Genomic DNA, 57,002 nt, shown 5'->3' with positions numbered 1-57,002 from the left:
CGAGCCAAGACCCGGGTTATCCAGGACTGGAAACGGTTCCGGCTCGTGATCCGAGGAGTGCACCCTGGAGCGCCCCCGGCCCCCCGGGCACACCATCCCCGTGACCGGGTCACCCCATCCCCCTAGGGGCGCGGGGAACTGCGCAAAAGACGGCACCCCGAGCAACGGGACCCCAACAAGGACCGCACACCCCGTGCCCGAGTCGGTGCTGCCGCTGGCGCCCGGGGTGGGCGATCGTGCCGGGCCGGTGGCGGTGCGCCTTCCCCGTAACGGCGCGGGCTCCCCTGCTGAAACGGGAAACCCCGCCGTTCCGGGAGAACGACGGGGTTCCTGTCGGGGGAGGAGGGGGGCGGCCCACTGGGCAGCGGCCCCCCGGACGGCGCGCCCCCCTACCGTCCCCGCTTCGGCAGCAGTACCGCCACCAGGAGCGTGCCGATTCCGAGCACCCCCGCCCCCACCAGGCTCGTGTGCGCCACGGCCTCCGAGAACGCGCCGCCCACCGCATCGGCCATCCGGCGCGCGGACTCCGCGGCCTGGGCCGCGCCCGCGCCGCCGGGCGCCGCGCTCTCCGCGATGCGCTGCGCCACCACGTACCCCGCGCCCACGGAGTCCTGCGCCGCCGCCAGCGCGTCGGCGGGCAGCCCGGTGCCGCGTACCGCCGAGGCCAGTTCGGAGGAGTACGAGTTGGCCAGGACGGACCCGAGGATCGCGATCCCCAGCGAGCCGCCCAGCTCCAGCGACGTGTCGTTGACCGCGCCGCCCACGCCCAGCTCCGACTCCGGGAACGCCCCCATGATCGCGTCGGTGCACGGCGACAGCGCGAGCCCGATCGCGAGGCCGAGGATCGCGAGCGGGGCGACGAGGTCGCCGTACGACGATCCCGCGTCGATCCGCGTCAGCAGGGCGAGCGCGGTGGTGCCGCCGACCATTCCGGCCGTGACGGTGACCTTCATGCCGAGGCGCGGCGTGAGGAAGCCGGTCAGGGCCGAGCCGACGAAGACGGCCCCGGCGAGCGGCAGCATCCGTACGCCCGTCTCCAGGGCGTTGTACCCGAGCACGAACTGGAGGTGCTGGGTGAGGTAGTAGAACGCGCCGAACACCGCGAGGAAGAACAGCGCGACCGCGAGGTTGGCCCCGGCGAAGCCGCGGTCGGTGAAGCGGCGCACGTCCAGCACGGGCCGCGGGTGGCGCAGCTCCCAGACCACGAACGCCAGCAGGGCGAGGCCCGCGACGACCGCGGCCGAGACCGCCTTGACGCCCCAGCCGAAGTGCGGGCCCTCGATGATCATGTAGACGAGCGCGGCGACCCAGACGACGGACAGCAGCCCGCCGACGTAGTCGATCCGGCCGTGGGCGGCGGCCTTCGACGCGGGGACGAGGGTGAAGGTGCCGATCAGCGCGAGGACGGCGACGGGGACGTTGATCAGGAAGGTCGACGACCAGCCGTGGTTCTCCAGCAGCGCGCCCGCCACCAGCGGACCGGCCGCGATGGCGAGGCCCGCCGTGGCGGTCCAGACGACGATGGCCTTGGCGCGCTCGGCGCGCGGGAAGGACGCGGCGAGCAGCGAGAGCGTCGCGGGCATGATCATCGCCGCGCCGACGCCCATCACCGCGCGCGCCGCGATGACGCCGTTCGCGCTGTCGACCAGCGACCCGGCGACCGAGCCCGCCGCGAAGACGACGAGGCCGAGCACGAGGGCGCCCCTGCGGCTGTACTTGTCGCCGATCGCGCCGAACAGCAGCATCAGCGCGGCGTACGGGACGGTGTAGGCGTCGATCACCCACTGGAGGTCGGCGCTGCTGAGGCCGAGGTCGTGGGTCATGTCGGGCGCGGCGACCGTCAGCGCGGTGTTCGCCATCACGATGATCAGCAGGCTGAGGCAGAGCACGCCCAGCGCCCACCAGCGGCGCGCGTACGGCGGTGCCTCGGCGGTGCCTTCACCGTCCCGTACTCCTCGGATCGCCGTCGTCGCCATGGTGCCTCACCCTCCGGACCCGTGGGCCCAGCCCTCGAAAGATCTTGCACACCGATGTGCAATTACACAGTGGTGTGCAATTTAGGGCACTGCACGGCTGTGTGCAAAATGAGGTCATGACCAGAGCCGACGCCAACCGTCGCCGCCTGATGGATCTCGCCCTCGCCGAGCTCCTGCGCGACCCGGACGCCTCCATGGACCAGATCGCGCGCGCCGCGGGCGTCGTCCGGCGCACGGTGTACGGCCACTTCCCCAGCCGCGACGCGCTGATCGCCGCCCTCGTCGACGACGCGGCCGACGCCGTCGCGCAGGCGCACTCCCGGGGGCGCGAGGGCGTCGACGACCCGGCCGAGGCCCTGGCGAAGGCGACGCTCACGGTCTGGGAGATCGCCGACCGCTACCGCCTCCTGGTCTCGCTCGCCCAGCGCAGCATCACCATGGAGGGCATCAAGCAGCGCCTCGCGCCCGTGCGCGAACAGTGCGTGGCGCTGCTGCGGCGCGGCCAGGAGGAGGGCGTCTTCCGCTCGCCGCTGCCGCCCGCCGCCCTCGCCCAGGTCCACGAGCAGACGCTGTTCGCGCTGATGGAAGCGGTCAACGACGGCGTGCTCCACCCCCGCGAGGCCGGCCGCTCGGCCGCGCTGACCGCGCTGCTCTCGGCGGGGTACCCGGTGGAGCGGGGCGCCGCGCTGGTGACGGAACTGGTGGCGGCGCTCGCGGAGGGCTGAGGGGCGCGCTCGGGGGCGCGTCGCTCTGGGGGCGTCGGCCTCTCAAGGGGGGCGCGTCGCTCTGGGGGCGCCGGTCCTTGGGGCGCCGCCTTTTCGCCTGCGGCGGGCGGCACCCCACCCCACCCCTTCCCGAAACCCTCCGGGGGCCCTGCGGGCCGGTGGGTGGCTGGTCGCGCAGTTCCCCGCGCCCCCTGTCGGGGCGCGCCCGTGCTCGCCCCCGCGCCCCGTGCCCGCGCCCCGCGCGGGGGCGCTTGTCAGTGGGCGCCGATAGCCTGCGGGAATGAGCGACACGACATGGGACGCCCTGACCGCCACGCCCCTCCCCGAAGTGCTGCGCCGCGCGGTCGCCGTGGACGGGCTCGTCGGGATCGAGCCGGTGGCCGTGCCCGGTGCGCGCCGTCTCGCCTGGAACGACGGCGGCGGCCAGTCAGCCGTCTGGTACTTCGCGCAGGACGGCCGCGTCCTGCTGCTGACGTTCGACCACGAGTCGTCGCTGAACCTGTACGCGGAGGACGACTACGCCCTCCAGGAGTCCTTCTACAAGGGCGTCCCCGAGCCCCTCGTCGAGCTGGTCCGCGACCGGCCCGAGAACTACGAGTCGCTGAACCTCACGGACCCCGCGACGGGCCGGACCATCCACTACGCGGGCGGGGTCTTCTGGTTCGACGGGGCGGACTGGCACGTGGCCGAGGGCCTGGCCGACCACTGCCGCCGCGAGGACGTGGACCTCTTCAACGAATCCGGCTTCGACTACTGCCTGGGCGTCTACCGCTTCGGCCAGGACTTCACCCCGGAAGCCTAGGGACTGTCCGGCCGCGCGACTGCCGTTGTTCGGGCGGGAGCGGGAGCGGGAGCGGGTTCGGGCGGAGCGGGAGCGGGCGGCGCGGGTCTCAACCTGTCGGTGCCGGCTCCCTCAGCCAAGGGCTGAACTGCTCGGCGACCAGCGACGCCACGGCCGCCGCGTCCCGCGACCCGTCGACCTCGATGACGCGCACGCCCACGTGCCGGGCGCGGCGCACCGCGTCCTTCGCGACCAGGCGGTCGCGGGCGATCCGGTTGGCCTGGGCGCGCGCGGGGTCGCCGACCGGGACGCCCAGGGCGCCCGCGCGCGGGAGGGTGCGGATCTGGTGCTGCCGGAAGTCCTCGGTGGGCACGAGGACGACCATCCGCCGGACCGAGTCGAGCAGCGGGGCGACCAGTTCGGGCCGCAGCCCCCATCCCTCGGCGATCGCCGGACGGCCGGTCGACAGCGCGCGCAGGTCGTCCAGGGCCCACTCGAACCGCAGCGGGAAACCGGCCAGCGTCTCGGCCGCCATCTCCTCCGGGCTCCGCTCCGTCCAGACCCGCTCGGGCCCCGGCTCCGCCACCGGCTCGCCCCGCGCCACCCGCCGCGCGATCCGGCGGTCCTGATGGCCCCGGGCGTCGTGGTAGTCGTAGTGGTACGCCGTCAGGCCGAAGTCCCGTGCGAGGAGTTCGGACACGGTCGTCTTGCCGGCCCACTGCGCGCCGCCGATCCACAGCATCCGGCGCAGGCTGCCGTGCGGATCCCACACTTCTGCCATGAGAGTCCTCCCGTGAGCGGGCGGCGCCCACGGCCGCCCAGCAGTGAGTGTGCGGGTTCGCGGCCGGAAATCGCAGTCTTGAATTCGGGGCCTGCCCGGCAGAGAGTGGAACCAAGGGGGTACGGGGCCGCCCCCTGCGTGGCCCTGCCGCGCGGGCGCGAGCGACCCGCCCCTACTCCAGCGCCGCCACCTCGTCCGCGCTCAGCGCCAAGCGGGCCGCCCCCGCCGAGTCCCTGATCGTCTCCGGCCTCGTCGCCCCCGGGATCGGCACCACCACCGGCGACCGCGCCAACAGCCACGCGAGCGCCACCCGCTGCGCGCTCACCCCCCGCGCCTCACCCACCTCGTGGAACGCCGACCGGGGCACCGCGCCCCCGGCACCCGGGCCCTCCAGCGCGCTGCGCGCCACCCCGCCCAGCGGGCTCCACGGGAGGAACGCGAGCCCCAGCTCCTCGCACAGCCACAGCTCCGCCTCCGCGTCCCGCACCGCGGGCGAGTACCGGTTCTGGACGGACACCAGCCCGTCCCCCAGCACTTCCACCGCCTCCTTGATCTGCGCGCTCGACACGTTCGAGATCCCCGCGTACCGGATCACCCCGCGCTCCCGCAGCTCCGCGAGCGCCCCCAGCGACTCCGCGAACGGCACGTCCGGGTCCGGCTTGTGGAGCTGGTAGAGCCCGATCGCCCCGCCCTCCAGCGCCCCCTCCAGCCGCCGCGCCGACGCCTCCGCCGCCCGTCTCAGGTGCTCCGGACGGCCGTTCACCGTCCAGCCGCCGTCCAGGCTCCGGCCGCGCCCGCCCTTCGTCGCCACGAGCACCGAGGACGCGTCGCCCCCGTACGCCGCCAGCGCACGCGTCACCAACACCTCGTTCGCCCCCGGCTCCCCGCCCGGCACGTGGTACGAGTCCGCCGTGTCGATCAGCGTCACGCCCGCGTCGAGCGCCGCGTGCACCGTGGCGAACGCCCGCGCCCCGTCCGGGTGCCCCTCGATCGACAGGGGCATCGCGCCGAGCCCGACCGCCCCGACCCGGAAGGGGCCGACGTTCCGCAGCGCTGGGGGACCCGCCGTCACTTCTGCCTCCGTCTTCATCGCAGCGTCTCCGCGACGGCCTCGTCCAGCCACTGACCGCTCTTGGAGAAGGAGAAGCCGAGCCCCGCCGCGCGGGAGTTGTCCATGCCGTACGCGCGCCGGAAGGAGAAGGGCGACACCTCGCCCACCTCCACCTCCCGGAACACCGCGCGCCCGCCCCCGCCGGACGCCCGCTCCACCGCGGCGCAGATCTCCGCCGTGCTCAGCACCCCGTGCGCCGCCGCGTTCACCGGCCCCGTGAACGACCCCTCCGCCGCCCACACCAGGAACTCCGCGATCTCCTCCACCCGGATGTACGTCGCGGGGTGGTTGGGCGCCGGGACCGCGATGGGCGCGCCCGCCGCGATCCGCTCCGCGTAGTGGTCGACGCGCCCCGTGAAGTCGTCGGCCCCGCCCAGCACGTGCGCGACGCGCACCGCCACGTACGGGAACGCGGGCTCCCGGGCGAAGACCGCCTCCGCCTGCCGCTTGCCCTCGCCGTAGTGCTCCCCGGCGAACTCCGGGTCGCCCCAGGGCAGGGAGACGTCGACCTCCACCGTGCGCGGGTCGACCGCGTCCTCCCGCACCGGGCGGCCGGGTGAGTCCTCGTACTCGTACACCTCGACCGTCGAGGTCAGCACGTACCGCCGCGTGCGCCCCTCGAAGACGCGCCGCGCGATCTCCGCCTGGCGCGGGGTGTAGCAGACCTGGTCGACGACGACGTCGAACGTACGGGAGCCCAGCGCGGCCCGCAGCGACCGTTCGTCGTCGCGGTCCGCGACGAGGTGCACCGCGCCCTCCGGCGGCGCCGACGACCCGCGGTTGACGACCGTCACCCGCGCCCCGGACTCCAGCAGCAGCGCGACCAGCCGCTTCCCGAAGTAGCGGCTCCCGCCGATGACGCACACGTCCCGCACCACGAACACCGTCCCCCTGAACTCGCCCTCCACCTGCGGCGTTTGCCGCGGTGCCCTCAAGTGTTACGTTGGCGGGCCGCTCGCTGAAGGGGGAACCGTGGGAGATCCGGCCGTCATGCCGAAGGGAACGCGGCACATGAGGTCCGTCGCCGACGAAACGACGGCGGCCTTCGATTCGATCGACCGGCAGCTCCTGGAGCTCCTCCAGACCGAGGGGCGGATCAAGCTGAGCGAGCTGGGCCGCCGGGTCAGGCTCAGCCCCGCCGCCGTCGCCGAGCGCGTCCGCAGGCTGGAGGCGTGCGGGGCGGTCACCGGCTACGGCGCCCGCGTCTCGCCCGCCCGCATCGGCTACGGCATCCAGGCGTTCATCAGGGTCGACCCGCACGGCGGCTACACCCTCAAGCACCCCAGGACCCTGGAGCTGATGGAGCGGTCCGAGGTGACCGAGGTGCACCACGTCGTCGGCGAGGACTGCTGGATCATCAAGGTCGCGGTCACGGACACCGCGCACCTGGAGGACGTGCTGGAGCAGGTCTCCGCGCTGGGCCGCACGACGACCTCGATCGTGCTGTCCTCGCCCGTCACGGGCAAGCCGCTGCTCCCGCCCGCCCGCGCCTGAGGGCGTTGCCTTGACGTCGGCGTGAAGGAATACGGTCCACACCATGCGAATCGGCGAACTGGCGGAGCGGGCCGGGACCACCACCAGGGCCCTGCGCTACTACGAGTCGCGCGGGCTGCTGCCCGCCCGGCGCTCGGTCAACGGCTACCGCACCTACGACGAGAGCGACCTGCGGCTCCTCCAGCAGATCAGGACCCTCCAGGACTTCGGGTTCGACCTGGAGGAGACCAGGCCGTTCGTGGAGTGCCTGCGGGCCGGGCACCCGGCGGGCGACTCGTGTCCCGCCTCGCTCGACGTCTACCGGCGCAAGCTCGGCGAGCTGGACGGGCTGATCGACCAGCTCCAGCGGGTGCGCGCGCAGGTGGGCGAGGAGCTGGCGCGGGCCGAGGAGGCCCGCGCCGCGCTGGAGGCCGACGCGCTGGCTCCGGGAGGTCCGGAGCCGCGGTGCGAACTGGGAGGGAACCACTCATGATCAAGGCAGCGGGCATCGACGAGGTCACCGACGCGACCTTCGCGGCCGAGGTGCTGGCCGAGCGGGACCTGCCGGTCCTGGTGGAGTTCACCGCCGACTGGTGCCCGCCCTGCCGTCAACTCGCGCCCGTGCTCAGTGCGTTGGCGAAGGAGGAGACGGGGCGGCTGAAGGTGGTGCAGATCGACAGCGACAGCAACCCGGCGACGATGGTCGAGTACGGGGTGATGTCGATGCCGACCATGCTGGTCTTCCAGGGCGGGCAGCCGGTGCTCTCGCTCGTCGGCGCCCGCCCCCTGCGCAGGCTGCGCCAGGACCTGGAGGGCGTGCTCCCGGCCTGAGCGCGCGCCGGGCGCCCGCACACCCCGGGCGCCCTCACGCCCCCGGCGCCAGCCACACCGTCGCCAGCGGCGGCAGCGTCAGCTGGACGCTCGCCTCCCGCCCGTGCGACCGCACCGACTCCGGCTTCAGCGGCTCCGGATTGCGCACGTCCCCGCCGCCGTACCGCGCCTCGTCGGTGTTCAGCACCTCGTGCCACGCCGGGACGTCGGACGGCACGCCCAGGCGGTACTCGTGCCGCACCACGGGCGAGAAGTGGGAGACCGCGAGCAGCGGCGCCCCCTGGGCGTCGTACCGCAGGAACGCGAACACGTTGTCCTCGGCGGCGTCGCCCTCGATCCAGGCGAACCCCGAAGGGTCGGTGTCCCGCTGCCACAGCGCGGGCGTCGCCGAGTACACCGCGTTCAGCTCGCGCACCAGGTCCCGCACGCCCCGGTGGTCGGGCTCGGCGGAGTACGAGGGGTCGAGCAGCCACCAGTCGGGGCCGTGGCGCTCCGCCCACTCGGCTCCCTGTGCGAACTCCTGCCCCATGAAGAGGAGTTGCTTGCCCGGGTGGGCCCACATGAAGCCCAGGTAGGCGCGGTGGTTCGCGCGCCGCTGCCACCAGTCGCCGGGCATCTTGTTCACCAGCGAGCCCTTGCCGTGCACCACCTCGTCGTGCGAGATCGGCAGCACGTAGTTCTCGCTGTACGCGTACACCATCGAGAAGGTCATCTCGTGGTGGTGGTACTTGCGGTGCACCGGCTCCTTGGCCGCGTAGCCCAGCGAGTCGTGCATCCAGCCCATGTTCCACTTCAGTCCGAAGCCCAGCCCGCCGAAGCCGCCCGCGCCCGTGTGGTGCGTGGCGCGGGTGACGCCGTCCCAGGCCGTGGACTCCTCGGCGATCGTCACGACGCCCGGGTTGCGGCGGTAGACGGTGGCGTTCATCTCCTGGAGGAAGGCGACCGCGTCCAGGTTCTCCCGCCCGCCGTGCGCGTTGGGCGTCCACTCGCCGTGCTCGCGCGAGTAGTCCAGGTAGAGCATCGAGGCGACGGCGTCCACCCGCAGCCCGTCGATGTGGAACTCCTCGCACCAGTAAGTGGCGTTGGAGACGAGGAAGTTGCGCACCTCGGGGCGCCCGTAGTCGAATTCGAGCGTGCCCCAGTCGGGGTGGGCGGCGCGCGCCGGGTCCTCGTGCTCGTACAGCGGCCGCCCGTCGAACTCCGCGAGCGCCCAGTCGTCGCGCGGGAAGTGCGCGGGCACCCAGTCCATCAGCACCCCGATGCCCGCCCGGTGCAGCGCGTCGACCAGGAACCTGAAGTCGTCGGGCGTGCCCATGCGGGCGGTCGGCGCGTAGAAGCCGGTGACCTGGTAGCCCCAGGAGCCGCCGAAGGGGTGCTCGGCGACCGGCATCAGCTCGACGTGGGTGAACCCGAGGTCGCAGACGTACGCCGGGAGTTGGTCGGCGAGTTGACGGTACGTCAGGCCCGGTCGCCAGGACGGCAGGTGGACCTCGTAGACCGAGAACGGCGCCTCGTGCACGGGGCGCGCCGCCCGGTTCGCCAGCCACTGGGCGTCGCGCCACACGTGGTGGTCGTCCGCGACCACGGACGCGGTGGCGGGCGGGACTTCGGTGCGCCGCGCCATCGGGTCGGCGCGCAGCGTGTGGCTGCCGTCGGGCCGGGTGATGTCGTACTTGTAGCGCGCGCCCTCGCCTACGTCCGGCACGAACAGCTCCCACACCCCCGATGAGCCGAGCGAGCGCAGCGGGTACCCGCTGCCGTCCCAGAGGTTGAAGTCGCCGGCGAGCCGCACGCCGCGCGCGTTCGGCGCCCACACGGCGAACCGGGTGCCGCGCACGCCCTGGTGGGTGAGGGGCCGCGCGCCGAGCGCCCGCCACAGCTCCTCGTGCCGCCCCTCGCCGATCAGGTGCAGGTCGAGGTCGCCGAGCGCGGGCAGGAACCGGTAGGGGTCGTCGACCTCGAACTCCTCGCCGTCGTAGGTGACCAGCAGGTGGTACGCGGCGGGGACGCCGGCCAGCGGGAAGGCGCCGGAGAACAGGCCGTCGCCGTCGTCGCGCAGCGCGGCCCGCAGCCCGTCCGCGACGACCTCGACGCCCTGCGCGTACGGGCGCAGCACCCGGAACGCGACGCCGCCTTCCACCGGGTGCGCGCCCAGCAGCGCGTGCGGGGCGTGGTGCTCGCCCGCGAGCAGCCGGGCCCGGTCGGCGCCGTCCAGCGGGGGCGCGGTGGCGCTGCGGACCGCCGGGGTCCTCCCGCGCGCGGGCGGGGGGACCTTCGCGGTGCGCCGGGGCGCGGGTCCGCCCCCGGGGGCGGCGGCCGTACGGGGCGGCGGCGTACCGGACTTGACCCGGTCGGCCGGCGCCGTCTGGGAGGTGTCGGACGGCGTGCGCTTGCGCGGAGTCACGGGAGGGGTCTCCTCGGGAGTGGGAGGGGGGTGTGGGTCAGTGCCGTGGCGTCGGGGCCCCGTCGGCGGCGCCCGCCAGGCGGCGCACCGCCGCCATCGGGACCGGGAGCCAGTCGGGCCGGTTGCGGGCCTCGTACAGCACCTCGTACACGGCCTTGTCGGTCTCGTACGCGCGCAGCAGTTCCGGTTCGTCGCGCGGATCGGTTCCGGACGCCTCCGCGTACCCCGCGCAGTACGCGGTCCTGCACCGCTCGGACCACTCCTGGTGCCAGGTGTGGTCCCTGCGGGCGGCGTAGTCGAAGGACCGCAGCATTCCGGCGACGTCGCGCGCGGGGGGCTGCGGGCCGCGCCGCTCGGCCAGCGGGCGCGCGGGCTCGCCCTCGAAGTCGATGAGCGCCCAGCCGCCGTCGGGCGTGCGCAGGGTCTGCCCGAGGTGCAGGTCGCCGTGGACGCGCTGGGCCCGCCAGGCGCGGCCCCGTTCGCCGAGCGCTTCGAGCCGGTCGTATCCGGTGCGCAGCGCGGGGGCGTACGGCTGGAGCGCGGGCACCGCCTGCGCGGCGGCGGCCAGCCGCGCGGTCAAGCCGGCCGCCAGCATCCGCACCTGCGCGCGGCCCAGCGTCGTCGTGGGCAGGGCCGCGGCGAGCGCGGTGTGCACGCGCGCGGTGGCCCGGCCGAGCGCGGCGGCCTCCGCGGTGAAGTCGCGGCCCGCGTCGAGCGCCCGCCCGGCGAGCAGCCAGCCGTCCCGCGAGCCGCGCAGGAACGGCTGGAACACGCCCAGGGTGCAGGGTTCGCGCCCGCAGTCCGCCTCGAACCAGGCGACGGGCGCGGGGACCTCGCGGCAGCCCTGGCCGGCGAGCGCGAGCGGCAGCTCCAGGTCGGGGTTGGTGCCCGGCTGCACCCGGCGCAGCACCTTGAGGATGTACGCGTCGCCGTAGACCAGCGAGGTGTTGGACTGCTCGGCGTCCAGGAGGCGGGCCGCGAGCCCGCCGGGGACGGTCGCGCGGTCCGCGAGGGCGAACCGCAGCGGGCCGGTGCGCCCGGGGGTGCGCAGCCGCTCCAGGAGCAGGGCGGCGACCTTCGGGTCGCGCAGGCCCTCGTAGACGGCGCGCCCGGCGAGCGGTCCTTCGGCGGGGTGCCCGATGAGCGCGGGGGCCAGGCGCGGCGGCAGCGGGTCGCGCACGCCGATGAAGAGCTGGTAGCAGTCGGGCGCCGCCGGGGGCCGCACGGGCGGCGCGGGTTGCGCGGCGCGGACGAGGAGGTGCAGCAGGCCCGGGGTCCCGCCCCGGCCGACGGGCAGCAGTTCGGTGGCCGCGACCAGCGTGAATCCGGTGACGGGGCGGCCCTTCCCGGCGAACCAGCGCTGCCGGGGGAGCCATTCGTGGAGCAGTGGCGCGAGGGACGGGAGGAGGGTGGGGGGCAGGGCTACGGGGGGACGGGTGGAGGCGGTCTCCGACATGGCGTCGCGTCCTTTCCCCGGGTACATCTCGAAAGGCGCGGAGTGTCCCGGATTGCGGCGGTCGCTGTCCGGTGGTGCGCGGGAACGGGTGGGGGCGGACATGGGTCCAGAGGGGCCAAGTGCCCCGCGCGGAACGGTGGAAACGGCGGAATCCGAGCGATCGGTGGATCCGTCCGGCGGTGCCCGCTCCGCGCGGTCGCTCCGTCAGCCCGCGGTGCTGTCCTTCCTCAGCCGGAACCAGTAGAAGCCGTGACCCGCGAGGGTCAGCAGGTAGGGCAGTTCTCCGACGGCGGGGAAGCGCACGCCGCCGATGAGCTCGACGGGGTGCCTCCCGTCGAAGGCCCGCAGGTCGAGTTCGGTGGGCTGCGGGAAGCGCGAGAAGTTGTGCACGCACAGCACCAGGTCGTCGCCGTACTCCCGCAGGAAGGCGAGCACGGCCGGGTTCGACGAGGCCAGCTCGGTGTACGAGCCGAGCCCGAAGGCCGGGTTCTGCTTGCGGATCTCGATCATCCGCCGGGTCCAGTGCAGCAGCGAGGAGGGCGACGCCATCGACGCCTCGACGTTGGTGACCTGGTAGCCGTAGACCGGGTCCATGATCGTCGGGAGGTAGAGCCGTCCCGGGTCGCTGGAGGAGAACCCCGCGTTCCGGTCGGGCGTCCACTGCATCGGGGTGCGTACGGCGTCCCGGTCGCCGAGCCAGATGTTGTCGCCCATTCCGATCTCGTCGCCGTAATACAGAATGGGCGATCCGGGCAGGGACAGCAGCAGTGCCGTGAACAGTTCGATCTGATTGCGGTCGTTGTCCAGGAGCGGGGCGAGGCGCCGCCTGATGCCGATGTTCGCGCGCATCCGCGGGTCCTTGGCATATTCCGCGTACATGTAGTCGCGCTCTTCGTCCGTGACCATTTCGAGCGTCAACTCGTCGTGGTTCCGGAGGAAGATGCCCCATTGGCAACTGGAGGGAATGGCCGGGGTCTTGGCGAGGATTTCGGAGACCGGATAGCGGCTCTCCCGGCGCACCGCCATGAAGATCCGCGGCATCACCGGGAAGTGGAACGCCATGTGGCACTCGTCGCCGCCGGCCGCGTAGTCCCCGAAGTAGTCGACGACGTCCTCCGGCCACTGGTTGGCCTCCGCGAGGAGCACCGTGTCCGGGTAGTGCGCGTCGATCTCCTTGCGGACCCGCTTCAGGAAGGAGTGGGTCTCGGGGAGGTTCTCGCAGTTGGTCCGCTCGCGCTGGTAGAGGTACGGCACGGCGTCCAGCCGGAAGCCGTCGATCCCCAGGTCCAGCCAGAACCGCAGCGCCGAGACGATCTCCTCCTGCACCGCCGGGTTCTCGTAGTTGAGGTCCGGCTGGTGCGAGAAGAAGCGGTGCCAGTAGTACTGCTTGCGGACCGGGTCGAAGGTCCAGTTGGAGGTCTCCGTGTCGACGAAGATGATCCGGGCGTCCTGGTACTGCTTGTCGTCGTCCGCCCAGACGTAGTAGTCGCCGTACGGCCCGTCGGGGTCGCTGCGGGACGCCTGGAACCACGGGTGCTGGTCGCTGGTGTGGTTCATGACGAAGTCGATGATCACGCGCATGCCGCGCTGGTGCGCGGCGTCCACGAACTCCACGAAGTCGGCGAGGTCGCCGAACTCGGGGAGCACGGCCGTGTAGTCCGAGACGTCGTAACCGCCGTCCCGAAGCGGTGACTTGAAGAACGGCGGCAGCCACAGGCAGTCGATCCCGAGCCACTGCAGGTAATCCAGCTTGGCGGTGATGCCCTTGAGGTCGCCGATGCCGTCGCCGTTGCTGTCCTGGAAGGAGCGGACCAGTACTTCGTAGAAGACGGCGCGCTTGAACCAGTCGGGGTCCCGGTCCTTGGCCGGGGTGTCCTCGAAGGTGTCCTGGACGGGCTCGTTGACGATCATGGTGTGGGTGACCCTCCGATCGGTGAGGACGGTCGCAGGGCGACGATGTGCGCGGGCGTGACGCCCGGCTCTAGGCGCACATAGAAGGCCCTGCCCCAGTGGTAGGTATCGCCGGTGAGCTCGTCGCGCACCGGCACGGATTCGTGCCACTGGAGGCCGAGTTGCGGCATGTTCAACGAGACCGTCGCCTCCTGGGTGTGGTGGGGGTCGAGGTTGGCGACCACCAGGACGGTGCTCGACCCCACCCGCTTGCTGTAGGCGACGACCGCGTCGTTGTCCGCGTCGTGGAAGTGCAGCGGGCGCAGCCTGCGCAGGGCCGGATGCCTGCGGCGCAGCCGGTTGAGCCTGGTGATCAGGGGTGCGATGGTGCGCCCCGCGCGCTCGGCGCCCGCCCAGTCCCTGACCTTGATCTGGTACTTCTCCGAGTCCAGGTACTCCTCGCCGCCCTCCCTGAGCGGGGTGTTCTCGCACAGCTCGTACCCCGCGTACACCCCCCAGGACGGCGAGAGCGTCGCCGCGAGCACGGCCCTGACCTCGAAGGCCGGGCGCCCGCCGTGCTGGAGGTAGGCGTGCAGGATGTCGGGGGTGTTCACGAAGAAGTTCGGCCGCATGTACGAGGCGCTCTCGCCGGTCAGTTCGGTGAGGTACTCGGTCAGCTCCCGCTTGGTGTTGCGCCAGGTGAAGTACGTGTACGACTGGTGGAAGCCGATCTTCGCCAGCGTGTGCATCATCGCGGGCCTGGTGAACGCCTCGGCCAGGAAGAGCACGTCGGGGTCGGTGCGGCCGACCTCCGCCAGCACCCGCTCCCAGAAGACCACCGGCTTGGTGTGTGGGTTGTCGACGCGGAAGATGCGCACGCCGTGCCCCGCCCAGAAGCGCAGCAACCTGACCGTCTCGGCGATCAGCCCCGGCATGTCCCGGTCGAAGGCGATCGGATGGATGTCCTGGTACTTCTTCGGCGGATTCTCGGCGTACGCGATGGAACCGTCCGGCCGGTGGTGGAACCACTCCGGGTACTTCTCCACCCACGGGTGGTCGGGCGAGCACTGGAGCGCGAAGTCCAGCGCGACCTCCAGGCCGAGACCGGCGGCGCGCGCCACGAATGCGTCGAAGTCCTCGAAGGTGCCGAGGTCCGGGTGGAGCGCGTCGTGCCCGCCGTCGGCCGAGCCGATCGCCCAGGGCACGCCGGGGTCGTCGGGGCCCGCGGAGAGCGAGTTGTTGGGGCCCTTGCGGTGGGAGGTGCCGATGGGGTGGACGGGCGGCAGGTAGACCACGTCGAAGCCCATCGCGGCGACGGCGGGCAGCCGGTCGGCCGCGGTGCGCAGCGTGCCGGGCACGGTCCTGCCGTCCTTGACGCGGGCGCCCTCGGAGCGGGGGAAGAGCTCGTACCACGCGCCGTACAGCGCCCGCTCCCGCTCCACGCGCAGCGGCAACTCCTCCGATGCGGACACCAGTTCGCGCAGGGGGCGGCGCGCGAGCACCGCGTCGACCTCCGGCGTCAGCGCGGCGGCGAGGCGGGCGGGCGCGGGGCGCGCGGGGTCGCGCAGCGCGGCGGCGGCGGCGCGCAGGGGCGCCCGGTCCTCCTCCGGGAGGCCTTCGGCGGCGCGCTCGTGGAGGACGGCGCCCTCCTCCAGGACGAGTGCGGTGTCGATGCCCGCGGGGACCTTGACGCCCGCGGCGCGCCGCCAGGTCGTGACCGGGTCGCTCCACGCCTCGACCGCGTACGTCCACAGGCCCGGGGACGTCGGCGTCACGTCGGCGCCCCAGCGGTCGGTCCCGGGCGCCAGCTCCCGCATGGGCGTCCAGGGCCCGGGGCGCCCGTCGGGGTCGCGCAGCACGACGTTGGCCGCGACGGCGTCGTGCCCTTCGCGGAAGACCGTCGCGGAGACCTGGAACGTCTCGCCCGGCACGGCCTTGGCGGGGTGCCCGGGGAGGGCGGGGCCGGGGCGGACGTCGAGCACGGGAATGCGGCCGAGGGGGCGCGGAGGGGGGCCGGTCCGCGCGCCCGAACTCTCCGAACCGCTCTCCGAACCGCTCTTTTCGTCGGAATCCATGGAATCGATCAAAGGGCTCACGGAATCACCTGAGGGTGGGGTGCGGGATTTGCTGGCGTGTGCGTGTCGGTGGAGCCTTCCCACGGGCTACGGGTGGGCAATCCGGTGGTTTGTTAACTACTCGACCGTAAGCAGACACACAAGAACCGGCCCCGTTAATCGCGGTGCGGAAGGGTGCGGGATGGCCGGTTAATTACCCGTGTGGACCGGGCGGTCGGGGGTACGCCGGTGACGCCCCGCCGACCGCGCGCCCGCACGCCCCGTGTCGCGGACGGGCCGTGCCCACTACCGTCGACGGATGACGAGGGCCCGCCCCGCGCGGCGTGCCCCCGGCGCGTTCGTCCGCCCCCTGCGAAGGTGGAACACGTGAAGGCCATCCGTCGATTCACCGTCCGCCCGGTTCTCCCCGGACCGCTCGCCGACCTCACCGACCTCGCGCGCAACCTGCGCTGGTCCTGGCACCACGACACCAGGGAGCTGTTCCGCTCCGTCGACCCCGACGGCTGGCGGGCCGTCGGGGACGACCCCGTACGCCTCCTGGGCACCGTCCCCGCCGACCGCCTCGCGGCCCTCGCCGAGGACGAGGACTTCCTGCGCCGCCTGGCGGCGGCGGCCGACGACCTGCGCGAGTACCGCACGGGCCCCCGCTGGTACCAGCACCGCAAGGAGGAGGGCGCCGAACTCCCCGACGCGGTCGCCTACTTCTCCCCGGAGTTCGGGATCGCCGCCGCCCTGCCCCAGTACTCGGGCGGCCTCGGCATCCTCGCGGGCGACCACCTCAAGGCCGCCAGCGACCTCGGCGTCCCGCTGATCGGCGTCGGCCTCCTCTACCGGCACGGCTACTTCCGGCAGTCGCTCTCCCGCGACGGCTGGCAGCAGGAGCACTACCCGGTCCTCGACCCCAACGAGCTGCCGCTGACCCTGCTGCGCGAGGCCGACGGGGCGCCCGCCAGGATCGCCCTCGCCCTCCCCGGCGGCCGCGCGCTGGCCGCGCACGTCTGGCAGGCGCAGGTCGGCCGGGTGCCGCTGCTCATGCTCGACTCGGACGTCGAGGAGAACGCGCCGGGCGAGCGCGACGTCACCGACCGGCTCTACGGCGGCGGCAGCGAGCACCGGCTGCTCCAGGAGATGCTGCTGGGCATCGGCGGCGTCCGCGCCGTCCGCGCGTACTGCCGCCTCACCGGCCACCGGGCCCCCGAGGTCTTCCACACCAACGAGGGCCACGCGGGCTTCCTCGGCCTCGAACGCATCCGCGAACTCGTCGAGGCCGGCTCCGCGTCCGGCGCCGGCTGCGGCTTCGACGCGGCCCTGGAGTCCGTACGCGCCGGAACCCTCTTCACCACCCACACCCCCGTCCCCGCCGGGATCGACCGCTTCGACCGCGAACTGGTCGCCCACCACTTCGGCGACGACGGCGAACTGCCGGGCGTGGACGCCGAACGGGTGCTGCGGCTCGGCATGGAGACGTACCCGGGCGGCGAGCCGAACCTCTTCAACATGGCGGTCATGGGCCTGCGCCTGGCCCAGCGCGCCAACGGCGTCTCCACGCTGCACGGCTCGGTCAGCCGCGAGATGTTCGCCGGGCTCTGGCCCGGCTTCGACCCCGACGAGGTGCCGATCACCTCCGTCACCAACGGCGTCCACGCCCCCACCTGGGTCGCCCCCGAGGTCGTCGCGCTCGGCGCCCGCACCATCGGCGCCCGCCGCACCGAGGACGCGCTGAGCGTCGGCTCGTCCCGCCGCTGGGACGCCGTCGCCGACATCCCGGACGCGGACGTGTGGGAACTGCGCACCGCCCTGCGCACCAGGCTGGTCGCCGAGGTGCGCGGGAGGCTGGCCGAATCCTGGCGGCAGCGCGGCGCCGCCGACGCCGAACTCGGCTGGATCGACTCGGTGCTCAGCCCCTCCGTGCTGACCATCGGCTTCGCGCGCCGCGTCCCCTCGTACAAGCGCCTCACCCTCATGCTGCGCGACCGCGACCGGCTGATGGAGCTGCTGCTGCACCCCGAGCGGCCCGTCCAGATCGTCGTCGCGGGCAAGGCCCACCCCGCGGACGACGGCGGGAAGCGGCTGATCCAGGAGCTGGTGCGGTTCGCGGACGACCCGCGCGTGCGCCACCGCATCGTCTTCCTGCCCGACTACGGCATGCGGATGGCGCAGCAGCTCTACCCGGGCTGCGACGTCTGGCTGAACAACCCGCTGCGCCCGTTGGAGGCGTGCGGGACCAGCGGGATGAAGGCCGCGCTCAACGGCTGCCTCAACCTCTCGGTGCGGGACGGCTGGTGGGACGAGTGGTTCGAGCCGGACTTCGGCTGGGCCATCCCCACGGCCGAGGGGCACGCGCTGGACGAGGACCGCAGGGACGAGCTGGAGGCGAACGCGCTCTACGACCTGATCGAGCGGCGGATCGCGCCGCGCTTCTACGACCGGGGCGAGGAGGGGCTGCCCGGCCGGTGGATCGAGATGGTCAGGCGCACCCTGGCCGCGCTCGGTCCGAAGGTCCTCGCGGGGCGCATGGTGCGGGAGTACGTGGAGCGGCTCTACGCGCCCGCCGCGCTCGCCCACCGCGCCCTGGACCCGGCGTCCGCACGGGAGTTGGCGCTCTGGAAGGAGCGGGTGCGCACGGTGTGGCCGTACGTCGCGGTGGACCACGTGGAGGCCGTGGCGGCCGGGGACGGGCGGGGCGCGGCGGAGCTGGGCGCCACGCTCGCCCTGCGGGTGCGCGTCGCGCTCGGCGCGCTGGGGCCCGACGACGTGGAGGTGCAGGCCGTCGCGGGCCGGGTGGACGAGGCCGACGCGATCGCGGAGGGCCGGCCGTTCCCGCTGAAGCCGACCGGCGGGCCCGACCTGGAGGGCCGCTGGCTGTACGAGGGGCCGCTGGCGCTGGACCGTACGGGGCCCTACGGCTACACCGTCCGCGTCCTGCCCGCGCACCGGCTGCTCGCGTCCGGCACCGATCTGGGCCTCGCCGCGCTGCCGACGGAGGCGACGGGGGAGGGGGCGGGCGTGCTGATGCGGTGAAACGGCCCCGGGGGAGCGTGCCGCCCCGGGGCCGTTCGGTCAGTCACTCACGGTCCGTCCCGTTTCCGGGCGGTGGCCCGGTTTACGGGAAGGTGAGCTTCCAGCTGTTGATGTAGCCGACGTCCTGCCGGTAGACGTCCTGGACCTTCAGCTTCCAGGTGCCGTTGGCCACCTCGGAGGAGGCGTTGACGTTGAACGTCTTCTGGATGTTGTCGCCCGAGTCGCTGCTGGAGTTCTGCAGGCGGTAGGCGGTGCCGTCCGGGGCGATCAGGTCGAGGACCAGGTCGCCGCGGTAGGGGTGGACGATGTCCACGGTGACCGGCAGGGAGGCCGGGGCGTTGCCGGTGCGGCCGGTGACGTTGACCGACGAGGTGACCGCGGCGCCGCCGTCCGGGATCTGGACGTCCGTGGTGTTCTCGAAGACCGTGCCGCCGGGGGTGCCGCCGCCGGGACGCGAGCCGACCGCGACCGCGGCCCAGGCGTGCTCGACCGCGGTGGCCTCGGGCGCGGTGGCGCCGTACAGCTCCTTGGCCGCGGCGACCGTGCCGGTGCGCGCCTGCTCGTAGTTGGTCGAGGCGCCGAACTTGGTGGCGAGCGCCTTGAACCAGATCTGCTCGGCCTTGGCGCGGCCGATGCCGGTGACCGGCAGGCCGTCCGAGGTCGGCGAGTCGTAGTTCACGCCGTTGATGGTCTTCTTGCCGCTGCCCTCGGAGAGCAGGTAGAAGAAGTGGTTCGCGATGCCGGACGAGTAGTGCACGTCGACGTTGCCGACGCCCGGGTACCACGAGTCCTTGGACGCGCCGTCCTTGCTCGGCTTGTCCATGTAGCGCAGCGGGGTGCCGTCGCCGTTGATGTCGATTTTCTCGCCGACCAGGTAGTCGCCGACGTCCTGGGCGTTGTTGGCGTTGAACTCGACGGCCGCCGCGAAGATGTCGGAGGTCGCCTCGTTCAGACCGCCGGACTCGCCGCTGTAGATCAGCTTGGCGGTGGCGGCGGTGACGCCGTGCGTCATCTCGTGCGCGGCCACGTCGATCGAGGTGAGCGGCTTGTTGTTGCCCTCGCCGTCGCCGTACGTCATGCAGAAGCAGCTGTCCTGCCAGAACGCGTTGACGTAGGCGTTGCCGTAGTGGACGCGGGAGTACGCGCCGACGCCGTCGCCGCGGATGCCGCTGCGGCCGTGCACGTTCTTGTAGTAGTCCCAGGTGAGGGCCGCGCCGTAGTGCGCGTCCGCGCCCGCGGTCTCGCGGTTCGACGGCTGGCCGTTGCCCCAGACGTCGGTGGTGTTCTGGAACAGCGTGCCGGTGCCGCTGGAGCCGCCCTTGAGGTCGTACGTCTTGTGGCTGCCGCGGTTCGTGTCGGTCAGCGTGTACGAGGGGGCGGTGCCCAGGGTGACCTGGCCGCTGTACTGGGTGTTGCCGGTGCCGGTCTCGACGGCCTGCCACTCGTAGATCTTCTTGCCGGTGGCGGCGTCGGTCACGACGTGCAGCTCGTTGGGCGTGCCGTCGTGCTGGAGGCCGCCGACGACGGTCTCGAAGGCGAGGGTGGGCTTGCCCGAGGCCATCCAGACGACCTTGCGCGGGGCCTTGGTGGCGGCGGTCTTCTTGGAGCCCTCGGCGCGGGCGGCGCCGAGCGCCTGCGTCTCGGCCGCCTTGGGCGCGATGTCCGCGGTGGTGTCGATGCCCTTGAGGACCGACTTGGAGCCCTTGAAGACGCCCTGCGTCTTCCCGGCCTTGCTCTCCTTGACGATCAGGTCGCCGCCGAGGACGGGGAGCCCGGCATACGTCCGCTCGTAGCGGGTGTGCGTGGTGCCGTCGCGGTCCTGGACCACGTCACGGACCACCAGCTGCTCCTGGGCGCCCAGGCCCAGCTCCTTGGCGGTGGCGGCCTTGGTGGCGTTCGCCTCCTGGAGCAGCGCGGCGCGCTGGGAGGGGCTGAGCTTTGCGGGGAGAGCGCCCGGGTTGACCGGCGAACCGGCCTGGATGCCCGGGGCGGCTGCCGACCGCTCGTTGTCGGCGGAGGCGGTGCCCGCCTGTACGCCGACGGTGAGCAGGGCCGCTGCGGCTATGAGCGCGCCGGCGGCGGTGGTGCGGCGGCTTGGCGTGGATCTCACGCGAACTCCTTCTGCTGGGGGGTGGCGGGACACTGGGTGGGCGTCCCGGGCAGTGCTGGCGGAGCAGGCGGATCAGAGGTGGAGCGAGGAACGGGGGAAGATTGCCAGCCGTGAACAGCTCCTGTCAGGAGCGCGTCAAGAAGTTGGCCGGTTTTGGTTCGCTGCACGGAGGACGGTGTTCGTTAACCGGACGTTTCACCGCGCGACGCCAGGAAGCTGCCGAGGGCGCGGGAATTCGGTCGATCGAGAGATTTCCGAGATCCGGACGGAAGTCGTCCGTGTTTCGGGGATGTTGAGCACGTCCCCGGAGCGGGTCCGACCGCCCCGTATGGCCGGTGGCCGATTATCGACTGTCCGACTCCCCGTGAACCGTACCCACTTGGGGGAGTTCGCGCGCCGCGTCCCCGGCGGAGTCCGCGACGAGCACCGCGATCCCGTCCAGCGTCCGGCGCAGCCCGAACTCGAAGAGGGTCGTGAGGTCCAGGTCGAAGTCCTCCGCCCGGAAGACCGAGACGAGCAGCGGGAACGTGCCCGCCGAGATGATCGCGTCGAACCGCGCCCCGCTGTGCGCCAGCCACTCCTCGCCCGACATCCCGGTGTCCTGCCGCGCCCGGCCCTCCGACTCCGCCGCGAGGGCCACCCCCTGCACGAAGGCCAGCACGGACAGGTGCGTGTGCAGCATGTCGTGCGGGCGCAGCCCGCTGTCGCGCAGCGCGCCCAGCACCCACTCCGTGTAGCGCATCGTGTGCGGCGTCGGCTGCGGCCTGCTGAACCCCGCCATCGCCGTCGCCATCCACGGATGGCGCCCGTACATCGCCCACAACTCCCGCGCCGCCAGGTCGAGTCCGCGCCGCCACTGCCGTACCGACGGGCCCAGGTCCAGCTCGGCGAAGGCCGCGTCCGTCATCAGCCGCACCAGCTCGCCCTTGCCCGCCACGTGCCGGTAGAGCGCCATCGACGAGGTGTCGAGTTCGGTCGCCACCCGGCGCATCGACACGCTCTCCAGGCCCTCCGCGTCCGCCAGCGCCAGCGCCGCCCGCACGACGCGCTGCCACGTCAGCGGCGCCTGCCGCGCCCCGCCGGGGCCGCCGGGGCCGCCGTGCTCCCGCTTCCCGGCGACCACCGTGCCGACCCCGGGGACCGGCCGCACCAGCCCCTCCTGGCGCAGCGCGGCGAGCGCCTTGGTGGCCGTCGCCATGGCCACGCCCCACTCCCGGGTGAGGGCCCGGGTCGAGGGCACGGGCGCGCCGGGGGCGAGCCTGCCCGACTCGATGTCGCGGCGGATCGCGGAGGCGATGCGCAGATAGGGCGGTACGGTAGTCACGCACGGCAGTGTACTAGTGCGCGATGACACCGTAAATCCGCGATTCAACGGGTGAATTGGCGCCGCTTCCGAGGTGCACTAGGCAGCTGATTGCACCGTACGCGCCCCGCTGCTTCGCTCCTGCCATGACCTCGCTCAAGCCCACGGAAACCCACCCCGAGCACGGCCCCGGGCACGACCCGGGACCCGGCCCTCGGCTCCCCGCGCCCCCGCGCGCCGGGCGTCGCGAATGGACCGCGCTCGCCGTCCTGATGCTCCCCCTGCTGATCGTCTCCATGGACGTGTCGGTCCTCTACTACGCCGTCCCCGCCATCAGCCGGGACCTCGCCCCCGGCTCCACCCAGCAGCTGTGGATCCTCGACGTGTACGGCTTCGTGCTCGCCGGACTCCTGATCACGATGGGGGCCGTCGGCGACCGCCTGGGCCGCAGGCGCCTGCTGACGGTCGGCGCCGTCCTGTTCGGCGCCGCCTCGCTGGCCGCCGCCTACGCCCAGGGCCCCGGCGGCCTCATCGCGGCCCGCGCGCTCCTCGGCGTCGGCGGCGCCTGTCTGATGCCGTCCACGCTGGCCCTGATCAGGACGCTGTTCGCGGACCCGGGCCAGCGCGCCAAGGCGGTCGGCGTCTGGACCACGGTGATGGCCACCGGCATCTCGCTCGGCCCCGTCGTCAGCGGCGCGCTCCTCGAACACTTCTGGTGGGGCTCGGTCTTCCTGGTCAACCTGCCCGCGATGGCCCTGCTGCTGATCCTCGCGCCGGTCCTGCTCCCCGGCTCCACCCGGGCCGAACGGGCGGCCGCGGGCCGCGTCGACGTGCCCAGCGCGCTCCTCTCGCTGGCCGCGCTGCTCCCGCTGGTCCACGGCGTCAAGGAGCTGGCCAAGGACGGCCCCGAACCGCTGCCGCTGCTGCTCGTCGCCCTCGGCCTGGCCGTCGGCGCGCTGTTCGTCCGCCGCCAGGCCCGCATCGCCGACCCGATGGTCGACCTGACGCTGCTGCGGCAGCGGGCCTACGGCGGCTCGGTCCTGGTGAACCTCTTCGCGATGGCGGCCACCGTCGGCTTCGCGGTCCTGTTCACCCAGTACCTCCAGTCCGTGCTCGGCATGAGCCCCTTCGAGGCCGCGCTCTGGAGCCTGGTTCCGGCGACGGGCCCGATGGCGGCGGCCCCGCTGGGCGCCGTGCTCGTCAAGCGCTTCGAACGCGCGAAGGTGATGGGCGCCGGGTTCCTCGTCGCGGCCGCGGGCTTCTGCGCCCTGACGCGGCTGGGCGCCGAACCGCCGCTGTGGTTCGTGCTGACGGCCGTCACGGTGTACGCGGCGGGCCTGGTCCTCGCCATGATGCTCGCCAACGAACTCGCCCTGGGCGCGGCCCCGCCGGAGCGCGCCGGTTCCGCCGCCGCGGTCCTTGAATCGGGCACGGAACTGGGCGGCGCGCTGGGCATGGCGGTGCTCGGCTCGATCGCCGCGGCGGTCTACTCCCGGGACATGGCGGGCGCGCCGCACGCGGCGAAGGAGACCCTGGGCGGCGCGGTCGCCACCGCGGACGGACTCCCGGCCGCACGGGCCCACGCCCTGCTGGACACGGCCCGCGAGGCGTTCACCCACTCCATGGCGTACGCGGCGGCGGGCGCCGCGCTCCTGATGGCCCTGGCCGCGGCCTTGAGCCTGGCCCTGCTGAAGGGGCTCCGCCCCGCGAACGGACCGCACGTGTGACGGGCGGAGCCGCGAGGACGGCAAGGGTGGCTGACGGGACGTCAAGAATGGCGGTGGTAGGCCTTGTTGGCTATCCGCCAGCGGTCGTCCGCGCCGCGCACCAGCAGGAAGACGTCGGTGAAGACGTCCGCGCCGTGCCGGAGCGTCATGGTCGCGGTCGCGACGGTGCCGTGCACCTCGACGGTGTCGACGCGGCGCGAGCGGGCCGGTTCGTCCGGGGCAGGGTGGCCGGGGAACAGGGCGCAGTACTGGTCCAGGGGCCAGGAGACGAAGGCGCCGTCGCGGACGCCCTCGACGTGCGCGGTGGGCAGGAACGCGTCGCGGAAGTGGGCGGGGTCGCCGGTGGCGTGTCCGCGGGCGTAGGCGCGGAGCGGCCGGAGCACGGCGTCGTCCGGCGCGGGAACCGTGGCGGCGGCCGCGACGTCGGCCTCGGGGCCGCCAGGGGCGTCCGTCGGCAGGGCCGCGCCGCGCAGGGGGACGCCCGACGCGTCCGCGAGGAGCGCCATGTCCTTGGCGAGGGCGCCGACCGTGAAGTCGGCGGGCAGGGCGGCGGCGTCCGCCCCCTCGGCGAGGAAGGGGCGCTTGCGGGCCACGAGCCCGCCGAGCTGGCCGAGTTCGAGGACGTCGAGGACCCGGTCGCGGGGCAGCCCGAGCGCGTCCGCCTGCCGGAGCGTCTCGCGCAGCGCGACGACGGAGCCCGCGAGGCCGCTGTTGGCGACCAGCTTGAACGCGGCGGCGGTGGCCGCGTCGTCGAAGAGCCGTACGGTGCCCAGGGCGTCCAGCACCGGCCGGGCCACGTCCAGGGCGGCTGGATCGGCCGCGGCGAGGATCTGGAGCGTGCCGGCGGCGGCCGCCGGGACGGAGCCGAGCACGGGGGCGTGCACGTAGGCCGGGCCGATCCGCCGGGCCAGGCGCGCCGCCTCGGCGGGGGAGACGGTGCCGGTGTTCAGTACGACCGCGTCCGTGCGCAGCGAGCCGTGGACGTCGTCCAGGACCTGCTCGCAGGCCGGGCCGTCGAACAGCGCCAGCAGGACGAGACCGGCTCCCGCCACGGCCTCCTTCGGGTCTGCGGCCGTCCGGTAGACGCCCGTGTGCCGGTCGGCGATGTGCCGTTCGGCCGTGGGGTGGTCGGCCGTGGGGTGGGCTGTCGTGCGGTGGTCGGTCGTGCGGTGGTCGGTCCCGGCGCGGCCGGACCTGGTCCAGCCGACGACGTCCAGACCCTGGTCGGCGAGCCGGGTCGCGAAGGCGTGGCCCATGCGCCCCAGGCCGAGGACGGCGATCGAGTGAGATGTGCTCATGCGGGTCAGCGTGCTGCCCCGCGAAGCCTGCGACAAGCGCAGATTCCGCAGGGCTGCCCTGCGTGACCCGCATACCCGCAGGTCATACTGGTGCCATGGAACTGACGGTGTGGCGGACCTTCGTGACCGTGTGCCGCCTGGGGTCGCTGTCGGCGGCCGCCGCCGAGCTCCACCACACGCAGTCGGCCGTCTCCCGGCAGCTCGCCGGGCTCGAACGGCAGCTCGGCGTGGAGCTGGTGGAGCGCCACGCGCGCGGCGTGCGCCCGACACCGGCGGGCGAGGCGTTCCTGCGCCACGCCCGCCTCACGCTCAACGAGGCCGACCGCGCCGTGCGCGCGGCCCGGGACGCGGCCGCCGGGTCCGCGGCCCGGCCGCTGGCCGTCGGCGCGACGCCCTCGCTGGCCGCGGGGATCGTCCCCGAGGCCGTCCGGGGGCTGCTGGAGCGGGTGGGCCCGCTCGACTGGAGCCTGCTGCCCGCACTGAGCGCACAGCTGCACCCCCGGGTGGCCGACGGCGGTCTCGACCTCGCCGTCGTCACCGACGCGCCACCGGGGCTGCCCGACGACCCGCGGGTCGAGCGGCGGCTCCTCGGCGTGGACGACATGGTCGTCGTCCTGCCCGCCGGGCACCCGCTGACCGGGCAGGGGCCCGTACGCATCGGGGACCTCGCCGACGAGACCTGGGCGGAGGACAACGACGGCTCGGCGGCGCTCCTGCGGCGGCACGCGGCCCGCGCGGGAGCCGACGTCCGCATCGACCTCGCCGCCGCCGACCTCTTCGGCAAGCTGGCCCTGGTCGCGTCCGGCCACGCCGTCGCGCTGATCCCCGGGGTGCTGACCCGCGCGCTGCGGGCCGACGTCGGCACCGTGACCCTCGTCGACCCCCCGACGCGCGGCGTCTACACGATCGCCCCGCGCCGCGACCCCCACCCGGCGCTCGCCCCGCTCCTGGCCGAACTCGCCACCGCCTTCGCGGCGGGCCGCGCCGCCTCCGACTAGCCCACCACGCTCTCCCGCCACGCCCGGTGCAGCTCGGCGAAGCGGCCCGTGCCCGCGGTGAGTTCGGCGGGGCTGCCGTCCTCGACCACCCGGCCGTGCTCCATCACCAGCACCCGGTCCGCGATCTCCACCGTCGACAGGCGGTGCGCGATGACCACCGCCGTACGGCCGTGCAGGACCGTGTCGAGCGCCCGCTGCACCGCGCGCTCGCCCGGGATGTCCAGCGAACTGGTCGCCTCGTCCAGGATCAGCACCGCGGGGTCGGCCAGCAGCGCCCGCGCGAAGCCCACCAGCTGGCGCTGGCCCGCGGAGATGCGGCCGCCCCGCTTGCGCACGTCCGTGTCGTAGCCGTCCGGCAGGGCCGTGATGAAGTCGTGCGCGCCGATCGCCTTCGCCGCGCGCTCGATGTCCTCGCGGGTCGCGTCCGGGCTGCCGATCGCGATGTTCTCCGCGACCGTCCCGGAGAACAGGAACGCCTCCTGCGTCACCATGACCACCCCGCGCCGCAGTTCGGGCAGCGACAGGTCGCGCAGGTCCGCGCCGTCCAGCAGGACCCGGCCCTCGGTCGGGTCGTAGAACCGCGCCAGCAGCTTGGCCAGCGTCGACTTGCCCGCGCCCGTCGAGCCGACGACCGCCACCGTCTGGCCCGCCGGGATCGTCAGGTCGAAGCGTGGCAGCACCTCGCCGCCCGTGCGGTACGCGAAGCGCACCGAGTCGAAGACGACCTCGCGCCCCGGGTGGTCGCCCGTGCGCGCGGGCAGCTCCTTCGGGTCGGCGGTCTCCGGCACCGAGGGGACCTGGGCCAGCAGTCCGGCGATCTTGGCGAGCGAGGCGGCGGCCGACTCGTACGAGTTGAGGAACATCCCGAGCCGGTCGATCGGGTCGTACAGCCGCCGCAGGTACAGCACGGCCGCCGCGAGCACGCCCAGCTCCAGCGTCCCGTCCGCCACCCGGTACGCGCCCCACAGCACGATCCCCGCGACGGCGGTGTTGGCGACCAGCCGGGAGCCGACCACGTAGCGGGCCATCTCCAGCATCGCGTCGCCGTTCGACCCGGCGTGCACGCCGTTCAGCCTCGCGAACTCCGCGTCGTTGGCCCGCTCGCGGCGGAACGCGCGCACCGGCCTGATGCCGTTCATGGTCTCCGCGAACTTCACGATGACCGCGGCGATGGCGGTGGAGCGCGTGGTGAACATCCGCGCGGCGCGCCGCTGGTAGAGCCGCACCAGCAGGTACAGCGGTACGAAGGAGGCGACCGCGAGCCCGCCGAGCCCGAGGTCCAGCCAGAGCAGCATCGCGCTGATGTAGACGAACGCGAGGACGACGCCGATCAGCTCCTGGAGCCCCTCGCTGAGCAGTTCGCGCAGCGACTCCACGTCGGTGGTCGAGCGGGAGATCAGCCGGCCCGACGTGTAGCGCTCGTGGAAGTCGACGCTCAGCGCCTGCGCGTGCCGGAAGATGCGGCCCCGCAGGTCCAGCAGCACGCTCTGGTTGACCCGGGCGGACGCGCGGATGAAGGCGTACTGGAAGACGCCCGCGCCCACCGAGCAGACCAGGTAGCCGGTCGCGACGGCGATCAGCGGGCCGTAGTCGTCGGCGCGCAGCGCGGGCACGCCGCGGTCGATGGCGTACGCGACGAGCAGCGGACCCGCCTGTGCGGCGGCCTGCTGGAGCAGCAGGTACAGCACGGCGAGCACGACCCGGCCGCGCAGCGGTCGCAGCAGCGAGCGCAGCAGGGTGCCGGTCGCGCCCTCGGGCGCGGGCAGTTCGTCTCGGTCGAAGGCGTCGGGCCCGACGGCACCGGCGCCCTCGGCGGTCCCGCCCTCGCCCGTACTGTTCCTGTCCGTACCGCCCTCGTGCCCGTCCGGGCCGTTCGGGCCGTTCGGGCCGGGCCCGTCGGTCGCGGGCTGCTGTCCCACGGTCGTGGTCATACCCGGCGTCCCTCCTCGGCGCCCGACATCAGCCAGGCGTACTCGGCGTTGTCACGCAGCAGTTCGTGGTGCGTGCCCACGGCGGCTATCCGGCCGCCGGAGAGCAGCGCGACCCGGTCGGCGAGCAGCACCGTCGACGGGCGGTGCGCCACCACCAGCGCGGTGGTGTCCGCGAGGACCCGCCGCAGCGCGGCCTCCACCAGCGCCTCCGTGTGCACGTCGAGCGCCGACAGCGGGTCGTCGAGCACCAGGAAGCGGGGCTGTCCGACGACCGCGCGGGCGAGCGCGAGGCGCTGGCGCTGGCCGCCGGAGAGGCTGAGCCCCTGCTCGCCGACCTGGGTGTCGACGCCCTGCGGCAGCCGGTGCGCGAAGTCGGCCTGCGCGGTGTCCAGGGCGCGCCGCAGCGCCTCCTCGTCCGCGTCATCGCCGCCCATCAGGACGTTCTCGCCGACGGTCGCGGAGAAGAGCGTGGGCTCCTCGAAGGCGACGGAGACCAGGGAGCGCAGCCGGTCGCGCTCCATGGCGGTGATGTCCTCGCCGTCGAGCAGGATCCGCCCGCCGGTCAGCTCGTGCAGCCGGGGCACGAGGGCGGTGAGCGTGGTCTTGCCCGAGCCGGTGGCCCCGACGAGCGCCATGGTCTCGCCTGGGCGTACGCGCAGGTCGATCCGGTCCAGTACGGCGGGGGAGTCCGGCGCCGCGTCGGGGTACCGGAACGAGACGCCCTCGAACGCGATGCCGCCGCCGTCCGCACCCGCCCCCGGGGCGGCCGCGCCGTGGGCCGCGCCCTTCGCCGCGTCGGTCTCCTCAGGCGCGTCCATCACCTCGAAGTACCGCTCCGTGGCCGTCGCCGCCTCCTGGCTCATCGCCAGCAGGAAGCCGATCGACTCCACCGGCCACCGCAGCGCCAGCGCCGTCGACAGGAACGCCACCAGCGTGCCCGCCGACAGGTCGCCGTCCGCCACCTGCACCGTGCCGAGCACCAGGGCCGCGCCGATCGCGAGCTCCGGGATCGCGGTGATCACGGCCCAGATCCCGGCGAGCAGCTTCGCCTTGCCCAGCTCTGTCCCGCGCAGCCGCTCCGAGAGCTGCCGGAACGCCTCCGACTGGCTGCGGTGCCGGCCGAAGCCCTTGATGATCCGGATGCCGAGGACGCTCTCCTCCACGACCGTCGTCAGATCGCCGACCTGATCCTGTGCCGTGCGCGCGACCAGTGCGTACTTCGACTCGAAGAGCGAGCAGACGATCACCAGCGGCACCACGGGGAGCAGCAGCACCAGGCCGAGCAGCCACTGCTGGGACAGCAGGATCACAAAGCCCACCAGGATCGTCACGCCGTTGACCAGCAGGAACGTCAGGGGGAACGCCAGGAACAGCCGGAGCAGCATCAGGTCGGTCGTGCCGCGCGACAGCAACTGGCCCGAGGCCCACCGGTCGTGGAAGGCGACGGGCAGCCGCTGGAGATGCCGGTACAGGTCCGCCCGCATCGCCGCCTCCACGCCCGCCAGCGGGCGGGCCACCAGCCACCGCCGGAAGCCGAAGAGCAGGGCCTCGGCGATGCCGAGGAGCAGCAGGACCAGCGCGCCCAGCCACACCCCGTCCGGGTCCCGGTCCGCGACCGGGCCGTCCACCATCCACTTGAGGACGAGGGGGATCACCAGGCTCAGACAGGACGCCACGATCGCGATGAGAGCGGCGGTGAAGAGGCGTTTGCGGACAGGCCGCACATAAGGCCACAACCGCAGCAGGATGCGGACGGCGGACCGGTCCTTGGTAGGTGCATGTTCTTCTGGCATCAGGAGTGAGCCTACGGTTCACCACTAACATCGCCCAGCGGGTTTCCGGGCCGCTCGGGAGCCGTTCATCGGCGGGGCCACCGTCAAGACGCATCTCACGCACGTTTTCGCCAAGTTGGCGGCGAAGGACCGGGCCGCCGCGGTCGCGGTCGCGTACGACCGTAAGATCCTCGGCTGATCGGCCGCGGCTGCGCGGCCGCGTTCGACTGAGGGTGGGGACCATGACGGGGAGAAGGCGCGGACGCGCCGTCGCGGCGGTGCTGGCACCGCTGCTGCTCGTGGGGGCGGCGGCCTGCGACAGCGGGGGCAAGGGCACGAAGGGCGACAAGGGCGACGAGGGCGGCAAGGACGGGTCGGGGAACGCGGTCTTCTCGCTGCCGCCCGCCGACCAGCTGGTCGCGGCCCGCACGGCCACGGAGGGCGGCGGCACGGTCCGCTTCGTGTCGACGCTCGTCTACACGGCGAAGGGCGGCGGACAGCTGACCGACCGGACCACGGGCAGCCAGGACTTCGGCGCGGACCGGGCGGTCGCCGTCCAGGTCCAGAGCACCACCGGCGCCTTCCCGCAGAAGGCGGTCGCCGCGCTGCGCGGCGAGAACGGCCGCGCCTGGCGGTCCTACTCCGTCGAGGGCGACGACGTGCTGTACCGCACCGCGAAGCGCACCTGGCTGCGGTACGCGGCCTCCGCGGGGGACATCTCCAAGGAAGCGGCCCTGCTGTCCAAGAGGGCCGGTTCCACCACCCCGTACGGCGGAACGCTCGCCGACGCCGTCTTCGGCTCGTTCCCCGAGGCCCGGCCCGAGAAGCGGTCCGACGGCACCCGGTACTACCACGTCATGACCCCGGCCGGGGTGTTCGCCGACCTCGTGCCCGACGGGTTCGCCCCCAGGGCGGGGTCGAAGGGCGAGGCGGTACCGGTCTCCCTGGAGGTCGAACTCGACGCCCAAGGGCGGCTGACCCGGGCGGAGGCCGACCTCTCCGCCCTGATCACCGACCGCGAGACCCACGGCGTGACCGGGATCAAGGCGCACCTCGCCTTCTCGGAGTTCGGCCACAAGGCCCCGCCCAGCGTCCGGCCGGGGGAGCGGACCGAGGACGCGAGCAAGGTGCTGACCGAGCTCACCAAGATCAAGCCGGGCGAGTGCGCCGGCCACGACACCGGCCTGGCGGGCTTCTCCCTGCTGCGCCGCGTCGACTGCTCGACCGCCCACGACCTGCGGATCTTCGGCCAGGTCAGGATCAACGAGACCAGCAAGGAACGGATCGGCCTCGACGGCGCCTACAAGATGGCGCAGGACCGCTGCGAGGAGCGCTACACCGACGCCCCGGCCGCCTGGACGGCCAAGGGGCGCCCCGCCGGGACGTTCTACACGCTGGGCGCCGAGGGCATGGAGATCCTCGGCGGTGGCCCGGGAGACGACATCAGCATCGTCAAGGGCGACTTCACCTGCTACGTCAAGACGTCCTGACCGACGAGGGCGCCCCCGGCACCACCCTCAGCAGCAGCACCGCCCGCGCCGGCACCGGCACCGCCTCGCCGCCCCGGTGCACCGTCGCGGGCGGCGCGCCCTGCTCCTCCCTGGACGTGTCGACGAGGAGTTCGTACGACTCGGCCCACGGCGCCCCCGGCAGCAGGAAGCCCGCCGGGCGGTCCGCCGCGTGCAGCACCGCCAGGAAGCTGTCGTCGGTCACCGGGGCGCCGCGCGCGTCGCGCCCCGGGATGTCCCGCCCCGACAGGTAGAAGCCCAGCGTCGCGGCCGGGGCGTACCAGTCCCGCTCGGTCATCTCCGTGCCGCGCGGCGTGAACCACGCCAGGTCCCGCAGCCCGTCCGCCCCCTGCGGGCGCCCCGAGAAGAACGCGCGGCGCCGCAGCACGGGGTGGGCGTGGCGCAGCGCGGTGAGCCGGGCCGTGAGCCGCGCCAGCTCGCGCCAGCCCGGGTCGTCGAGCAGCGCCCAGTCGACCCAGCCGGTCTCGTTGTCCTGGCAGTACGCGTTGTTGTTGCCTCCTTGCGTGCGCCCCATCTCGTCGCCCGCGACCAGCATCGGCACCCCGGTCGACAGCAGCAGCGTCGTCACCAGGTTGCGCAGCTGCCGCCGCCGCAGCGCGTTGATCCGGGCGTCGTCGCTCTCGCCCTCGACCCCGCAGTTCCAGGCGCGGTTGTCGTGCGTCCCGTCCCGGTTGCCCTCGCCGTTGGCCTCGTTGTGCTTGCGCTCGTAGGTGACGAGGTCGCGCAGCGTGAAGCCGTCGTGCGCGGTGACGAAGTTGATCGAGGCGTACGGCCGCCGCCCGCCCCACGCGTACAGGTCGCTGGAGCCCGAGATCCGGTAGCCCAGGTCGCGCACGTCGGGCAGGGCGCCGCGCCAGAAGTCCCGTACGGCGTCCCGGTAGCGGTCGTTCCACTCGGTCCACAGCGGCGGGAACGCCCCCACCTGGTAGCCCCCGTCGCCCACGTCCCAGGGCTCGGCGATCAGCTTCACCCGCCGCAGCACCGGGTCCTGGGCGATCACCGCGAGGAACGGCGAGAGCATGTCGACGTCGTGCATCGAGCGGGCCAGCGCGGCGGCCAGGTCGAAGCGGAAGCCGTCCACGCCCATCTCGGTCACCCAGTACCGCAGCGAGTCGGTGATCAGCCGCAGCACCTGCGGCCGCACCACGTGCAGGGTGTTCCCGCAGCCGGTGTAGTCGCTGTAGCGGCGGGCGTCGTCGGCCAGCCGGTAGTAGCCCCGGTTGTCGATGCCGCGCAGGGAGAGCGTCGGGCCCAGCTCGTCCGCCTCCGCCGTGTGGTTGTAGACCACGTCGAGGATGACCTCGATGCCCGCGTCGTGCAGCGCCCGCACCATCCGCTTGAACTCCCCGACCTGCTGGCCGCGCGTGCCGGACGCGGCGTACGCGGCGTGCGGCGCGAAGTAGCCGACGGAGTTGTAGCCCCAGTGGTTGCGCAGGCCCCGCCGCAACAGGTGGTCCTCGTGCGCGAACTGGTGCACGGGCAGCAGCTCGACCGCCGTCACGCCGAGCTTCACGAGGTGGTCGAGCGCCGCCGGGTGGGCGAGGCCCGCGTAGGTGCCGCGCAGTTCCTCGGGGACGCCGGGGTGCCGTTTGGTGAAGCCGCGCACGTGCAGCTCGTAGATGACCGAGTCGGCCCACGGCGTCTTGGGGCGCCGGTCGTCCGCCCACTCGTCGGCGCCGCCCGGCGGCCCGTCGTCGTGGACGACGACGCCCTTGGGGACGTGCGGCGCCGAGTCCCGGTCGTCGCGCACGGTGTCCGCGACGCTCTGCTGCGGCCAGTCCCTGACGTGCCCGTACACCTCGGGCGGCAGCGCGAACTCGCCGTCCACCGCCCGCGCGTACGGGTCGAGCAGCAGCTTCGCCGGGTTCCAGCGGGCACCGGTCCAGGGGTCCCAGCGGCCGTGCACCCGGTAGCCGTACCGCTGGCCGGGACGCACGCCCGGCACGAAGCCGTGCCAGATCTCGTGGGTCAGTTCGGCCAGCGGGCGGCGCGTCTCGCGGCCCTCGTCGTCGAAGAGGCACAGCTCGACGGATTCGGCGCCGCCGGCCCAGAGCGCGAAGTTGGTGCCCGCCGCGCCCTCGGGACCGGCGCGCCCGGCCCGGAAGCGGGCCCCCAGCGGGGTCGGCGCCCCGGGCCACACGGACGCGCCCGCCCCGTCGGCCGCCCCGCCGCCCACGGCGACCGGTGGCCGGGCGGGCTGCCGCACCGCCTCCTGCTCGGCTGCGCTCGACACCTGACGTCCTCCCGCGGCTCGATGGGACGTGGGGACGGAAAACGCGTGGTCCCGTGTTGGTGCTCCATTGTTCTGCCCGTAACAAGGGTCGTACTCACGTTTCCCCGGACGCGGCCCGGTCGTTGGGCGAGCTGTGAAGAACCCAGCGAAGCGCGGCGACAACGCACCGAAAAGAGCGAGGGCGGGTCTGGCCAGGGCCCTGGCGGCGGCGGCCACGATGGCGGCGGCGGTGGCGCTGGCCGGCTGCTCGGGCGGCGGCCCGGACGCAGGCGACAAGGCGCCCTCCCCCCGGGACACCATCAGGATCACCCCCGACGACGGTGCGAGCGGCATCAGGAGGGACGGCCGCATCGAGGTGTCCGTGCCCAGCGGGCGCCTGGAGCGGGTCAGGGTCGTGCAGGTGGAGGACGCGCAGCCCCGCGAGGTGCCGGGACGGATCTCGGACGACGGGCTGCGCTGGGCCCCGACGGGCCCCCCGCGTCTGACGCTCGCCGCGAAGTACCGGGTGGACGCGGTGGCGCTGGACGGCGACGGCCGCCGCTCGGCCCGGCACACCACCTTCACCACGTACGTCCCCGAGGAGCGCTTCATCGGCTACTTCAAACCGGAGAACCGCTCCACCGTCGGCACCGGCATGATCGTCTCGTTCGACTTCAACCGGCCCGTCGCGGACCGTGCCGCCGTGGAGCGCGCCATCGTCGTGCGCTCGCAGCCGCCGGTCGAGGTGGTGGGCCACTGGTTCGGCAAGGAGCGCCTCGACCTGCGGCCCGCGGAGTACTGGAAGCCGGGCACGAAGGTCACCGTCGAGATGCGGCTGCGCGACGTGGAGGGGGCGCCCGGGGTGTACGGCATCCAGCAGAAGACCGTCGGCTTCACGGTCGGCCGCTCGCAGGAGTCGCTGGTCGACGCGGAGGCGCACACGATGAAGGTGCGCAGGGACGGTGAGGTGCTGGCCACCCTGCCGATCACCGCGGGGGCGCCGAAGACCACCACGTACAACGGGAAGATGGTCGTCACCGAGCTGTACGACGTGACGCGGATGAACGGGCGGACGGTCGGCTTCGGCGGCGAGTACGACATCAAGGACGTGCCGCACGCGCTGCGGCTGACCACGTCGGGGACCTTCCTGCACGGCAACTACTGGGCGTCCGCGGGCACCTTCGGCTCGGCCAACGTCAGCCACGGCTGCATCGGGCTGCGCGACGTGAAGGGCGGCAGCGCGGACACCCCGGCCGGCTGGTTCTTCGACCGGACCCTGATCGGGGACGTGGTCGAGGTGGTCAACTCGCGGGACAAGGAGGTCGCGCCCGACAACGGCCTGGGCGGCTGGAACCTGACGTGGGACAAGTGGAAGGCGGGCTCCGCCCTGCGCTGAGTCCGGCCCCCGCCCCGCCCGTCCCCGCGCTCCGCGCCGACGGCCGCCCCTGGCCCCCGCCCCGTCCGCCCCCGCCGTCCCGGAAGGCTCCGGGCGTCCCACGGCGTTCCCGAGAAGTCCCTGGACAAGTTGGGACTGAACGGTGACATTCGCAGGGAGTTGCCGCCCCGCCCGGTGTGATTATCTATCGCGGTGCGCGCGAGTCGCGGCGCACAGGGGAGTGCGGGCCGTGGCGGGGCCAGGCCGTGCGAGGGGAGATCACGTGAAGGCGCTTGCGCAGGGGCGGCGGATATCCGGGGCGTCCGGGAGGAAGGGCGGCGTTGGCCTGATCGCGCTGCTGATGGGCGTACTGCTGCTGCTGGTGTCGGCCTGCGGCGGTGGCGACGACGCCGGCGGCGGGGGCAAGGGCGAGAAGGACGCGGGGAAGGTCGAGGAGAACGCCGCGTCGGTCGCGGTGGTCACCGTCGCCCCCAAGGACGGCGCCGACTCGGTCGCCACCAGCGGCGCCCTCAAGGTCACCGCGCAGCAGGGCAAGCTGGCCTCGGTCTCCGTCTCCGACCCGAAGGGCAAGGCGGTCGAGGGGAAGATCGCGGCCGACGGCGCGAGCTGGGCGCCCACCGGGCACCTGGCCGCCGCGACCAAGTACAGGGTCCACGCGATCGCCAAGGACGAGAAGGGCCGCGAGTCCGCCAAGGACACCACCTTCACCACCCTCGTGCCGAAGAACACCTTCATCGGGCAGTACACCCCCGAGGACGGCTCGACCGTCGGCGTCGGCATGCCGGTCTCGATCCACTTCACCCGGGGCATCACCGACCCGAAGGCAGTGGAGAACGCCATCAAGGTGACGGCCGAGCCGGCCGTGCCGGTCGAGGGCCACTGGTTCGGCAACGACCGCCTCGACTTCCGCCCCGAGAACTACTGGGCGCCCGGCACGAAGGTGACCGTCAAGCTGAACCTCGACGGCGTCGAGGGACGGCCCGGGGTGTACGGCAAGCAGGCCAGGACGGTGAAGTTCACCATCGGCCGCAGCCAGGTCTCCACCGTGGACGCCGCCGCCCACCAGATGGTCGTCAAGCGCGACGGCAAGGTGCTCAAGACCGTCGACATCACCGCGGGCGCCCCGTCCACCACGACGTACAACGGCCAGATGGTCATCAGCGAGAAGCTCAAGGTGACCCGGATGAACGGCGACACCGTCGGCTTCGGCGGCGAGTACGACATCAAGGACGTGCCGCACGCGATGCGCCTGTCCACCTCGGGCACCTTCCTGCACGGCAACTACTGGGCGTCCGGCGACACCTTCGGCTCGGCGAACGTCAGCCACGGCTGCGTGGGCCTGCGCGACGTGCGCGGCGCCTACGACAAGAGCACCCCCGCCGCCTGGTTCTTCGACAACTCGATCATCGGCGACGTGGTGGTCGTGAAGAACTCCAAGGACAAGACGATCAAGCCGGACAACGGCCTCAACGGCTGGAACATGCCCTGGTCGGAGTGGACCGCGTAGCAGCCGCGAACGACGGCTGCGGAGGTACGGGCCCGGTGCACTGTGACGCAGTGCACCGGGCCCCCGTGCGTTAACCGCCATTAACCTCGCCTCATGACCGTTTCTCTCGAAGTCTCCGAAGGCGTCGGCACCATCCGTCTCGACCGCCCCCCGATGAACGCCCTGGACGTCGCGGTCCAGGACCGGCTGCGCGAGCTCGCCGAAGAGGCCGCGCGCCGCGACGACGTGCGCGCCGTGGTCCTCTACGGCGGCGAGAAGGTGTTCGCCGCGGGCGCGGACATCAAGGAGATGCAGCGCATGGACCACGCGGCGATGATCGCGCGGGCCCGCGCGCTCCAGGACTCGTTCACCGCCGTCGCCCGCATCCCCAAGCCCGTCGTCGCGGCCGTCACCGGCTACGCGCTGGGCGGCGGCTGCGAGCTGGCGCTCTGCGCCGACTACCGCATCGCGGCCGACGACGCCAAGCTCGGCCAGCCGGAGGTCCTGCTGGGCCTGATCCCGGGCGCGGGCGGCACCCAGCGGCTGTCGCGGCTCATCGGCCCGTCCAGGGCCAAGGACCTGATCTTCACGGGGCGCACGGTGAAGGCGCCGGAGGCCCTGGCGCTCGGCCTGGTCGACCGGCTCGTCCCGGCGGCCGAGGTGTACGAGCAGGCGCACGCCTGGGCGGCCCGGCTCGCCCGGGGGCCCGCCATCGCGCTGCGGGCGGCCAAGGAGTCGATCGACATGGGCCTGGAGACGGACATCGAGACGGGCCTGGCCATCGAGCGGAACTGGTTCGCGGGCCTGTTCGCCACCGAGGACCGCGAGCGCGGTATGCGCAGCTTTGTCGAGGAGGGCCCCGGAAAGGCCAAGTTCCTCTGAGCCGACGACAGTTGGGAACGGATGAACGCCCGGTCATCCATGCGGGCGGTCCGGGGGCGCGGCGTGCGCCCGTGCACTCCCACCCGTTCGCGCACCGGGTCAAGGTTCGAAGGGGTGGCTGTTTTCGCAGCTCAGAGGCGGTACGCAGAGCAATTTTCTGCCCCTGGCATATGCCAAACCGCTTCACCGGAATGTGAAGTTCCGGAGGAGTGATTCCCCATCATGGCCCCGCGGCGCGCCTGCGACGGCCATGATGGGGGCATGGCGGGCCTGGAGGGTGTGGAGCAACCGCGGCAGCGCGGCAGCGCGCCCGCGACCGCGCGCCGTTCGCCGGTCGCCGAAGACGAACTCGCGCTCAAGGCGCTGGAGTTGTTCGGCAACCCCGCGGAGGGCGAGGTGCAGCTGCCGTCCCGTCCCGAGTCGGCGGCCAGCGCGCGCCGGCTGACCCAGTGCGTCGTGGTGCGCCACTGGGGGCTCTCTCCGCAGATCGCCGAGCACGCCGTGCTGCTGGTGTCGGAGCTGGTGGGCAACGCGGTGCGGCACACCGGGGCGCGCTTCTTCGGGCTGCGCATGGTGCGGCGCAGGGGGTGGCTCAGGATCGAGGTGCGCGACCCCTCGCGCGGGCTGCCCTGTCTGATGCCGGTCCACGAGATGGACGTGAGCGGGCGCGGCCTGTTCCTGGTCGACAAGCTCTCCGACCGCTGGGGAGTGGACCTGCTGCCGCGCGGCAAGACGACCTGGTTCGAGATGCGGGTGGCGGACCGCTGAGGGCCCGCGTCCGGGGCGGGCGCGGAGCCTCGCGGGCCGGAAAACACGGAAGCCCCCTTGCGGGGGCTTCGCGGGGCGCCGTGCATCGAGGTGGGGTGTGGATCCACGGCGGAGGTTGACGACCTGGCCCGGGTCAATGGGGGTCGTGTCTCCGACTATGGCAGACAGGGGACCTAAGCGCCAAAGGTCCCAACCGGGACAAACCCCGACATTGCATAACACTTTAGAGGTGAATCGTAGGTGAGATGGGCCACGAACCTCGTAAACGATGAATAAGTATGGGTACTTACGCGTGAAACCTTGATTCATAAGGGTCGGCGGCAGGGTGAACGACACGACCCGTGAAGGTTCCGAATTGGGTCAATCATTACCTTCTGTCCTCTTGGCCCCTTAAATGGTCGCGTGACATGGATGCACCGCCGCGACGCCCTGCGCGCCGGAGCGGGCGCGGTCCTCACGGGGGCGCTCGCCACCGGCTGTACGGACGGTGGCCCCGCCACCGCCCCGGCCCCCGTCCCGCCCGCGGCCCCCGGCGAACCCGACCCTCCCGACGGCCCAGGGGCCCCCGACGCCCCCGGATCCTCCGGCAGGGCCAGGGACGCCCCCGCGCCCCGCAGGTTCCCCGGGCAGCCCCCGGAGATCGGGCACGGCCCCCGCGACCGCCCCAGGGTGGCGCTGACCTTCCACGGCCAGGGCGACCCCGCCACCGCCCGCGCCCTGCTCGCCGAGGCCGAACGGGCCGGGGCGCGCGTCACCGTGCTCGCCGTGGGCGGCTGGCTCGACGAGAACCCGGGGATCGCCCGCCGGATCCTCGACGGCGGCCACGAACTGGGCAACCACACCCAGCGCCACCTCGACATCTCCTCGATGTCCGAGCGCGACGCGTCCGCCGAGATCGAGCAGTGCGCGCTGCGGCTGCGCCGCCTCACCGGCTCGATCGGCACCTGGTTCCGTCCGTCCCGCACCCCGCACGCCACCCCGCTCGTCCAGCGCCTCGCCCGCCGCGCGGGCTACCCGCACTGCCTCTCGTACGACGTCGACCCGCTCGACTTCACCTCGCCCGGCGTCGCGGCGCTCACCCGCTCCGTCACCGACCGGGTCCAGGGCGGTTCCGTGGTCAGCCTGCACTTCGGCTACCGGGACACCGTCGCCGCGCTGCCCGCCGTACTCGCCGAACTCGACCGCCGCGGCCTGCGCGCGGTGACCACCACGGAGCTGCTGACCTGATGACGTCCTCCCTCACCCGGCGCACCGCCCCCGCCCTGATCGCCGCCGCGCTCGCCGCCCTGCTCGCCGGGTGCGGCGCGCAGTCCGGCGGGACCGAGGCCCTGGGCAAGAAGGCGGCCGCGCCGCCCGCCGTGCCCAAGAAGGCCGCACCCGCCGGACTGCCCGGCATGCCGCCCGTGACCGACCCCAAGGACATCTACGCGGCCGACCGCCCGAACGCGCTCGCCCCCGAGGTCCGGAACTTCCCCTCCCGGGTCTACGTCCCCAACACCAACGACAACACCGTCTCGGTCATCGACCCCAAGACCTACAAGGTCGTCGAGACGATCCCGGTCGGCGTCCAGCCGCAGCACGTCGTCCCGTCCTGGGACATGAAGACCCTCTGGGTCAACAACAACCGGGGCCACACCCTCACGCCCATCGACCCCGCCACGGGCGTCGCGGGCAAGCCGGTCGAGGTGCACGACCCGTACAACCTGTACTTCACGCCGAACGGCAAGTACGCGGTCGTCATGGCCTCCATGGACCGGGAGCTGGTCTTCCGCGACCCCAGGACCATGAACCGGGTCAAGACCGTGCCGGTCAGCTGCGCCGGGGTCAACCACGCCGACTTCTCGGCCGACGGCCGCTACTTCGTGGTCTCCTGCGAGTTCTCCGGCGAGCTGCTGAAGGTCGACACGGAGAAGATGCGGGTCGTCGGACAGCAGAAGCTGCCGTTCAACGGGGCCATGCCGCAGGACGTGAAGATCTCGCCCGACGGGAAGACGTTCTACATCGCGGACATGATGGCGCACGGCATGTGGGTGCTCGACGGCGAGAAGTTCACCACCCCGAAGCTGCTGCCGACGGGCAAGGGCTGCCACGGCCTCTACGTCAGCCGCGACTCCAGGGAGATGTACGTCTCCAACCGGGGCGAGGGCTCGGTCTCGATCTTCGACTTCACGCGGAACAGGCTGACGAAGAAGTGGCACCTGCCGGACGGCGGGTCGCCCGACATGGGCGGCGTCTCCGCGGACGGCAAGGTGCTGTGGCTCTCGGGGCGGTACGACTCCGAGGTGTACGCGATCGACACCGTGACCGGCAAGCAGCTCGCCCGGATCCCGGTGGGCGGCGGCCCCCACGGCCTGGCGGTCTACCCCCAGCCCGGCCGCTACTCCCTGGGCCACACGGGCATCTTCCGCTGAGCGCCGCCCCCCCCGGGGGCGCGGTTCTCCGCGCCCCCGGGGGCCTCCCGGCCTCCCCGGGCGAACCCTCGCCCCGGCGCCGCCCCCCGTGCCGTTAACCTGACCCCCGTCAGTAATGCACCAAGTTAGGGGTGGACAGCAGTGGCGGACATCGAGTCGGCGCGCAAGGCCTTCGAGCGGTTCGACCTGAACGGCGACGGGCTCATCTCGGCCGCTGAGTACAAGAGCGTGATGGCTCAGCTCGGGGACCCGTACGTCACGGAGCCCGTGGCCCAGGCCGTCATCAACTCCCACGACGCCAACGGCGACGGCCTTCTCACCTTCGACGAGTTCTGGGCCTCCCAGAACAAGTCCCAGGACCAGCCCTCGGCACAGGGCTGACCCGTCGGCAGCTCCCCCGGCCGCGGCCGGGGGCTGCCGGCACGCAACACCTATCCCAGGGGGGTGCGCACGTGGAACGGGCGAGTCAGTGGATGCGCAGCGCTGTCGGCCTCGCGGCACTGGCGGGGGACGACGCCCCGGCTCAGGAGATCGTGCGCAGACTGTGCGGCTACTGCGTGGACCTGATGCGCCTTCCGGCCGTGGGAGTCCTCCTCGGCGCCACCTCCGACGGGGTGCGCGGGGCCTCCGTCTGGGAGGGCACCGACGGGCTCTTACGGCTCGTCGCGGAGACCGACGAGGAGGGCCCGGCGCACTTCTGCCTCCGCACCGGCAGCGAACTGGTCGACTGCGACCTCAGACGGGACGCGGACCGCTGGCCGGTGTTCGCCGAGCGCGCCCTCTCGGCCGGGGTCGACCGCACCACCGTGCTGCCCCTGCGCAGGGGCGACGAACCGTCCGTCGGGGTGCTCCAGCTCCTCTCCCGCGGCGACGGCCTGCCCAAGGCCGACCGCGAACTGGCCCAGGAACTGGGCGACCTGTGCGCCCAGCTCCTGAGCCACGTCCGCGCGCTCGACCAGAGCCGCAGGACCTCCGAACAGCTGGGCCTGGCGCTCGACAGCAGGATCGTCATCGAGCAGGCCAAGGGGATACTCGCGGAGCGCTGGGACATCCACCCCGACGAGGCGTTCGGCGCCCTGCGCGGCCACGCGCGCGCGGAGCGGCGCAGACTCAACGAGGTGGCGAGGGACGTCGTGGAGAACGAACTGGACCCCGAGCGCCCGCGCTGACGAGAGGCCCTAGGACCGCTCGTCCAGCACATCGTGTCCGGTCGGCGCCGCGAAGGCTTCCGCCATGTCCGGCACGGGCCGCAGCAGCTCCGTGAGCCGCGCCGCCCGGATCGTCCGCAGCAGGGGCGGGCGGGCGCAGACCAGGTTCAGGGTGCCGTCCCGCTCCACGACCCTGCGCCGCGCGCGCACCAGCAGGGTGAGCCCCGAGCAGTCCATGAAGTCGACCCGGTTGAGGTCGACGACGACGGCCGGTGACGCGCGGCCCGTCGCCGAGTCGAAGGTGGGGCCTATCCGGGTGGCGGCCAACAGGTCGATCTCTCCCCGGACCTCGAACACGGTACGGCCCTCCTGGACGTACACCTGTCCGTACGCCTCGGGGAACGGCGCCGCAGGCAGGGTGCCCGACGAGGGGAGGACGGGGGACGACGGGGACGCCGGAGCGAGTCGTTCGGTCATGTGCTGCTGCCTCTCCTGACCAGGTCTGCATGGAGCGCACCGGGGTCTGGGGTGGCAGTTTGCGACATTACGAGCCGGTGGCGGAACGCGGGGGAGAAGAAACGTTCTCCGCTCACCCAATGCATCCGTCAGGGTGAAGTTCGCACGTTCTCATGGACAGGGTGTGGGTTGCTGTGCATTTTCCGGCCGGGGAAGATCGTGGAGTGATGTACTCCGGCCCGCCCGACGACGGCACCCCCACCTCCACCACCGCCGGCGCCGCCGCCCAGGGCCGTGCCGCGCGCCGCAGGGCCGCCAGGCGCCCGGTCACACCGCTGGCCGCGGCGGTGGCAGGCGTCGGCCTGCTGCTCGTCGCGCTGCTGGGCTTCGACGCGGTCTCGGACGGCACCGGAGAGCTGGCGATACCCGCGGCCGAGGCCACCACCCTCCTGCGCACGGTCTTCTTCGCGGCCCTCGCGGTCCAGGCGGGCGAACTGCTGCTCTCCCGCCCCGCCCGCACGCTGCCCGGTGCTCCCGCGGACCTTCCCCGCCCCTGGGCGCTGCCCGCCGCGCTCGCGGGCACCGCGGCCACGGCGGGACAGATCGCGGTCCTCGCGCACATCAGCGACCTCGACCTGACCGCCACCTACGGCACCCGCGAAGGCGGGCTCCTGCTGTTGACCGCCAACGCCTTCGCGGCCGCCGCCCTCTGCGCCGGGCTGCGCAAACCCCTCCCGGCGGCCCTCGCGCTCGCCGTGGTGACCGTCGCCGAGGCGCTGCGGGCACACCCGGAGCCCTACGGCCCGCTCACCGGGTCGGCGCTCACGGTCGTCCACCTGACCGCGGCCTCCCTGTGGACCGGCGGCCTGCTGTACGCGCTGCGGGCCATGTGGCACTGGCGCGGCACCCCGGGCGCGGGCCTGGCGCTGCTCGCCCGCTACGCCCGCGCCGCGGGCTGGCTGCTCGCCGCGCTGATCGTGACCGGCACGTTCTCCACCCTCCGCAGACTCCCCCCGGACGTGGTCCTCAGCTCCGCGTACGGCCGCACCCTGCTCGTCAAACTGCTCCTGGTCGCGGTGGCGGCCCTGCTCGCCCTGCGGGCCCGCCGCCGGCTGCGCGCGTCCCGCGCCGACACGGCGCGGGCGGTCCGTACGGAACTACTGGCGCTCGCGCTGGTCGTGGTCCTCTCGGCCCTGCTCACCGTGGTCCCCGACCCCCACTGGATCAGCACCCGCTGACCGGGTGGAGCCGGTCACGGGTGCTTCCGCTCCAGGACCAGTTCGCTCCAGTGGACCTCGCCGCGGCCCAGGTGGTCGGCCCCGGTCCTGGTGTGCAGGACGGTCAGGCCGTGCTCCGCGGCGAGGGCCGTGGTCTCGGCCGCGGGGACGTCGTACATGCGGCGGCCCTCCGGCACCGGGCCGTGGCGCAGGCTCAGCACCACCCGGCCGCCGGGGGCGGTCAGCCCGGCGATGCGGCGCATGGCGACGGGCCGCTCCCGCGGGGCGAGGTGCATCCACACGGCGGACAGCAGCACCAGGTCGAACGGGCCGGTGACGGCGGCCAGTTCGGGCAGCGAACCCTCGGTCCACCGCACCGGCGCCTCGGGGTGCAGCCGCCGGGCCTCCGCGCGCATCTGGGGCACCGGCTCCACCGCCGTGACGTCGAAGCCGAGCGCGGCGAGCGCCGTGGCGTCCCGGCCCGTGCCCGACCCGACGTCGAGGGCGCGGCCCGGCGGCCGGGGGAGGAAGGGCAGGGCGTAGCCGTGCACGAACTCGAAGTCCACGCTCTCGTACCGCACCGCGAGGGTCTGCGCTTCCTGCGCGTAGTACTGCTGCACACCGTTCATGCCGCACACCGTACGGCGTGCGGCCGACAACGCACCCGGCCCCTCCGGCCCCCGGCCTACCGGATCAGCACTCGATGATGTTCACCGCGAGCCCGCCGCGCGCGGTCTCCTTGTACTTGACCGACATGTCGGCGCCGGTGTCCTTCATGGTCTTGATGACCTTGTCCAGGGACACCTTGTGGCTGCCGTCGCCGCGCATCGCCATCTTCGCGGCCGTGACCGCCTTGACCGCCGCCATGCCGTTGCGCTCGATGCACGGGATCTGCACGAGGCCGCCGACCGGGTCGCAGGTCAGGCCCAGGTTGTGCTCCATGCCGATCTCGGCCGCGTTCTCCACCTGCTCGGGGGTGCCGCCCAGCACCTCGGCGAGCGCGCCCGCCGCCATCGAGCAGGCCGAGCCGACCTCGCCCTGGCAGCCGACCTCGGCGCCGGAGATCGAGGCGTTCTCCTTGAACAGCATGCCGATCGCGCCGGCGGCGAGCATGAAGCGGACCACGCCCTCCTCGTCGGCGCCGGGCACGAAGTTCATGTAGTAGTGCAGGACCGCCGGGATGATGCCGGCCGCGCCGTTCGTCGGGGCCGTCACGACCCGGCCGCCCGCCGCGTTCTCCTCGTTGACCGCCATCGCGTAGAGGGTGATCCACTCCATCGCGCGGGCCAGCGGGTCGCCCTCGGCGCGCAGCTGGCGCGCGGAGTTCGCGGCGCGGCGGCGGACCTTCAGACCGCCGGGGAGGATGCCCTCGCGGGACATGCCGCGCGAGACGCAGGCCTGCATGACGCCCCAGATGTCGAGCAGCCCGGAGCGGATCTCCTCCTCGGTGCGCCAGGCCTTCTCGTTCTCCAGCATCAGCGCGGAGATGGAGAGGCCGGTCTCCTGGGTCAGGCGCAGCAGCTCGTCACCGGTGCGGAAGGGGTACTTCAGGGCCGTGTCGTCCGGGACGATCGGGCTCTGGCCCTCCACCGCGTCCTCGTCGACCACGAAGCCGCCGCCGACCGAGTAGTACGTCTTGGCGAGCAGCTCGGCGCCCTCGGCGTCGTACGCCCACAGGGTCATGCCGTTCGCGTGGTACGGCAGGGCCTTGCGGCGGTGCAGGACCAGGTCGTCGTCGAAGGAGAACGGGACCTCGTGGGTGCCGAGCAGGTTGATCCGGCCGTCGGCCTTGATCCGCTCGACGCGCTCGTCGGCGCCCTCGACGTCGACGGTACGGGGCGACTCGCCCTCCAGGCCCAGCAGGACGGCCTTGGGCGTGCCGTGGCCGTGGCCCGTCGCGCCCAGCGAGCCGTACAGCTCGGACCGTATCGACGCCGTGTGGACCAGCAGTCCCTCGTTCTTCAGGCGTCGGGCGAACATGCGGGCGGCGCGCATCGGTCCCACCGTGTGGGAGCTGGACGGGCCGATGCCGATCGAGAACAGGTCGAAGACCGAGATGGCCACGGTGGTGACTCCTAGGTGGTGGGTAGACGCCGTTGTCTGCCGGGGTGGTGCAGAGGGCGGTGCGGGGCAGTCGGGGGCAAAGGGCGGGGCACCGCTCTCACCTTCCAGTGTGCGCGGTGCCCCTGTATTCCGGGTGAAGCGTACGTAACTACTTCAGTCCAGGGTAAAGCGGGTGCTTCTCGGCCAGCGCGGTGACCCGCGCCTTCAGGGACTCCGCGTCGTACGACGGCTTCAGCGTCTCGGCGATGACGTCCGCGACCTCGGCGAAGTCCTCGGCCCGGAAGCCGCGGGTGGCCAGGGCCGGGGTGCCGATGCGCAGGCCCGAGGTGACCATCGGGGGGCGCGGGTCGTTCGGGACCGCGTTGCGGTTGACCGTGATGCCGACCTCGTGGAGGCGGTCCTCGGCCTGCTGGCCGTCCAGCTCGCTGTTGCGCAGGTCCACCAGGACCAGGTGCACGTCCGTGCCGCCGGACAGCACGTCCACGCCCACGGCCTTGGCGTCGTCCCGCACCAGGCGCTCGGCCAGGATGCGGGCGCCGTCCAGGGTGCGCTGCTGGCGGTCCTTGAACTCCTCGGTCGCCGCGACCTTGAAGGAGACCGCCTTGGCCGCGATCACGTGCTCCAGCGGGCCGCCCTGGAAGCCGGGGAAGACCGCGGAGTTCAGCTTCTTCGCGAAGGCGGTGTCGCGGGACAGGATGATGCCGCCGCGCGGGCCGCCCAGCGTCTTGTGCGTCGTGGAGGTGACCACGTCGGCGTACGGCACCGGGTTGGGGTGCAGGCCCGCCGCGACCAGACCGGCGAAGTGCGCCATGTCGACCCACAGGTAAGCGCCGACCTCGTCCGCGATCCGGCGGAACTCGGCGAAGTCCAGCTGGCGCGGGTAGGCGGACCAGCCCGCGATGATCACCTTCGGGCTGTTCTCCTTGGCCAGGCGCTCGACCTCGGCCATGTCGACCAGACCGGCCTCGTCCACGTGGTACGCGACCACGTTGAACTGCTTGCCGGAGAAGTTCAGCCGCATGCCGTGGGTGAGGTGGCCGCCGTGCGCCAGGTCCAGGCCCAGGATCGTGTCGCCGGGCTGGGCGATCGCGAACAGCGCGGCCTGGTTGGCGGACGCGCCGGAGTGCGGCTGGACGTTCGCGTACTCCGCGCCGAACAGGTCCTTGACCCGGTCGATCGCGATCTGCTCGGTCACGTCGACGTGCTCGCAGCCGCCGTAGTACCGGCGGCCGGGGTAGCCCTCGGCGTACTTGTTGGTGAGGACGGTGCCCTGGGCCTCCATGACCGCGACCGGAGCGAAGTTCTCCGAGGCGATCATTTCCAGGGTGGACTGCTGGCGGTGGAGCTCGGCGTCGACGGCGGCGGCGACGTCCGGGTCCAGCTCGTGGAGAGAGGAGTTGAGAAGCGACATCAGTCAGGTCCCTAAGGGTCTTTAGTTGCCGGAGAACTCGGTGTACTCGTCCGCGGAGAGCAGGTCGCCCGGCTCGTCGGAGACGCGGACCTTGAACAGCCAGCCGCCCTCGAAGGGGGCCGAGTTCACCAGGGACGGGTCGTCCACGACGTCCTGGTTGGACTCGACGACCTCGCCGGAGACCGGGGAGTACAGGTCGCTGACCGACTTCGTCGACTCCAGCTCGCCACAGGTCTCGCCCGCGGTGACCGTGTCGCCGACCTCGGGGAGCTGGGCGTAGACGACGTCACCGAGCGCGTTGGCCGCGAACTCCGTGATGCCGACCGTCGCGACACCGTCCTCGGTGGCCGACAGCCACTCGTGCTCCTTGCTGTAACGCAGCTGCTGGGGGTTGCTCATGGGGTGAATTCTCCTGTACGCGGGGTTGTGCTGGGGAACGGGAAGAGTGCGGTGCGGGTCACTTCTGACGCTTGCGCGTCACTTCTGCCGCTTGTAGAAGGGCAGCGCCACGACCTCGTACGGCTCGTGGGTGCCCCTGATGTCGATGCCCACGCCCGCCGTGCCCGGCGCGGCGTGCTCGGCGTCCACGTACGCGATGGCGATCGGCTTGCCCAGCGTCGGGGACGGGGCGCCGGAGGTGACCTCGCCGATCACCTTGCCGTCGGCGACGACCTGGAAGCCCGCGCGGGGCACCCGGCGGCCCTCGGCGATCAGGCCGACCAGCTTGCGCGGGGGAGCGGTCTCGGCGCGCTCGGCGGCCGCGACCAGCGCGTCGTGGCCCACGAAGTCGTCCCCGTGGGAGGTCTTCTCGAACTTCACGACGCGGCCGAGACCGGCGTCGAAGGGGGTGAGCGCGGTGGTCAGCTCGTGCCCGTACAGCGGCATGCCCGCCTCCAGGCGCAGCGTGTCGCGGCAGGAGAGGCCGCAGGGGACCAGGCCCTCGGCGGCGCCCGCCTCGGTCAGCGCCTGCCACAGCTTCTCGGCGTCGGCCGGGGCGACGAACAGCTCGAAGCCGTCCTCGCCGGTGTAGCCGGTGCGCGCGATCAGGGCCTGGACGCCGGCGACGGTGCCCGGCAGGCCCGCGTAGTACTTCAGGCCGTCCAGGTCGGCGTCCGTGACCTTCTTGAGGATGCCGGGGGACTCGGGGCCCTGCACGGCGATCAGCGCGTACGCGTCGCGGTCGTCGCGCACCTCGGCGTCGAACCCGGCGGCGCGCTCGGTCAGCGCGTCCAGCACGACCTGGGCGTTGCCCGCGTTGGCGACGACCATGTACTCCTGCTCGCCGAGCCGGTACACGATCAGGTCGTCCAGGATGCCGCCGTCCTCGCGACAGATCATGGTGTAGCGCGCCCGGCCGACGCCGACGGAGCCGATGTTGCCCACGAGGGCGTGGTTCAGCAGGTCGACGGCCTGCGCGCCGATCACCGCGATCTCACCCATGTGGGAGAGGTCGAAGAGGCCGGCCCTGGTCCGTACGGCGTTGTGCTCGTCGCGCTCGGAGCCGTACCGCAGCGGCATGTCCCAGCCCGCGAAGTCGGTCATGGTCGCACCCAGCGAGCGGTGCAGCGCGTCGAGGGCGGTGAGACGGGGGACGTTGCTCATGTGTGGGACTCCCAGGGCATGACTGGCGAGGACGATCCTCCCCATCTGTCATCGGAACCTGAGAGGTTCACCGGGAGTCCCGGCTTGCACCTTGGGTGGGACCGCACGGTTCGGTGGGAACGGCGGCCCGCTTTTCAGATCTGCCTCACCCGCGCGGTACGGGGCCTGAGAGATTCAAGGGAGGAACTTGCTCCTTCGGCGCCCGGCCGCACTGTGGCTGGCCGGGACTCTCCCGCGCGGGTTCAAACGGCCGGTATGCAGTTGGCGCGCACATCATTGCACGCCCGTCCCGGGCGGCAAATCTGTTGTGACGCATTACCCGTTCTTTACACTTCATGGGCAAGGGTGTCTTGTCCGACAGGGGGAAGGACGATGAGCTTGCGAGAGTCCCGTGCTCGGGCCGCCACGAGCGGTGTCCCGGTCGGCGGCGTACCGGCGCAGCCCGGCGCCCCGGCAGGCGTCCCCGTGGGCGCGGCGCGGGCCGGGAGCGGGCCGGTGCCCGTGCCCGTCGTGCGGGACCTGCGGGACCGCGCGGGGCGCGGCCCGCGCGCGCTGGACTTCGCCCCGGGGGACGTGCTGGTCGTCTCGGGACTGCCCGGCAGCGGCAAGACGACCCTCATGAAGCGGACCGTGACGGCGCGGGCGATCGACTCCCAGGACGCCAGGGACCGCTGGGCCGCCCTGCTGCCCGGCCCGCTCCCGTACGCCCTCTACCGCCCGCTGGTGCGCGCCGCGCACTACCTGGGGCTGCGGCGGGCGCTGCGCTCGGGGGAGAGCGTCGTCGTCCACGACTGCGGCACGCAGGCGTGGGTGCGCCGCTGGCTGGCGCGCGCGGCCGCGCGCCGGGGCCGCGCGCTGCACCTGCTGCTGCTCGACGTGGAGCCGGACGTCGCGCGCGCGGGCCAGCGCGAGCGCGGGCGCGGGGTGTCGGGGTACGCCTTCGCGCGGCACCGCAGGGCGGTGGGCCGCCTGGTGCGGGACGCCGAGCGCGGCGTCCTCCCGGCGGGCTGCGCCTCGGCCGTCCTGCTGGACAGGGACGCGGCGGGGGCGCTGAAGCGGGTCGGCTTCCGGGAGGCGTGAGGGCCGTGCCGCGCGGTGCGGTCCGGTCCGTCCCGGGCGCGGCCGGGGCCCGTGCGGCGTTAGGGTGCTGCCGCAGGACACGGGGCGTGAAGGGGAGCAAGTGGACCAGCCACTCGACCACAGCCGCAGCGACGGCGACAGCGGCAGTCCGGCCTGGCCGGTCAACGAGCTGGAAGAGGTGCTCGCCGCCTCCGTCGGCGTCCCCGGCGCGGGCAGCAGGCTCGTCGAGGTGCTCGGCCGCAGCCAGGTGTGGGTGCCGCTGCCCAAGGGCGGCAGCACCGAGAGCCGCGACCTCGACCTGCCCACGCTGGAGCTGGACGGCCTGCCGTACGTCCCCGTCTTCAGCTCCGAGCAGCAGTTCCTGGCCGCCGTGGGCGCCCACATGTCGTTCACGGTCGCGCCCGCCAGGGAGTTCGCCCGCGGGCTGCCGCCGCAGCTGGGCATCGCCGTGAACCCGGGCGGCGCGGTCGGCATGCCGCTGCCGCCGCCCGCCGTCGCCGAGCTGTGCAGGGCCGGGCGCACCGCGCTGGACGGGCCCGCGTCCGGCGGCCGGGTCCGGCTCTTCGAGCCCGACTGGCAGGAGGACCCCGTCGACTTCCTGACCGTCGCGGGCGAGGAGTTCGGCGCCACCGAAGTGGTGCTCTCCGCCCGCCGCGCGCTCGCCTCGATCGAGGGCGGCGACCCGGTGCTCTTCGTCGGCGTCGAGTTCTCCACCTGGGACGGCGCGGGCCGGGGCGCCCCGATGGAAGCGCTCGGCAGGGCGCTCGGGCGGGTCTCCGTGAAATGGCCGGTCAACCTCGTCCTGCTGGACGTGGCGCAGGACCCCGTGAGCGACTGGATGCGGGAGAGGGTGCGGCCCTTCTACAGCCGCGAGCAGCGCGGACACCCCTGATCCCGGCACCACGTACGGCCCGGCGCGTCAAGTCGGTGTCAGGGGCGCCGCTTAAGCTGGTTTCATGACCGGGCCGCACGCGTGTGCAGCGCTGCCGCGCCGGGGGCGGCCGGCCGGCGGGCGGTGCACGAGGGCGGATCGAGCGAGCCGCCGGGCGGATCGAGCGGATCGAAGCGGATCGAAGAGGGGCGGGACCCAGGGTGAGTGCGTCAGGCACCGCGGCGGCCGGGCAGGTCGAGCACATGCTGCGCCAGGTGACGCCCGGACGCTACGACGCGTACGAGGCGCTGCTCGGTGCCCTGGCGGACGGCCAGATCTGGATGCTGCTCTGGCACGGCACGGCCGGGTCGCCCGAGGCCCAGTACGGGAACATGGAAGTGGCGGGCCTCGGCTACGCCCCCTGCGTGACCTCGGCCCAGGAGCTCTCGGTCTCCGGCTGGAACCGCGCGCACGAGGTGGTCTCGGGGCGTGACGTGGCCCGTGCGCTCTTCCCCGATCGGTGGGGGATCTGGCTCAATCCGCACGCGCCGGGCGGCGGCGTCGGGATTCCCTGGCTGGACCTGCGGCGCATCGCGCTCGGGCTCGACCGGATGCCCGCGGGGCCGCTGCGGCTCGGGGAGCCCTCGATCGACATCCCGCAGTTCTACGCACAGCTCGCGCAGAACGCGCACCGGACGCCCGCGGTGCGGTCGCTGCGGCGCGCGTGGGTGCAGCCGGCGCTGGGCGCGCCGTACCTGGCGATCGGGCTGGACCTGTACGACACGGGGCAGGCGTCGGTCGACTCCGTGCGGGCGATGATGCAGCAGTCGATCGGGGCGGTGCCCGAGGGGCTGCCGGTGTCGACGGTGGCCATGTCGGACGAGTACGACCCGGTGGCGATGTGGCTGAGGGCGAACGCGCGGGCGTTCTACTCGCGCGAGGCGCACGCGCCCGTCGGCGGCGGTGGCGGCGGCATGGGGTACGGCTACCCGCCGGTGGGGTGACGGGGCGCGGCCACGTCTCATTTGGGTATCGCCGCCATCCGGACCGTTCACGAAGGTCAGCGGTGAACCATAAGGTTCGGCACCAGTTCCCGATCTCGCATCTCGCACCACCGTACGCAGTACTCGGACGCACAGCCGAACTCTGGGGTGGACCATGCGCATACCGAACTCCCGTTCCTTACGGGGCCTCACCGCTGCCGTGGCGATCGCCGTGGTCGCGGTCGGCTGCTCCAGCGACAGGGACAAGGCCGACGGCGAGGAGGGCAAGGGCGGGGACACGTTCGTCTTCGCCTCGCCCGGCGACCCGGCCTCCCTCGATCCCGCGCTCGCCAGCGACGGCGAGACCTTCCGCGTCACCCGGCAGTCCTTCGAGGCGCTGCTGAAGCACGAGTCGGGCGGCTCCGAGCTGACCGGCGCGCTCGCGGAGACGTGGAGCGGCGACAAGACGGGCAAGGTCTGGACGTTCAACCTCCGCAAGGGCGTGAAGTTCCACGACGGCGAGGCGTTCAACGCCGCCGCCGTGTGCGCCAATTACGACCACTGGTTCAACTGGAAGGGCACGTACCAGTCCAGCGCGGTCTCGTACTACTGGCAGACGGTCCTCGGCGGCTTCGCGAAGAACGAGGACGAGGAAGCGCCGAAGCCCAACTACAAGTCCTGCGTGGCCAAGGACGAGAACACCGCCGTCATCACGGTCGGCGAGACCTCCGCGAACCTCCCCGGCGGCTTCTCCCTCCAGGCCCTCGCGATCCACTCGCCGAAGGCGATCAAGGAGTACGAGAAGCAGGAGGCGACCGCCAAGGGCGACGCGATCACGTACCCCGAGTACAGCCAGAAGGCCGGGACCGTCGCGGGGACCGGACCGTACAAGATCACCAAGTGGAACAAGGGCAACAAGGAAGTCTCCCTGGAGCGCTTCGACGGCTACTGGGGCGAGAAGGCCAAGATCAAGAAGCTGGTCTTCCGGACCATCGACACCGAGGACGGCCGCCGCCAGGCCCTCCAGGCGGGCGACATCAACGGCTACGACCTGGTCGCGCCCGCCGACGTGAAGACCCTGGAGGGCGCGGGTTTCCAGGTCCCGACCCGGGACGTCTTCAACCTGCTCTACCTCGGCATGACCCAGTCGAAGAACAAGGCGCTGGCCAAGCCCGCCGTGCGGCAGGCCATCGCGCACGCCGTCGACCGCGAGAACATCGTCAGGACCCAGCTGCCCGACGGCGGCAAGGTCGCCACGCAGTTCATGCCGGACACCGTCGCCGGACACTCCCCGAACGTGAAGAAGTACGCGCACGACACGGCGAAGGCCAAGACGCTGCTGGCGAGCGCGGGGGAGAGCGGCCTGAAGGTCGACTTCTGCTACCCGACCGAGGTCACCCGGCCCTACATGCCCGCCCCGCAGGACATCTTCGAGTCGCTCAAGGCCGACCTGGAGAAGGCGGGCATCAAGGTCACGCCGAAGCCCATGAAGTGGAACCCGGACTACACCGACGCCACCGAGGCGGGCTCCTGCTCGCTCTACATGCTCGGCTGGACCGGTGACTTCAACGACGGCTACAACTTCATCGGCACCTGGTTCGCCCAGTTCGACACCCAGTGGGGCTTCAAGGACCGGGCCGTCTTCGACGCGGTGACCGCGGGCTCCAAGGTCGCCGACCCGGCCGGGCGCACCGCCGCGTACCGGAAGGCCAACGAGAAGATCATGGAGTACCTGCCGGGCGTGCCGCTCACCTCGTCGCCGCCCGCCATCGCCTTCGGCAAGAACGTCAACCCGCCGAAGGTCTCCCCGCTGACGCAGGAGAACTTCTCCGAGACCAGCTTCAAGTAGCCATGCGCCCGCCGGCGGGCCCGCCCCACCACGGGCGGGCCCGCCGGGACTCGTACCCATGAAAGGGGCACGCGGGGTGCTGCGGCTCACGTTGCGACGACTCCTCCAGCTCGTACCGACCCTGTTCGGCCTGTCCCTGCTGCTGTTCCTGTGGCTGAACAAACTGCCGGGCGGACCCGCGTCCGCGATCCTCGGCGAGCGCGCCACCGAGGCCGAAGTCCGGCGAATCAACCGCCTGTTGGGGCTGGACGAGCCCCTGTACGTGCAGTACGGCCGCTTCCTCAAGCGCATCGTCCGGCTCGACCTCGGCACCTCCACCCAGACCGGCCAGCCCGTCTGGGACGAGTTCGCGCTGCGCTTCCCGGCCACCGCCGAACTCTCCATCGCCGCGATGCTGATCGCCGTCGTCGTCGGCGTGCCGCTCGGCTACTTCGCGGCCCGCAGGCGCGGCGGCTGGCTGGACGTCTCGTCCGTCTCCGCCTCGCTGATCGGGATCTGCGTCCCGGTCTTCTTCCTCGCCCTGATCCTCAAGGGGATCTTCGCCGTCGAGCTGGGGATCTTCCCGAGCTACGGGCGCCTGTCGACGGGCCTGGACGCCACCGAGGTCACCGGCTTCGCCGTCCTCGACGGCGTCCTCACCGGCGAGTTCGACGCCTCCTGGGACGCGCTGACCCACCTGGTGCTGCCCGCCGTGACGCTCTCCTCGATCCCGCTCGCCGTGATCGTCCGGATGACCAGGGCCAGCGTCCTGGAGGTGCTCGGCGAGGACTACGTGCGCACCGCCGAGTCCAAGGGCCTCCAGCGGCGCGTGGTGCGCGGCCGCCACGTGCTGCGCAACGCGCTGCTGCCGGTGATCACCGCGGTCGGGCTGCTGACGGGGAGCCTGCTGTCGGGGGCCGTGCTCACCGAGTCGGTGTTCTCCTTCGGCGGCATCGGCTCCTTCATCCGCACCGCCATCGACGGCCGCGACTACCCCGTCCTCGTCGGCTTCATCATGTTCATCGCGATGCTCTACGTCGTGATCAACCTGCTGGTCGACCTGGCCTACAGCCTCATCGACCCGAGAGTGCGGGTGCACTGATGACCACAGCCAGAGCGGAGAAGATCGACCGGCTCGCCGCACTCACCGCGCGCCAGGAGACCGGGGAGGGCGCCGGGCTGTGGCGCGAGGCGCTGCGCCGGCTGCGGACCAGCAAGACGGCGCTCATCGGGGCCGCGGTGATCGCGGTCTTCGTGGTCCTCGCGGTCGTCGGCCCGTGGATCGCGCCGCACGCCCCGACCGCGCAGACCTGGCGCGGCGAAGTCTTCCCCAACCAGGGGAAGTTCGTCGGGCCGCGCGGCGAGAACTGGCTGGGCCTGGACCACCTCGGCCGCGACGAGCTGTCCCGGCTGCTGGTCGGCGCCCGCCAGACCCTGCTCGTCGGCGTCGTCGCGATGCTCATCGGGCTCGTGGCCGGGGTGCTCGTCGGGGCGCTCTCCGGGGCCGCGGCCACCCTCGGCGGAGCGGCGGGCCGCCGGATCGACTCGGTGGTCATGCGGATCACCGACATGATGCTGGCGCTGCCCTCGCTGCTCCTCGCGGTCTCCGTCGCGGCGGTGCTCGGCCAGTCGCTGACCACCGTGATGATCGCCATCGGCGTCGTCAACGTGCCGGTCTTCGCCCGGCTGCTGCGCGGCTCGATGCTCGCGCAGGGCGGCCGCGACCACGTCCTGGCCGCCAAGGCGCTCGGGGTGCGCAGACGGCGCATCGTCCTCACCCAGATCCTGCCCAACTCGCTGAGCCCGGTGATCGTCCAGGCGACCCTCAACCTCGCCACCGCGATCATCGAGGCCGCCGCCCTGTCCTACCTGGGCCTGGGCAACCCCGACCCGGCCGTCCCCGAATGGGGCGTGATGCTCTCCCAGGCGCAGCGGTTCTTCGACAACGCGCCCATGATGTCGGTCTACCCGGCGCTCGGGATCGTCGTCGTCGCCCTCGGCTTCACCCTGCTCGGCGAGGCCATGCGGGAAGCACTCGACCCGAAGCTGAGAGGCTGATGCCGTCGTGCCGCTCCTGACCGTCGACGATCTCACCGTCACCTTCCGCGGCGCCCGCGGCCGCCCCGACACCCGGGCCGTGGACGGCGTCTCCTTCGCCGTGGACCAGGGGCAGGTCGTGGGCCTGGTGGGGGAGTCGGGCTGCGGGAAGTCCGTGACCTCGCTGGCCCTGATGGGACTGCTGCCCGCCAGGGGGGTGCGCACCGGGGGCCGCGCCGACCTCGACGGCGCGAACCTGCTGACCATGGGCCAGGGGGAGCTGCGCGACCTGCGCGGCCGCCGGCTGGCCATGGTCTTCCAGGACCCGCTCTCCTCGCTGAACCCGGTCGTCCCCATCGGCACCCAGGTCACCGAGACCCTCTCCCGCCACCGCGGCCTGAAGGGCGAGCCCGCCCGCAAGGAGGCCGCCCACCTGCTGGAACGGGTCGGCATCCCGGATCCGACCCGGCGCCTCAAGGAGTATCCGCACCAACTGTCGGGCGGCATGCGCCAGCGCGCCCTGATCGCGATGGCCGTGGCCTGCGCCCCCGGCCTGCTGATCGCCGACGAGCCGACCACCGCCCTGGACGTCACCATCCAGGCGCAGATCCTGGAGCTGCTGGGGGAACTGGTCGCGGAGGAGGGCACCGCCCTGCTGATGATCACCCATGACCTCGGGATCGTCGCGGGCCTCTGCGACCAGGTCAACGTGCTGTACGCGGGCAAGGTCGTCGAGTCCGCCGCGCGCCACGAGCTGTTCGCCCGCCCCGCCCATCCGTACGCCCACGGCCTGCTCGGCTCGATCCCGCGCCTGGACGCACCGCGCGGCGAACCGCTCACTCCCGTCAGGGGCTCCGTCAACGACCGCATCGACTGGGCCGACGGCTGCGCCTTCGCGCCCCGCTGCGACTCCTACGAGCTGGAGTGCCTGACCGGTGCCCTCCCGCTCACCGAGCCGCTCGCGCCGGGCCACCGGGTGCGCTGCGCGCACCCCGTACGGCCCGCGGCGCCCGCCGCCAAAGGCACCGAGAAGGCCGAGGAGGCCACCGCATGAGCCTGCTCGAACTGCGCGACGTCAAGGTGCACTTCCCGGTCAGGAAGGGCGTCCTCTTCGACCGCACCGTGGGACACGTCCACGCCGTGGACGGCGTCTCGCTGAGCATCGCGGCCGGGCAGACGTACGGCCTGGTGGGGGAGTCCGGCTGCGGCAAGACGACCCTGGGGCGGGCGGTGCTGCGGCTGGTCGACATCACGGCGGGCCAGGTCGTCCTGGACGGTACGGATCTGGCCGCGCTGCCCGCCGAGGAGATGCGCCGCTTCCGCCGCCGCCTCCAGATGGTCTTCCAGGACCCGCTCGGCAGCCTCAACCCCCGGCAGAACGTCGAGTCGATCCTCGCCGAGGGCATGGCCGCGCACGGCATCGGCGCCGACCGCGCCGCGCGCAGGAAGCGCATCCTGGCGGTGCTCGACCGGGTCGGGCTGCCCGCGTCCTCGCTCTCCCGCTACCCGCACGAGTTCTCCGGCGGCCAGCGCCAGCGCATCGGCATCGCCCGCGCCCTCGTCCTGGAGCCCGACGTGATCATCTGCGACGAGCCGGTCTCGGCGCTGGACGTCTCCATCCAGGCCCAGGTGGTCAACCTGCTCGAAGAGCTCCAGGAGTCGCTGGGCCTGACCTATCTGGTGATCGCCCACGACCTGGCCGTGGTGCGCCACATCTCGGACGTGATCGGCGTGATGTACCTGGGGGCACTGGTGGAGGAGGCCCCGAGCGACGCGCTGTACGCCGCGCCCAGGCACCCGTACACCCGCGCCCTGATGTCGGCCGTGCCGATCCCCGACCCGGCCGTCGAGGACGCCAGGGAGCGGATCCTGCTGGTCGGAGACCTGCCGTCGCCCGCGGACCCGCCCGCGGGCTGCCGCTTCCACACCCGCTGCCCCTGGAAGCAGGAGACCCGCTG

At 72.9% G+C, this 57,002-nt stretch carries 46 protein-coding genes, 1 pseudogene and 1 riboswitch (1 of these 48 cut by a window edge); of the genes and pseudogenes, 27 read left to right on the top strand and 20 right to left on the bottom strand.

Annotated elements, in window-relative coordinates; genetic code table 11:
* Window positions 1-389: 389 nt before the first annotated feature.
* The gene (locus ACIBNE_RS16320; protein ID WP_399271934.1) at window positions 390-1,976 is read right to left on the bottom strand and encodes an MFS transporter; all 1,587 of its coding nucleotides are present in this window, start codon (window positions 1,974-1,976) and stop codon (window positions 390-392) included.
* A gap of 116 nt (window positions 1,977-2,092) precedes the next feature.
* Here ACIBNE_RS16320 and ACIBNE_RS16315 point away from each other — a divergent pair, with 116 nt between their 5' ends.
* Window positions 2,093-2,701 (top strand): TetR/AcrR family transcriptional regulator, encoded by a 609-nt coding sequence (locus ACIBNE_RS16315; RefSeq protein WP_399271932.1) that lies wholly within the window; start codon window positions 2,093-2,095, stop codon window positions 2,699-2,701.
* 280 nt (window positions 2,702-2,981) lie between these two features.
* Window positions 2,982-3,503 (top strand): hypothetical protein, encoded by a 522-nt coding sequence (locus ACIBNE_RS16310; RefSeq protein ID WP_399271930.1) that lies wholly within the window; start codon window positions 2,982-2,984, stop codon window positions 3,501-3,503.
* 88 nt (window positions 3,504-3,591) lie between these two features.
* Here ACIBNE_RS16310 and ACIBNE_RS16305 read toward each other — a convergent pair whose 3' ends face one another.
* The 3 genes from ACIBNE_RS16305 to ACIBNE_RS16295 all read right to left on the bottom strand — a co-directional run bounded on the left by ACIBNE_RS16305 (window position 3,592) and on the right by ACIBNE_RS16295 (window position 6,282).
* On the bottom strand, window positions 3,592-4,263 hold the full coding sequence (locus ACIBNE_RS16305) for a hypothetical protein (protein ID WP_399271928.1): 672 nt from the start codon (window positions 4,261-4,263) through the stop codon (window positions 3,592-3,594).
* A gap of 172 nt (window positions 4,264-4,435) precedes the next feature.
* Window positions 4,436-5,353, bottom strand: coding sequence for an aldo/keto reductase (locus tag ACIBNE_RS16300; protein WP_399271926.1), 918 nt, complete (start codon window positions 5,351-5,353; stop codon window positions 4,436-4,438).
* Window positions 5,350-6,282 (bottom strand): NAD-dependent epimerase/dehydratase family protein, encoded by a 933-nt coding sequence (locus tag ACIBNE_RS16295; RefSeq protein ID WP_399271924.1) that lies wholly within the window; start codon window positions 6,280-6,282, stop codon window positions 5,350-5,352. Before ACIBNE_RS16295 ends, ACIBNE_RS16300 begins: the two co-directional genes overlap by 4 nt.
* Window positions 6,283-6,385: 103 nt before the next feature.
* Between ACIBNE_RS16295 and ACIBNE_RS16290 the strand changes: the two genes are divergently transcribed.
* Genes ACIBNE_RS16290 through ACIBNE_RS16280 form a run of 3 tightly spaced genes read left to right on the top strand, consistent with a single transcriptional unit; the run spans window position 6,386 to window position 7,678 of the window.
* Window positions 6,386-6,868 carry an Lrp/AsnC family transcriptional regulator gene (locus ACIBNE_RS16290; protein ID WP_399271922.1) on the top strand — a complete coding sequence of 161 codons (483 nt, stop codon included), beginning with the start codon at window positions 6,386-6,388 and terminating at the stop codon, window positions 6,866-6,868.
* A 43-nt stretch (window positions 6,869-6,911) separates the two neighbouring features.
* Window positions 6,912-7,340, top strand: a complete 429-nt coding sequence (locus ACIBNE_RS16285; protein WP_399271920.1) for a MerR family transcriptional regulator — start codon at window positions 6,912-6,914, stop codon at window positions 7,338-7,340.
* Window positions 7,337-7,678 carry a thioredoxin family protein gene (locus ACIBNE_RS16280; RefSeq protein ID WP_399271918.1) on the top strand — a complete coding sequence of 114 codons (342 nt, stop codon included), beginning with the start codon at window positions 7,337-7,339 and terminating at the stop codon, window positions 7,676-7,678. Before ACIBNE_RS16285 ends, ACIBNE_RS16280 begins: the two co-directional genes overlap by 4 nt.
* Window positions 7,679-7,712: 34 nt before the next feature.
* Here the strand turns inward: ACIBNE_RS16280 and glgB are convergent, their stop codons facing one another.
* From glgB to ACIBNE_RS16260, 4 genes are all read right to left on the bottom strand, one after another.
* Window positions 7,713-10,082: a 1,4-alpha-glucan branching enzyme gene (glgB, locus tag ACIBNE_RS16275; RefSeq protein WP_399271916.1), complete on the bottom strand. Its 2,370-nt coding sequence runs from the start codon at window positions 10,080-10,082 to the stop codon at window positions 7,713-7,715.
* Between the two features lie 37 nt (window positions 10,083-10,119).
* A complete protein-coding gene (locus ACIBNE_RS16270; RefSeq protein ID WP_399271914.1) occupies window positions 10,120-11,538 on the bottom strand; it encodes a maltokinase in 1,419 nt (472 codons plus the stop codon).
* A 204-nt stretch (window positions 11,539-11,742) separates the two neighbouring features.
* Window positions 11,743-13,449 carry a maltose alpha-D-glucosyltransferase gene (treS, locus tag ACIBNE_RS16265; protein ID WP_399271912.1) on the bottom strand — a complete coding sequence of 569 codons (1,707 nt, stop codon included), beginning with the start codon at window positions 13,447-13,449 and terminating at the stop codon, window positions 11,743-11,745.
* On the bottom strand, window positions 13,446-15,503 hold the full coding sequence (locus tag ACIBNE_RS16260; RefSeq protein WP_399271910.1) for a maltotransferase domain-containing protein: 2,058 nt from the start codon (window positions 15,501-15,503) through the stop codon (window positions 13,446-13,448). The genes treS and ACIBNE_RS16260 overlap by 4 nt, the downstream gene beginning before the upstream one ends.
* A gap of 366 nt (window positions 15,504-15,869) precedes the next feature.
* On the opposite strand from ACIBNE_RS16260, the gene glgP reads away from it, so the two are divergent.
* A complete protein-coding gene (glgP, locus tag ACIBNE_RS16255; RefSeq protein ID WP_399271908.1) occupies window positions 15,870-18,524 on the top strand; it encodes an alpha-glucan family phosphorylase in 2,655 nt (884 codons plus the stop codon).
* Between the two features lie 82 nt (window positions 18,525-18,606).
* On the opposite strand, the gene ACIBNE_RS16250 is transcribed toward glgP, so the two are convergent.
* Together ACIBNE_RS16250 and ACIBNE_RS16245 are read right to left on the bottom strand one after the other, a co-directional pair.
* Window positions 18,607-20,634 carry a M4 family metallopeptidase gene (locus ACIBNE_RS16250; protein ID WP_399271906.1) on the bottom strand — a complete coding sequence of 676 codons (2,028 nt, stop codon included), beginning with the start codon at window positions 20,632-20,634 and terminating at the stop codon, window positions 18,607-18,609.
* A gap of 343 nt (window positions 20,635-20,977) precedes the next feature.
* Window positions 20,978-21,958 (bottom strand): TetR/AcrR family transcriptional regulator C-terminal domain-containing protein, encoded by a 981-nt coding sequence (locus tag ACIBNE_RS16245; RefSeq protein ID WP_399271905.1) that lies wholly within the window; start codon window positions 21,956-21,958, stop codon window positions 20,978-20,980.
* Between the two features lie 251 nt (window positions 21,959-22,209).
* Here ACIBNE_RS16245 and ACIBNE_RS16240 point away from each other — a divergent pair, with 251 nt between their 5' ends.
* Complete coding sequence (locus ACIBNE_RS16240) at window positions 22,210-23,664, top strand: MFS transporter (RefSeq protein WP_399272937.1); 1,455 nt, start codon at window positions 22,210-22,212, stop codon at window positions 23,662-23,664.
* Between the two features lie 41 nt (window positions 23,665-23,705).
* On the opposite strand, the gene ACIBNE_RS16235 is transcribed toward ACIBNE_RS16240, so the two are convergent.
* Window positions 23,706-24,962: a nuclear transport factor 2 family protein gene (locus ACIBNE_RS16235; RefSeq protein ID WP_399271903.1), complete on the bottom strand. Its 1,257-nt coding sequence runs from the start codon at window positions 24,960-24,962 to the stop codon at window positions 23,706-23,708.
* Window positions 24,963-25,057: 95 nt separating this feature from the next.
* On the opposite strand from ACIBNE_RS16235, the gene ACIBNE_RS16230 reads away from it, so the two are divergent.
* The gene (locus tag ACIBNE_RS16230) at window positions 25,058-25,960 is read left to right on the top strand and encodes a LysR family transcriptional regulator (RefSeq protein WP_399271901.1); all 903 of its coding nucleotides are present in this window, start codon (window positions 25,058-25,060) and stop codon (window positions 25,958-25,960) included.
* Here ACIBNE_RS16230 and ACIBNE_RS16225 read toward each other — a convergent pair.
* The gene (locus ACIBNE_RS16225; protein ID WP_399271899.1) at window positions 25,957-27,891 is read right to left on the bottom strand and encodes an ABC transporter ATP-binding protein; all 1,935 of its coding nucleotides are present in this window, start codon (window positions 27,889-27,891) and stop codon (window positions 25,957-25,959) included. The genes ACIBNE_RS16230 and ACIBNE_RS16225 overlap by 4 nt on opposite strands.
* A complete protein-coding gene (locus tag ACIBNE_RS16220) occupies window positions 27,888-29,684 on the bottom strand; it encodes an ABC transporter ATP-binding protein (protein WP_399271897.1) in 1,797 nt (598 codons plus the stop codon). The genes ACIBNE_RS16225 and ACIBNE_RS16220 overlap by 4 nt, the downstream gene beginning before the upstream one ends.
* A gap of 52 nt (window positions 29,685-29,736) precedes the next feature.
* Between ACIBNE_RS16220 and ACIBNE_RS16215 the strand changes: the two are divergent.
* Together ACIBNE_RS16215 and ACIBNE_RS16210 are read left to right on the top strand one after the other, a co-directional pair.
* Window positions 29,737-29,862, top strand: a pseudogene (locus ACIBNE_RS16215) (LuxR C-terminal-related transcriptional regulator); the annotation flags it as partial.
* A 43-nt stretch (window positions 29,863-29,905) separates the two neighbouring features.
* On the top strand, window positions 29,906-31,153 hold the full coding sequence (locus ACIBNE_RS16210; RefSeq protein WP_399271895.1) for a hypothetical protein: 1,248 nt from the start codon (window positions 29,906-29,908) through the stop codon (window positions 31,151-31,153).
* Here ACIBNE_RS16210 and glgX read toward each other — a convergent pair.
* A complete protein-coding gene (glgX, locus tag ACIBNE_RS16205; RefSeq protein ID WP_399271893.1) occupies window positions 31,140-33,425 on the bottom strand; it encodes a glycogen debranching protein GlgX in 2,286 nt (761 codons plus the stop codon). The two genes, ACIBNE_RS16210 and glgX, sit on opposite strands and share 14 nt — an antisense overlap.
* Before the next feature lie 217 nt (window positions 33,426-33,642).
* Here glgX and ACIBNE_RS16200 point away from each other — a divergent pair, with 217 nt between their 5' ends.
* The 8 genes from ACIBNE_RS16200 (at window position 33,643) to ACIBNE_RS16165 (ending at window position 41,516) form a co-directional block, all read left to right on the top strand.
* Window positions 33,643-34,800 carry an Ig-like domain-containing protein gene (locus ACIBNE_RS16200; protein WP_399272935.1) on the top strand — a complete coding sequence of 386 codons (1,158 nt, stop codon included), beginning with the start codon at window positions 33,643-33,645 and terminating at the stop codon, window positions 34,798-34,800.
* Between the two features lie 340 nt (window positions 34,801-35,140).
* A complete protein-coding gene (locus tag ACIBNE_RS16195; protein WP_399272933.1) occupies window positions 35,141-36,307 on the top strand; it encodes an Ig-like domain-containing protein in 1,167 nt (388 codons plus the stop codon).
* A 93-nt stretch (window positions 36,308-36,400) separates the two neighbouring features.
* Window positions 36,401-37,168, top strand: a complete 768-nt coding sequence (locus ACIBNE_RS16190; protein WP_399271891.1) for an enoyl-CoA hydratase/isomerase family protein — start codon at window positions 36,401-36,403, stop codon at window positions 37,166-37,168.
* Window positions 37,169-37,429: 261 nt separating this feature from the next.
* Window positions 37,430-37,936, top strand: coding sequence for an ATP-binding protein (locus ACIBNE_RS16185; RefSeq protein ID WP_399271889.1), 507 nt, complete (start codon window positions 37,430-37,432; stop codon window positions 37,934-37,936).
* A 411-nt stretch (window positions 37,937-38,347) separates the two neighbouring features.
* A complete protein-coding gene (locus tag ACIBNE_RS16180) occupies window positions 38,348-39,163 on the top strand; it encodes a polysaccharide deacetylase family protein (RefSeq protein ID WP_399272932.1) in 816 nt (271 codons plus the stop codon).
* Entirely contained in the window at window positions 39,163-40,347 is a 1,185-nt protein-coding gene (locus tag ACIBNE_RS16175; protein ID WP_399271887.1) for a YncE family protein, read from the top strand. Before ACIBNE_RS16180 ends, ACIBNE_RS16175 begins: the two co-directional genes overlap by 1 nt.
* A 141-nt stretch (window positions 40,348-40,488) precedes the next feature.
* A complete protein-coding gene (locus tag ACIBNE_RS16170; protein WP_399271885.1) occupies window positions 40,489-40,728 on the top strand; it encodes an EF-hand domain-containing protein in 240 nt (79 codons plus the stop codon).
* Window positions 40,729-40,799: 71 nt separating this feature from the next.
* On the top strand, window positions 40,800-41,516 hold the full coding sequence (locus tag ACIBNE_RS16165; RefSeq protein WP_399271882.1) for an ANTAR domain-containing protein: 717 nt from the start codon (window positions 40,800-40,802) through the stop codon (window positions 41,514-41,516).
* A 9-nt stretch (window positions 41,517-41,525) separates the two neighbouring features.
* Here ACIBNE_RS16165 and ACIBNE_RS16160 read toward each other — a convergent pair whose 3' ends face one another.
* A complete protein-coding gene (locus ACIBNE_RS16160; protein ID WP_399271881.1) occupies window positions 41,526-41,972 on the bottom strand; it encodes an STAS domain-containing protein in 447 nt (148 codons plus the stop codon).
* 206 nt (window positions 41,973-42,178) lie between these two features.
* Between ACIBNE_RS16160 and ACIBNE_RS16155 the strand changes: the two genes are divergently transcribed.
* Window positions 42,179-43,189 (top strand): CopD family protein, encoded by a 1,011-nt coding sequence (locus ACIBNE_RS16155; protein ID WP_399271879.1) that lies wholly within the window; start codon window positions 42,179-42,181, stop codon window positions 43,187-43,189.
* Between the two features lie 14 nt (window positions 43,190-43,203).
* Here ACIBNE_RS16155 and ACIBNE_RS16150 read toward each other — a convergent pair whose 3' ends face one another.
* From ACIBNE_RS16150 to gcvT, 5 genes are all read right to left on the bottom strand, one after another.
* A complete protein-coding gene (locus ACIBNE_RS16150; RefSeq protein ID WP_399271876.1) occupies window positions 43,204-43,797 on the bottom strand; it encodes a class I SAM-dependent methyltransferase in 594 nt (197 codons plus the stop codon).
* A gap of 64 nt (window positions 43,798-43,861) precedes the next feature.
* Complete coding sequence (locus tag ACIBNE_RS16145; protein ID WP_399271874.1) at window positions 43,862-45,232, bottom strand: L-serine ammonia-lyase; 1,371 nt, start codon at window positions 45,230-45,232, stop codon at window positions 43,862-43,864.
* Window positions 45,233-45,380: 148 nt separating this feature from the next.
* Window positions 45,381-46,643: a serine hydroxymethyltransferase gene (glyA, locus tag ACIBNE_RS16140; protein ID WP_399271872.1), complete on the bottom strand. Its 1,263-nt coding sequence runs from the start codon at window positions 46,641-46,643 to the stop codon at window positions 45,381-45,383.
* A gap of 21 nt (window positions 46,644-46,664) precedes the next feature.
* Complete coding sequence (gcvH, locus tag ACIBNE_RS16135; protein WP_399271870.1) at window positions 46,665-47,042, bottom strand: glycine cleavage system protein GcvH; 378 nt, start codon at window positions 47,040-47,042, stop codon at window positions 46,665-46,667.
* 78 nt (window positions 47,043-47,120) lie between these two features.
* Window positions 47,121-48,245, bottom strand: a complete 1,125-nt coding sequence (gene gcvT / locus ACIBNE_RS16130; RefSeq protein WP_399271868.1) for a glycine cleavage system aminomethyltransferase GcvT — start codon at window positions 48,243-48,245, stop codon at window positions 47,121-47,123.
* 144 nt (window positions 48,246-48,389) lie between these two features.
* A riboswitch (glycine riboswitch) is annotated at window positions 48,390-48,490 on the bottom strand.
* A 127-nt stretch (window positions 48,491-48,617) separates the two neighbouring features.
* Here gcvT and ACIBNE_RS16125 point away from each other — a divergent pair.
* The 8 genes from ACIBNE_RS16125 to ACIBNE_RS16090 all read left to right on the top strand — a co-directional run.
* Entirely contained in the window at window positions 48,618-49,325 is a 708-nt protein-coding gene (locus ACIBNE_RS16125) for an AAA family ATPase (RefSeq protein WP_399271866.1), read from the top strand.
* Between the two features lie 100 nt (window positions 49,326-49,425).
* Window positions 49,426-50,217 (top strand): enhanced serine sensitivity protein SseB, encoded by a 792-nt coding sequence (locus ACIBNE_RS16120; RefSeq protein WP_399271864.1) that lies wholly within the window; start codon window positions 49,426-49,428, stop codon window positions 50,215-50,217.
* A gap of 200 nt (window positions 50,218-50,417) precedes the next feature.
* Window positions 50,418-51,200 (top strand): enhanced serine sensitivity protein SseB C-terminal domain-containing protein, encoded by a 783-nt coding sequence (locus ACIBNE_RS16115; RefSeq protein WP_399271862.1) that lies wholly within the window; start codon window positions 50,418-50,420, stop codon window positions 51,198-51,200.
* A gap of 154 nt (window positions 51,201-51,354) precedes the next feature.
* Complete coding sequence (locus ACIBNE_RS16110; protein ID WP_399271860.1) at window positions 51,355-53,028, top strand: ABC transporter substrate-binding protein; 1,674 nt, start codon at window positions 51,355-51,357, stop codon at window positions 53,026-53,028.
* A gap of 76 nt (window positions 53,029-53,104) precedes the next feature.
* Window positions 53,105-54,109, top strand: a complete 1,005-nt coding sequence (locus ACIBNE_RS16105; RefSeq protein ID WP_399272930.1) for an ABC transporter permease — start codon at window positions 53,105-53,107, stop codon at window positions 54,107-54,109.
* Window positions 54,109-55,065, top strand: a complete 957-nt coding sequence (locus ACIBNE_RS16100; protein WP_399271858.1) for an ABC transporter permease — start codon at window positions 54,109-54,111, stop codon at window positions 55,063-55,065. The genes ACIBNE_RS16105 and ACIBNE_RS16100 overlap by 1 nt, the downstream gene beginning before the upstream one ends.
* A 7-nt stretch (window positions 55,066-55,072) precedes the next feature.
* A complete protein-coding gene (locus tag ACIBNE_RS16095) occupies window positions 55,073-56,098 on the top strand; it encodes an ABC transporter ATP-binding protein (protein WP_399271857.1) in 1,026 nt (341 codons plus the stop codon).
* Window positions 56,095-57,002, top strand: the 5' portion of a protein-coding gene (locus ACIBNE_RS16090) for an ABC transporter ATP-binding protein (protein WP_399271856.1). 133 nt of this gene lie beyond the right edge of the window; 908 of the gene's 1,041 nt are visible here — the first part of the coding sequence; its start codon is at window positions 56,095-56,097; its stop codon lies beyond the right edge, outside the window. Before ACIBNE_RS16095 ends, ACIBNE_RS16090 begins: the two co-directional genes overlap by 4 nt.

It is taken from the genome of Streptomyces sp. NPDC050504, from assembly GCF_044458065.1.
Lineage (GTDB): Bacteria > Actinomycetota > Actinomycetes > Streptomycetales > Streptomycetaceae > Streptomyces.
This window is presented reverse-complemented; position numbering and strand designations above follow the sequence as displayed.

What these genes read in the sequence shown, in the direction of transcription:
- ACIBNE_RS16260 (WP_399271910.1), bottom strand. Translation starts at nt 15,503, where the DNA reads ATGGATTCCGACGAAAAGAGCGGTTCGGAGAGCGGTTCGGAGAGTTCG.
- ACIBNE_RS16125 (WP_399271866.1), top strand. Translation starts at nt 48,618, where the DNA reads ATGAGCTTGCGAGAGTCCCGTGCTCGGGCCGCCACGAGCGGTGTCCCG.
- ACIBNE_RS16200 (WP_399272935.1), top strand. Translation starts at nt 33,643, where the DNA reads ATGGCGGCGGCGGTGGCGCTGGCCGGCTGCTCGGGCGGCGGCCCGGAC.
- ACIBNE_RS16175 (WP_399271887.1), top strand. Translation starts at nt 39,163, where the DNA reads ATGACGTCCTCCCTCACCCGGCGCACCGCCCCCGCCCTGATCGCCGCC.
- ACIBNE_RS16190 (WP_399271891.1), top strand. Translation starts at nt 36,401, where the DNA reads ATGACCGTTTCTCTCGAAGTCTCCGAAGGCGTCGGCACCATCCGTCTC.
- ACIBNE_RS16310 (WP_399271930.1), top strand. Translation starts at nt 2,982, where the DNA reads ATGAGCGACACGACATGGGACGCCCTGACCGCCACGCCCCTCCCCGAA.
- treS (WP_399271912.1), bottom strand. Translation starts at nt 13,449, where the DNA reads ATGATCGTCAACGAGCCCGTCCAGGACACCTTCGAGGACACCCCGGCC.
- ACIBNE_RS16195 (WP_399272933.1), top strand. Translation starts at nt 35,141, where the DNA reads ATGGGCGTACTGCTGCTGCTGGTGTCGGCCTGCGGCGGTGGCGACGAC.
- ACIBNE_RS16290 (WP_399271922.1), top strand. Translation starts at nt 6,386, where the DNA reads ATGAGGTCCGTCGCCGACGAAACGACGGCGGCCTTCGATTCGATCGAC.
- ACIBNE_RS16305 (WP_399271928.1), bottom strand. Translation starts at nt 4,263, where the DNA reads ATGGCAGAAGTGTGGGATCCGCACGGCAGCCTGCGCCGGATGCTGTGG.
- ACIBNE_RS16240 (WP_399272937.1), top strand. Translation starts at nt 22,210, where the DNA reads ATGCTCCCCCTGCTGATCGTCTCCATGGACGTGTCGGTCCTCTACTAC.
- ACIBNE_RS16320 (WP_399271934.1), bottom strand. Translation starts at nt 1,976, where the DNA reads ATGGCGACGACGGCGATCCGAGGAGTACGGGACGGTGAAGGCACCGCC.
- ACIBNE_RS16210 (WP_399271895.1), top strand. Translation starts at nt 29,906, where the DNA reads ATGACGGGGAGAAGGCGCGGACGCGCCGTCGCGGCGGTGCTGGCACCG.
- ACIBNE_RS16230 (WP_399271901.1), top strand. Translation starts at nt 25,058, where the DNA reads ATGGAACTGACGGTGTGGCGGACCTTCGTGACCGTGTGCCGCCTGGGG.
- ACIBNE_RS16225 (WP_399271899.1), bottom strand. Translation starts at nt 27,891, where the DNA reads ATGACCACGACCGTGGGACAGCAGCCCGCGACCGACGGGCCCGGCCCG.
- ACIBNE_RS16285 (WP_399271920.1), top strand. Translation starts at nt 6,912, where the DNA reads ATGCGAATCGGCGAACTGGCGGAGCGGGCCGGGACCACCACCAGGGCC.
- ACIBNE_RS16185 (WP_399271889.1), top strand. Translation starts at nt 37,430, where the DNA reads ATGGCGGGCCTGGAGGGTGTGGAGCAACCGCGGCAGCGCGGCAGCGCG.
- ACIBNE_RS16270 (WP_399271914.1), bottom strand. Translation starts at nt 11,538, where the DNA reads ATGTCGGAGACCGCCTCCACCCGTCCCCCCGTAGCCCTGCCCCCCACC.
- ACIBNE_RS16160 (WP_399271881.1), bottom strand. Translation starts at nt 41,972, where the DNA reads ATGACCGAACGACTCGCTCCGGCGTCCCCGTCGTCCCCCGTCCTCCCC.
- ACIBNE_RS16150 (WP_399271876.1), bottom strand. Translation starts at nt 43,797, where the DNA reads ATGAACGGTGTGCAGCAGTACTACGCGCAGGAAGCGCAGACCCTCGCG.
- ACIBNE_RS16155 (WP_399271879.1), top strand. Translation starts at nt 42,179, where the DNA reads ATGTACTCCGGCCCGCCCGACGACGGCACCCCCACCTCCACCACCGCC.
- ACIBNE_RS16180 (WP_399272932.1), top strand. Translation starts at nt 38,348, where the DNA reads ATGCACCGCCGCGACGCCCTGCGCGCCGGAGCGGGCGCGGTCCTCACG.
- ACIBNE_RS16315 (WP_399271932.1), top strand. Translation starts at nt 2,093, where the DNA reads ATGACCAGAGCCGACGCCAACCGTCGCCGCCTGATGGATCTCGCCCTC.
- gcvT (WP_399271868.1), bottom strand. Translation starts at nt 48,245, where the DNA reads ATGAGCAACGTCCCCCGTCTCACCGCCCTCGACGCGCTGCACCGCTCG.
- ACIBNE_RS16220 (WP_399271897.1), bottom strand. Translation starts at nt 29,684, where the DNA reads ATGCCAGAAGAACATGCACCTACCAAGGACCGGTCCGCCGTCCGCATC.
- ACIBNE_RS16100 (WP_399271858.1), top strand. Translation starts at nt 54,109, where the DNA reads ATGACCACAGCCAGAGCGGAGAAGATCGACCGGCTCGCCGCACTCACC.
- glyA (WP_399271872.1), bottom strand. Translation starts at nt 46,643, where the DNA reads ATGTCGCTTCTCAACTCCTCTCTCCACGAGCTGGACCCGGACGTCGCC.
- ACIBNE_RS16280 (WP_399271918.1), top strand. Translation starts at nt 7,337, where the DNA reads ATGATCAAGGCAGCGGGCATCGACGAGGTCACCGACGCGACCTTCGCG.
- ACIBNE_RS16110 (WP_399271860.1), top strand. Translation starts at nt 51,355, where the DNA reads ATGCGCATACCGAACTCCCGTTCCTTACGGGGCCTCACCGCTGCCGTG.
- ACIBNE_RS16300 (WP_399271926.1), bottom strand. Translation starts at nt 5,353, where the DNA reads ATGAAGACGGAGGCAGAAGTGACGGCGGGTCCCCCAGCGCTGCGGAAC.
- ACIBNE_RS16235 (WP_399271903.1), bottom strand. Translation starts at nt 24,962, where the DNA reads ATGAGCACATCTCACTCGATCGCCGTCCTCGGCCTGGGGCGCATGGGC.
- gcvH (WP_399271870.1), bottom strand. Translation starts at nt 47,042, where the DNA reads ATGAGCAACCCCCAGCAGCTGCGTTACAGCAAGGAGCACGAGTGGCTG.